General features: G+C 35.8%; 59 protein-coding genes (2 of these 59 only partly in view). 41 read left to right on the plus strand and 18 right to left on the minus strand.

The features are described from left to right. Positions 1 to 1,116 carry the 3' portion of a histidine ammonia-lyase gene (hutH, locus tag MKX67_RS06585; RefSeq protein WP_307319365.1) on the plus strand. Its footprint begins 372 nt before the window's first position, so only the last 1,116 of its 1,488 coding nucleotides appear in the window; its start codon lies off the left edge, out of view; it ends in the stop codon at positions 1,114 to 1,116. Between the two features lie 52 nt (positions 1,117 to 1,168). Here the strand turns inward: hutH and MKX67_RS06590 are convergent, their stop codons facing one another. Then, complete coding sequence (locus MKX67_RS06590; protein ID WP_224935434.1) at positions 1,169 to 1,330, minus strand: hypothetical protein; 162 nt, start codon at positions 1,328 to 1,330, stop codon at positions 1,169 to 1,171. A 95-nt stretch (positions 1,331 to 1,425) separates the two neighbouring features. Between MKX67_RS06590 and MKX67_RS06595 the strand changes: the two genes are divergently transcribed. The 6 genes from MKX67_RS06595 (at position 1,426) to sinI (ending at position 6,136) form a co-directional block, all read left to right on the plus strand. Beyond that, positions 1,426 to 1,803, plus strand: a complete 378-nt coding sequence (locus tag MKX67_RS06595; RefSeq protein WP_095370089.1) for a DUF1992 domain-containing protein — start codon at positions 1,426 to 1,428, stop codon at positions 1,801 to 1,803. Positions 1,804 to 2,009: 206 nt separating this feature from the next. Next, positions 2,010 to 2,798 carry a flagellar motor stator protein MotA gene (motA, locus tag MKX67_RS06600; RefSeq protein ID WP_095370088.1) on the plus strand — a complete coding sequence of 263 codons (789 nt, stop codon included), beginning with the start codon at positions 2,010 to 2,012 and terminating at the stop codon, positions 2,796 to 2,798. Beyond that, complete coding sequence (gene motB, locus MKX67_RS06605) at positions 2,795 to 3,562, plus strand: flagellar motor protein MotB (RefSeq protein WP_095370087.1); 768 nt, start codon at positions 2,795 to 2,797, stop codon at positions 3,560 to 3,562. The genes motA and motB overlap by 4 nt, the downstream gene beginning before the upstream one ends. 116 nt (positions 3,563 to 3,678) lie before the next feature. Beyond that, positions 3,679 to 4,773, plus strand: coding sequence for a carbohydrate kinase (locus tag MKX67_RS06610; protein WP_322910039.1), 1,095 nt, complete (start codon positions 3,679 to 3,681; stop codon positions 4,771 to 4,773). A 14-nt stretch (positions 4,774 to 4,787) separates the two neighbouring features. Beyond that, a complete protein-coding gene (locus MKX67_RS06615) occupies positions 4,788 to 5,693 on the plus strand; it encodes a pseudouridine-5'-phosphate glycosidase (protein WP_095370086.1) in 906 nt (301 codons plus the stop codon). Positions 5,694 to 6,010: 317 nt separating this feature from the next. Next, complete coding sequence (gene sinI / locus MKX67_RS06620) at positions 6,011 to 6,136, plus strand: DNA-binding anti-repressor SinI (protein ID WP_157733760.1); 126 nt, start codon at positions 6,011 to 6,013, stop codon at positions 6,134 to 6,136. A gap of 158 nt (positions 6,137 to 6,294) precedes the next feature. Here sinI and MKX67_RS06625 read toward each other — a convergent pair whose 3' ends face one another. Continuing rightward, the gene (locus MKX67_RS06625) at positions 6,295 to 6,615 is read right to left on the minus strand and encodes a helix-turn-helix domain-containing protein (protein WP_095370084.1); all 321 of its coding nucleotides are present in this window, start codon (positions 6,613 to 6,615) and stop codon (positions 6,295 to 6,297) included. A gap of 341 nt (positions 6,616 to 6,956) precedes the next feature. Here MKX67_RS06625 and MKX67_RS06630 point away from each other — a divergent pair, with 341 nt between their 5' ends. Together MKX67_RS06630 and map are read left to right on the plus strand one after the other, a co-directional pair. After that, positions 6,957 to 7,469 carry a type 1 glutamine amidotransferase domain-containing protein gene (locus MKX67_RS06630; protein ID WP_095370083.1) on the plus strand — a complete coding sequence of 171 codons (513 nt, stop codon included), beginning with the start codon at positions 6,957 to 6,959 and terminating at the stop codon, positions 7,467 to 7,469. 117 nt (positions 7,470 to 7,586) lie between these two features. After that, the gene (map, locus tag MKX67_RS06635; protein ID WP_322910040.1) at positions 7,587 to 8,333 is read left to right on the plus strand and encodes a type I methionyl aminopeptidase; all 747 of its coding nucleotides are present in this window, start codon (positions 7,587 to 7,589) and stop codon (positions 8,331 to 8,333) included. Between the two features lie 44 nt (positions 8,334 to 8,377). Here map and MKX67_RS06640 read toward each other — a convergent pair whose 3' ends face one another. Further along, complete coding sequence (locus MKX67_RS06640; protein ID WP_095370081.1) at positions 8,378 to 8,605, minus strand: DUF1128 domain-containing protein; 228 nt, start codon at positions 8,603 to 8,605, stop codon at positions 8,378 to 8,380. Between the two features lie 149 nt (positions 8,606 to 8,754). Between MKX67_RS06640 and MKX67_RS06645 the strand changes: the two genes are divergently transcribed. Both MKX67_RS06645 and MKX67_RS06650 read left to right on the plus strand, forming a co-directional pair. Beyond that, positions 8,755 to 9,105: a YtxH domain-containing protein gene (locus MKX67_RS06645; RefSeq protein ID WP_095370080.1), complete on the plus strand. Its 351-nt coding sequence runs from the start codon at positions 8,755 to 8,757 to the stop codon at positions 9,103 to 9,105. A gap of 20 nt (positions 9,106 to 9,125) precedes the next feature. Next, positions 9,126 to 9,950 carry a YihY/virulence factor BrkB family protein gene (locus tag MKX67_RS06650; protein WP_095370079.1) on the plus strand — a complete coding sequence of 275 codons (825 nt, stop codon included), beginning with the start codon at positions 9,126 to 9,128 and terminating at the stop codon, positions 9,948 to 9,950. 207 nt (positions 9,951 to 10,157) lie between these two features. Here MKX67_RS06650 and MKX67_RS06655 read toward each other — a convergent pair whose 3' ends face one another. After that, positions 10,158 to 12,077: a heavy metal translocating P-type ATPase gene (locus tag MKX67_RS06655; protein ID WP_322910041.1), complete on the minus strand. Its 1,920-nt coding sequence runs from the start codon at positions 12,075 to 12,077 to the stop codon at positions 10,158 to 10,160. 190 nt (positions 12,078 to 12,267) lie between these two features. Next, complete coding sequence (locus tag MKX67_RS06660; RefSeq protein WP_342489058.1) at positions 12,268 to 13,446, minus strand: MFS transporter; 1,179 nt, start codon at positions 13,444 to 13,446, stop codon at positions 12,268 to 12,270. 159 nt (positions 13,447 to 13,605) lie between these two features. On the opposite strand from MKX67_RS06660, the gene cax reads away from it, so the two are divergent. Both cax and MKX67_RS06670 read left to right on the plus strand, forming a co-directional pair. Continuing rightward, positions 13,606 to 14,664, plus strand: a complete 1,059-nt coding sequence (gene cax, locus MKX67_RS06665; RefSeq protein WP_095370077.1) for a calcium/proton exchanger — start codon at positions 13,606 to 13,608, stop codon at positions 14,662 to 14,664. A 346-nt stretch (positions 14,665 to 15,010) separates the two neighbouring features. Continuing rightward, positions 15,011 to 15,820 carry a YfkD famly protein gene (locus tag MKX67_RS06670; RefSeq protein WP_307319345.1) on the plus strand — a complete coding sequence of 270 codons (810 nt, stop codon included), beginning with the start codon at positions 15,011 to 15,013 and terminating at the stop codon, positions 15,818 to 15,820. Between the two features lie 35 nt (positions 15,821 to 15,855). Here MKX67_RS06670 and yfkAB read toward each other — a convergent pair whose 3' ends face one another. Further along, complete coding sequence (gene yfkAB / locus MKX67_RS06675; RefSeq protein WP_307319343.1) at positions 15,856 to 16,983, minus strand: radical SAM/CxCxxxxC motif protein YfkAB; 1,128 nt, start codon at positions 16,981 to 16,983, stop codon at positions 15,856 to 15,858. 143 nt (positions 16,984 to 17,126) lie between these two features. Here yfkAB and MKX67_RS06680 point away from each other — a divergent pair, with 143 nt between their 5' ends. The 5 genes from MKX67_RS06680 to rlmD all read left to right on the plus strand — a co-directional run bounded on the left by MKX67_RS06680 (position 17,127) and on the right by rlmD (position 22,757). Further along, positions 17,127 to 17,309 carry an SE1561 family protein gene (locus MKX67_RS06680; RefSeq protein ID WP_095370074.1) on the plus strand — a complete coding sequence of 61 codons (183 nt, stop codon included), beginning with the start codon at positions 17,127 to 17,129 and terminating at the stop codon, positions 17,307 to 17,309. 167 nt (positions 17,310 to 17,476) lie between these two features. Further along, the gene (locus tag MKX67_RS06685) at positions 17,477 to 19,027 is read left to right on the plus strand and encodes a fumarate hydratase (RefSeq protein ID WP_322910042.1); all 1,551 of its coding nucleotides are present in this window, start codon (positions 17,477 to 17,479) and stop codon (positions 19,025 to 19,027) included. 125 nt (positions 19,028 to 19,152) lie between these two features. Then, positions 19,153 to 19,947: a delta-lactam-biosynthetic de-N-acetylase gene (gene pdaA, locus MKX67_RS06690; protein ID WP_095370072.1), complete on the plus strand. Its 795-nt coding sequence runs from the start codon at positions 19,153 to 19,155 to the stop codon at positions 19,945 to 19,947. A gap of 531 nt (positions 19,948 to 20,478) precedes the next feature. Then, complete coding sequence (locus MKX67_RS06695; protein WP_307318059.1) at positions 20,479 to 21,342, plus strand: DNA-3-methyladenine glycosylase; 864 nt, start codon at positions 20,479 to 20,481, stop codon at positions 21,340 to 21,342. Positions 21,343 to 21,359: 17 nt separating this feature from the next. Then, entirely contained in the window at positions 21,360 to 22,757 is a 1,398-nt protein-coding gene (rlmD, locus tag MKX67_RS06700) for a 23S rRNA (uracil(1939)-C(5))-methyltransferase RlmD (protein ID WP_095370070.1), read from the plus strand. Between the two features lie 186 nt (positions 22,758 to 22,943). Here rlmD and MKX67_RS06705 read toward each other — a convergent pair whose 3' ends face one another. Then, complete coding sequence (locus tag MKX67_RS06705) at positions 22,944 to 23,189, minus strand: hypothetical protein (RefSeq protein ID WP_322910044.1); 246 nt, start codon at positions 23,187 to 23,189, stop codon at positions 22,944 to 22,946. 156 nt (positions 23,190 to 23,345) lie between these two features. Here MKX67_RS06705 and MKX67_RS06710 point away from each other — a divergent pair, with 156 nt between their 5' ends. Further along, positions 23,346 to 24,431, plus strand: a complete 1,086-nt coding sequence (locus MKX67_RS06710; RefSeq protein WP_342489060.1) for a CotH kinase family protein — start codon at positions 23,346 to 23,348, stop codon at positions 24,429 to 24,431. A gap of 332 nt (positions 24,432 to 24,763) precedes the next feature. On the opposite strand, the gene MKX67_RS06715 is transcribed toward MKX67_RS06710, so the two are convergent. Next, positions 24,764 to 25,591, minus strand: a complete 828-nt coding sequence (locus MKX67_RS06715) for a UTP--glucose-1-phosphate uridylyltransferase (protein WP_095370067.1) — start codon at positions 25,589 to 25,591, stop codon at positions 24,764 to 24,766. 210 nt (positions 25,592 to 25,801) lie between these two features. Between MKX67_RS06715 and MKX67_RS06720 the strand changes: the two genes are divergently transcribed. The 3 genes from MKX67_RS06720 to MKX67_RS06730 are packed head-to-tail and all read left to right on the plus strand — an operon-like array spanning position 25,802 to position 29,222. Then, positions 25,802 to 27,082: a UDP-glucose/GDP-mannose dehydrogenase family protein gene (locus MKX67_RS06720; RefSeq protein ID WP_095370066.1), complete on the plus strand. Its 1,281-nt coding sequence runs from the start codon at positions 25,802 to 25,804 to the stop codon at positions 27,080 to 27,082. After that, complete coding sequence (locus MKX67_RS06725) at positions 27,079 to 28,032, plus strand: NAD-dependent epimerase/dehydratase family protein (protein ID WP_322910047.1); 954 nt, start codon at positions 27,079 to 27,081, stop codon at positions 28,030 to 28,032. The genes MKX67_RS06720 and MKX67_RS06725 overlap by 4 nt, the downstream gene beginning before the upstream one ends. Beyond that, the gene (locus MKX67_RS06730) at positions 28,032 to 29,222 is read left to right on the plus strand and encodes a glycosyltransferase family 4 protein (RefSeq protein WP_341054782.1); all 1,191 of its coding nucleotides are present in this window, start codon (positions 28,032 to 28,034) and stop codon (positions 29,220 to 29,222) included. The genes MKX67_RS06725 and MKX67_RS06730 overlap by 1 nt, the downstream gene beginning before the upstream one ends. A gap of 439 nt (positions 29,223 to 29,661) precedes the next feature. Here MKX67_RS06730 and MKX67_RS06735 read toward each other — a convergent pair whose 3' ends face one another. Together MKX67_RS06735 and MKX67_RS06740 are read right to left on the minus strand one after the other, a co-directional pair. Then, on the minus strand, positions 29,662 to 31,020 hold the full coding sequence (locus MKX67_RS06735) for a glycosyltransferase family 4 protein (RefSeq protein ID WP_095370063.1): 1,359 nt from the start codon (positions 31,018 to 31,020) through the stop codon (positions 29,662 to 29,664). Continuing rightward, positions 31,017 to 32,123, minus strand: coding sequence for a CotS family spore coat protein (locus tag MKX67_RS06740; RefSeq protein WP_322910049.1), 1,107 nt, complete (start codon positions 32,121 to 32,123; stop codon positions 31,017 to 31,019). Before MKX67_RS06740 ends, MKX67_RS06735 begins: the two co-directional genes overlap by 4 nt. 790 nt (positions 32,124 to 32,913) lie before the next feature. On the opposite strand from MKX67_RS06740, the gene MKX67_RS06745 reads away from it, so the two are divergent. The 6 genes from MKX67_RS06745 to MKX67_RS06770 all read left to right on the plus strand — a co-directional run bounded on the left by MKX67_RS06745 (position 32,914) and on the right by MKX67_RS06770 (position 39,135). After that, the gene (locus MKX67_RS06745) at positions 32,914 to 34,137 is read left to right on the plus strand and encodes an ABC transporter substrate-binding protein (RefSeq protein ID WP_322910050.1); all 1,224 of its coding nucleotides are present in this window, start codon (positions 32,914 to 32,916) and stop codon (positions 34,135 to 34,137) included. A gap of 133 nt (positions 34,138 to 34,270) precedes the next feature. Next, a complete protein-coding gene (locus MKX67_RS06750) occupies positions 34,271 to 35,131 on the plus strand; it encodes a branched-chain amino acid ABC transporter permease (RefSeq protein WP_224935586.1) in 861 nt (286 codons plus the stop codon). Beyond that, positions 35,128 to 36,117 (plus strand): branched-chain amino acid ABC transporter permease, encoded by a 990-nt coding sequence (locus MKX67_RS06755; protein WP_322910052.1) that lies wholly within the window; start codon positions 35,128 to 35,130, stop codon positions 36,115 to 36,117. The genes MKX67_RS06750 and MKX67_RS06755 overlap by 4 nt, the downstream gene beginning before the upstream one ends. Continuing rightward, complete coding sequence (locus MKX67_RS06760; protein WP_095370061.1) at positions 36,117 to 36,872, plus strand: ABC transporter ATP-binding protein; 756 nt, start codon at positions 36,117 to 36,119, stop codon at positions 36,870 to 36,872. Before MKX67_RS06755 ends, MKX67_RS06760 begins: the two co-directional genes overlap by 1 nt. Next, complete coding sequence (locus tag MKX67_RS06765) at positions 36,865 to 37,566, plus strand: ABC transporter ATP-binding protein (protein WP_095370060.1); 702 nt, start codon at positions 36,865 to 36,867, stop codon at positions 37,564 to 37,566. The genes MKX67_RS06760 and MKX67_RS06765 overlap by 8 nt, the downstream gene beginning before the upstream one ends. 276 nt (positions 37,567 to 37,842) lie before the next feature. Then, positions 37,843 to 39,135, plus strand: coding sequence for a globin-coupled sensor protein (locus MKX67_RS06770; protein WP_095373500.1), 1,293 nt, complete (start codon positions 37,843 to 37,845; stop codon positions 39,133 to 39,135). A gap of 86 nt (positions 39,136 to 39,221) precedes the next feature. Here MKX67_RS06770 and MKX67_RS06775 read toward each other — a convergent pair whose 3' ends face one another. From MKX67_RS06775 to MKX67_RS06790, 4 genes are all read right to left on the minus strand, one after another. Then, positions 39,222 to 39,380, minus strand: coding sequence for a hypothetical protein (locus tag MKX67_RS06775; RefSeq protein WP_157733759.1), 159 nt, complete (start codon positions 39,378 to 39,380; stop codon positions 39,222 to 39,224). Positions 39,381 to 39,479: 99 nt separating this feature from the next. Beyond that, positions 39,480 to 40,829: an MFS transporter gene (locus MKX67_RS06780; protein WP_322910053.1), complete on the minus strand. Its 1,350-nt coding sequence runs from the start codon at positions 40,827 to 40,829 to the stop codon at positions 39,480 to 39,482. 3 nt (positions 40,830 to 40,832) lie between these two features. Next, positions 40,833 to 42,023 (minus strand): hypothetical protein, encoded by a 1,191-nt coding sequence (locus tag MKX67_RS06785; protein WP_322910054.1) that lies wholly within the window; start codon positions 42,021 to 42,023, stop codon positions 40,833 to 40,835. A 2-nt stretch (positions 42,024 to 42,025) separates the two neighbouring features. Continuing rightward, the gene (locus tag MKX67_RS06790; RefSeq protein WP_233435280.1) at positions 42,026 to 42,493 is read right to left on the minus strand and encodes an RNA polymerase sigma factor; all 468 of its coding nucleotides are present in this window, start codon (positions 42,491 to 42,493) and stop codon (positions 42,026 to 42,028) included. 551 nt (positions 42,494 to 43,044) lie between these two features. Here MKX67_RS06790 and MKX67_RS06795 point away from each other — a divergent pair. The 4 genes from MKX67_RS06795 (at position 43,045) to MKX67_RS06810 (ending at position 47,289) form a co-directional block, all read left to right on the plus strand. Further along, a complete protein-coding gene (locus MKX67_RS06795) occupies positions 43,045 to 43,770 on the plus strand; it encodes a (Fe-S)-binding protein (protein WP_095370057.1) in 726 nt (241 codons plus the stop codon). Between the two features lie 10 nt (positions 43,771 to 43,780). Beyond that, entirely contained in the window at positions 43,781 to 45,217 is a 1,437-nt protein-coding gene (locus tag MKX67_RS06800; RefSeq protein ID WP_342489061.1) for a LutB/LldF family L-lactate oxidation iron-sulfur protein, read from the plus strand. Next, a complete protein-coding gene (locus MKX67_RS06805) occupies positions 45,207 to 45,917 on the plus strand; it encodes a lactate utilization protein C (RefSeq protein ID WP_307318039.1) in 711 nt (236 codons plus the stop codon). The genes MKX67_RS06800 and MKX67_RS06805 overlap by 11 nt, the downstream gene beginning before the upstream one ends. A gap of 400 nt (positions 45,918 to 46,317) precedes the next feature. After that, the gene (locus tag MKX67_RS06810) at positions 46,318 to 47,289 is read left to right on the plus strand and encodes a proline dehydrogenase family protein (protein WP_095370054.1); all 972 of its coding nucleotides are present in this window, start codon (positions 46,318 to 46,320) and stop codon (positions 47,287 to 47,289) included. 102 nt (positions 47,290 to 47,391) lie between these two features. On the opposite strand, the gene MKX67_RS06815 is transcribed toward MKX67_RS06810, so the two are convergent. Together MKX67_RS06815 and MKX67_RS06820 are read right to left on the minus strand one after the other, a co-directional pair. Next, on the minus strand, positions 47,392 to 47,868 hold the full coding sequence (locus tag MKX67_RS06815; RefSeq protein WP_307318038.1) for a glutathione peroxidase: 477 nt from the start codon (positions 47,866 to 47,868) through the stop codon (positions 47,392 to 47,394). Between the two features lie 49 nt (positions 47,869 to 47,917). Beyond that, positions 47,918 to 48,634, minus strand: a complete 717-nt coding sequence (locus tag MKX67_RS06820; RefSeq protein ID WP_233435279.1) for a FadR/GntR family transcriptional regulator — start codon at positions 48,632 to 48,634, stop codon at positions 47,918 to 47,920. 175 nt (positions 48,635 to 48,809) lie between these two features. Between MKX67_RS06820 and MKX67_RS06825 the strand changes: the two genes are divergently transcribed. Both MKX67_RS06825 and MKX67_RS06830 read left to right on the plus strand, forming a co-directional pair. Next, complete coding sequence (locus tag MKX67_RS06825) at positions 48,810 to 50,222, plus strand: FAD-linked oxidase C-terminal domain-containing protein (RefSeq protein ID WP_342489062.1); 1,413 nt, start codon at positions 48,810 to 48,812, stop codon at positions 50,220 to 50,222. Next, positions 50,223 to 51,188, plus strand: a complete 966-nt coding sequence (locus tag MKX67_RS06830) for a bile acid:sodium symporter family protein (protein ID WP_307318035.1) — start codon at positions 50,223 to 50,225, stop codon at positions 51,186 to 51,188. It begins immediately after the preceding gene. 57 nt (positions 51,189 to 51,245) lie between these two features. On the opposite strand, the gene MKX67_RS06835 is transcribed toward MKX67_RS06830, so the two are convergent. Both MKX67_RS06835 and MKX67_RS06840 read right to left on the minus strand, forming a co-directional pair. Beyond that, positions 51,246 to 51,533: a YxcD family protein gene (locus MKX67_RS06835; protein WP_224935623.1), complete on the minus strand. Its 288-nt coding sequence runs from the start codon at positions 51,531 to 51,533 to the stop codon at positions 51,246 to 51,248. Then, positions 51,521 to 51,970, minus strand: coding sequence for a hypothetical protein (locus MKX67_RS06840; RefSeq protein ID WP_095370049.1), 450 nt, complete (start codon positions 51,968 to 51,970; stop codon positions 51,521 to 51,523). The genes MKX67_RS06835 and MKX67_RS06840 overlap by 13 nt, the downstream gene beginning before the upstream one ends. 211 nt (positions 51,971 to 52,181) lie before the next feature. Between MKX67_RS06840 and kynU the strand changes: the two genes are divergently transcribed. The 7 genes from kynU to MKX67_RS06875 all read left to right on the plus strand — a co-directional run. After that, positions 52,182 to 53,423 (plus strand): kynureninase, encoded by a 1,242-nt coding sequence (kynU, locus tag MKX67_RS06845; RefSeq protein ID WP_342489261.1) that lies wholly within the window; start codon positions 52,182 to 52,184, stop codon positions 53,421 to 53,423. Further along, positions 53,423 to 54,061 carry an arylformamidase gene (kynB, locus tag MKX67_RS06850; RefSeq protein ID WP_095370048.1) on the plus strand — a complete coding sequence of 213 codons (639 nt, stop codon included), beginning with the start codon at positions 53,423 to 53,425 and terminating at the stop codon, positions 54,059 to 54,061. The genes kynU and kynB overlap by 1 nt, the downstream gene beginning before the upstream one ends. Then, positions 54,061 to 54,909: a tryptophan 2,3-dioxygenase gene (gene kynA, locus MKX67_RS06855; RefSeq protein WP_342489063.1), complete on the plus strand. Its 849-nt coding sequence runs from the start codon at positions 54,061 to 54,063 to the stop codon at positions 54,907 to 54,909. The genes kynB and kynA overlap by 1 nt, the downstream gene beginning before the upstream one ends. 347 nt (positions 54,910 to 55,256) lie before the next feature. Further along, entirely contained in the window at positions 55,257 to 55,718 is a 462-nt protein-coding gene (locus tag MKX67_RS06860) for a signal peptidase I (protein ID WP_342489262.1), read from the plus strand. Beyond that, complete coding sequence (locus tag MKX67_RS06865) at positions 55,715 to 56,611, plus strand: hypothetical protein (protein WP_180316991.1); 897 nt, start codon at positions 55,715 to 55,717, stop codon at positions 56,609 to 56,611. The genes MKX67_RS06860 and MKX67_RS06865 overlap by 4 nt, the downstream gene beginning before the upstream one ends. 135 nt (positions 56,612 to 56,746) lie before the next feature. Next, positions 56,747 to 57,169, plus strand: a complete 423-nt coding sequence (locus tag MKX67_RS06870) for a GNAT family N-acetyltransferase (RefSeq protein ID WP_095370044.1) — start codon at positions 56,747 to 56,749, stop codon at positions 57,167 to 57,169. Between the two features lie 237 nt (positions 57,170 to 57,406). Continuing rightward, positions 57,407 to 57,671, plus strand: the 5' portion of a protein-coding gene (locus MKX67_RS06875; RefSeq protein WP_342489064.1) for a C45 family peptidase. 800 nt of this gene lie beyond the right edge of the window; only the first 265 of its 1,065 coding nucleotides appear in the window; its start codon is at positions 57,407 to 57,409; the stop codon falls past the right edge of the window.

Raw genomic sequence — 57,671 nt, forward strand, 5'->3', positions numbered from 1 at the left:
CTTAATCAACGTATTCATCCTGTCGTTCCTCAGCAAGGATCCTTAGGTGCGAGTGGTGATTTAGCACCACTATCCCATTTAGCACTTACACTAGTTGGTGAAGGTGAAGTCTTTTTCAATGGACAAAAACAAAAGAGCGCAGAAGTACTACAGGCATGTGATCTTACTCCGCTGACTTTAGAAGCAAAAGAAGGTCTTGCGTTGATTAACGGTACGCAAGCTATGACCGCTCAAGGAGTTATCGCCTATATTGAAGCAGAAAACTTAGCTTTTGAAAGCGAAAAGATTGCAGCTATATCGGTAGAAGCATTAAATGGAATAATCGATGCATTTGATCATAAAGTACATGAAGCTCGTGGTTATCCTGAACAAATCGCAACAGCAAAACGAATGAGGTCATACTTAAGTGGTAGTAAGTTAACTACTGTTCAAGGAGAAATGAGGGTCCAGGATGCCTACTCTATAAGATGTATTCCGCAAGTGCACGGTGCTACTTGGCAAGCACTTAACTATGTGAAAGAAAAGCTCGAAATTGAAATGAATGCTGCAACAGATAACCCTTTAATCTTTGATGATGGAGAAAAAGTAATTTCAGGCGGGAATTTTCATGGTCAACCAATTGCGTTAGCTATGGATTTTTTGAAAATTGCGGTTGCTGAGTTAGCGAATATATCTGAAAGAAGAATAGAAAGGTTAGTTAATCCACAACTCAATCAATTGCCCGCTTTTCTTAGCCCAGAACCGGGGCTGCAATCAGGTGCCATGATTATGCAATATTGTGCAGCTTCACTCGTGTCAGAGAACAAGACACTGGCTCATCCTGCTAGTGTTGATTCTATTCCTTCTTCTGCTAATCAAGAGGATCACGTAAGTATGGGAACGATTGGTGCAAGGCATGCCTATCAAATCATAAAAAATGTAAATAAAGTTATCGCAATTGAATTGATTTGTGCTATGCAAGCGGTTGAATTTAAGGGAATAGATAAAATGGCTAATCATACCCGCTCACTATATGAACAAGGTCGAACAATTGTACCAACAATTAACCAGGATCGTATTTTTTCTAACGATATCGAAAATTGCACAGAGTGGCTAAAAATTAAAGCTTATCATTAACTTTTTTTATAAAAAAGGCTGTAAGCCCTAAGGTTACAGCCTAATAAAAATATTAACGGTTTTCACTTTGTTCAATGCGATTTTTAAAGGCTTCTTGAACGACTAAAAACTCCTCGTCTTCTTGAGCTTCAGTTGATTTTTCTTTTTGATATTGTTCATTAAACGCACCTGGATGCTGTTTGTTCTTATGATTAAAATGTTTACCTCTTGACATAGTGAATCGCTCCTTTCCATTTTATATTTCCCTTCATTCGTTAGGGATATGTAACTGCATGGAGTATAATAAGATGAAGATGAGGTGATAATTTAATGGATTTATTCTCAATTTTAGCAGAAGAGAAAATCAAACAAGCGCAAAGACAGGGAGAGTTTGCTCATTTAAAAGGGCATGGTAAGCCTTTACCGAAAGATGAACTAAGCGGGGTACCAGAATCTCTAAGAATGTCTTATAAAATAATGAAAAATGCAGGATATACAACAAAAGAAATTGATCTTAGGAAAGAGATGCTAACAATTGAACAATTAATTGCAAGTTGTGAGAATGAAGAGAAAGAAGGAGAACTAAAAAAAGAGCTGAATGAAAAGAGGTTAAAATTTCAAGCATTGTTATCAGAAAGAAAAGTGGCAACAAACACACAAATTTTCAAAAATTATGAACAGAAAATCGAAAACAAGCTTTTTAAATAACCATACAAAAATGATGCTATTCATTCATTTTTGTGTGGTTTTTTTATGTATATAAACACAAAAAGACAAATAGGATAAAAGACCTTATTAAGTTACTTCAATTACATAGAAATATGTCGAAATAAAACAAAGAAACCAGTATCTGATAAAAAAGTAATGAGTAAAAAGTTTTGAAGTAAGTATTTTTTGAAGTAGGTGTGATAAGGATGGATAAAACAACTTGGATAGGTGTCATATTAGGAATTATTGCAGTTGTGTTAGGTATGTTTCTAAAAGGAGTAGGACTGGGTGTATTAGTAAATCCCGCTGCCGTTATGATTATTATCGTTGGAACAGTAGCGTCTGTTTTAATCGCTTTTCCAGTCTCTGAAGTGAAAAGAATACCTAAAATAATGAGCGTCATATTCAAAGAAAGAGAGACATTACCGATGTCTCAAATTATTAGCCAATTTGCTGATTGGGCTCAGCTTGCACGAAAAGAGGGGTTGTTATCATTAGAAGTAAGAATAAATGAAATCAATGATCCCTTTTTGAAGAATGGTTTATCACTAGCAGTGGATGGACAGAGTGCCGATTATATTAGAGACGTATTAAATGAAGAAATTGATGCAATGGAAGAGCGCCATCAATCGGCAGCGCAAATATTTTCTCAAGCAGGAACATATGCCCCCTCACTAGGTGTATTAGGTGCAGTAATTGGATTAATTGCGGCATTAGGAAATATGAGCGATATTAACGCTTTAGGTGAAGCAATAAGTGCTGCATTTGTGGCAACGATGTTAGGTATCTTTACGGGATATGTATTGTGGCATCCATTCGCAAATAAGTTAAAGAGGAAATCTAAAATAGAAGCTAAACATAAGAGGATGATGATAGAGGGGATTTTATCTATTTTGGAGGGAGAATCTCCACGTGTGATTGAACAAAAACTATCTTCCTACTTACCAGGAAAAGAAAGAAAAGAATTTCTAGATGAAGGAAGCAAAGAATCATGACTAGAAGGAAGAAGAAGAGTCACGAAGATGAGCATGTTGATGAATCCTGGTTACTGCCTTATGCGGATTTACTTACATTATTAGTTGCTTTATTTATCGTCTTATTTGCTTCTAGTGCAATCGATGTTCAAAAGTTCCAAAAAATGTCCACAGCTTTTAATGAAGTTTTTTCTGGAGGTAATGGTGTAATTGATTTTCCTAGCCCAATGCCAGAAGGAAGTATGGCCCCTCAAAAAAAAGAAAGTGTGTCAGCTAGTCAATTGTCTGGTCTATCTGATGAAGAACAAGATACTGAGGAACTTAAAAAGTTAAAAGCCAAAGTTGATCACTATATTATAAGTAATGATATTACTGATAAGTTTGAAACGGAGCTTACAACTGAAGGCCTGCTTGTGACGATTCGAGATAATGTATTATTCTCTTCAGGTAGTGCAGAAGTGAGAACTAGAGATATACAAACAGCAGAAGAAATCTCTGATCTACTTGTGATGAACCCTCCAAGAAATATTATTATTAGTGGCCATACGGATAATATACCGATACGAAATGCTAATTTTGAGTCAAACTGGGAACTAAGTGTAATGAGAGCTGTCAATTTCATGAAAGTGCTTTTACATAATCCAGAGCTTAATCCTGAATGGTTTAGCGCCAAAGGGTTTGGTGAATATAAACCTAAAGAATCGAATGAAACGGTTACGGGAAGAGAAAGAAATCGTAGAGTAGAAATTTTAATACTTCCGAGAGAACTGACAACCAACAGATAAACTTTGAGAAAGTTTATCTGTTTTTTTATGAGAAATAGTATAGCTATAATTAGAATTTGCAGAAATATCAAACTATTGTTTATAATATAGACAAATGTTCTCAGGAGGGGGAGCCATTGAATGAAAAAGAGCAGCAAATTTTAAATTCCATAAAAGATAATCCTTATATTTCACAGTCTGAGCTAGCAGACAGCTTAAGCATTTCTCGTTCTACCGTCGCAGGCTATATTTCCTCTCTTACAAAAAATGGCTATATATTAGGTAGGGCTTATATTTTACCAAAGCAACCATCTATTTTATGTGTGGGCGCTGCCAATATTGATAGAAAATTGCAAGCTGTGGACGGCTTAGAGGAAGGGACATCGAATTCTGCGAAAACTGAACAATCAGGAGGAGGGGTAGCAAGGAATATCGCGGAGAATTTGGCTAGACTTGAAATGTCCGTTTCTTTATTATCTGCTATTGGTGAAGATCACGAAGGTATATGGTTGTTAGATCGCCTAAAGCCACTAGTAGATACAACACCTTCGATAATTATACCTACTTGCCGAACAGGAACTTATACAGCAGTGTTGGATAAAAAGGGAGAAATGAAATTAGCATTATCTGATATGGGAATTAACGATGACCTCGATGTGGAGATAATTGAATCACGATGGGGGTATTTTACTTTGGCTAAAATGGTTGTTCTAGATACGAATTTCCCAAGTGTTATATTGACAAGAGTAATAGAAAAATGTAAACAATTCAACACACCATTATGTATTACAACAGTATCTACATCGAAAATAAAAAGACTCCCTGCTCAACTATTAGGTGTGAGTTTTCTTATTGCCAATAAAGATGAGGCAAGTTTGCTTTCAGGAGTAAAACTTACAAGTGAAGGAGATTACTTTAAAGCATGTGAAATCATTTTAGCAAAAGGTGTAGAAAGAGTGATAATAACGAGAGGGGAAAATGGCCTTGTTTTCGCCACACAAGATGGAGAGGCAGGAGCTATTATGCCCCCTTTTGTTCATGTCGTTGATGTAACAGGTGCTGGAGATGCCTTAGCATCAGGAATTATTTATGCACATCATAAAGGAATGCATATAGAAGATGCTTGTAAAATAGGAATTATCTGTGCAAGTGTAACGCTTACAAGTAAGGAAACGGTTCATCCACAATTAAACCCAAAGAAACTACAACATGCCTTTCAAGAATATTTTTAGAGGAGTTGTTACAAATGAGAAAAGATTGGTTAGATTACTCTGATGAGGTGATCGAAGCAAAAAAACAGTTAAAACCAATTGTCGCACTAGAATCAACAATCATCTCTCACGGTATGCCTTACCCTCAAAATGTACAAACAGCCAAAGAAGTTGAAATGATTATCAGGGAGAATGGGGCAATCCCAGCAACCATTGCTATTATAGAAGGTAGAATTAAAATCGGACTATCAGACGCAGAACTTGAACTACTTGCAACGAACGATTCAATTATGAAAGTTAGCAGAAGAGATTTTCCCTATGTCATTGCAGCGAAGAAACATGGAGCGACAACTGTTGCTGCCACGATGATTTGTGCAGAACTAGCTGGGATTGAAGTTTTTGTAACAGGTGGTATTGGTGGTGTCCACAGAGGGGCAAGTGAAACAATGGATATATCAGCCGATTTGCAGGAATTAGCAAAGACAAATGTCGCTGTCGTTTGTGCCGGTGCTAAATCGATTCTGGATATTAAATTAACAGCTGAATATCTAGAAACATATGGTGTCCCAATCATCGGTTACCGTACAGATAAGATACCCGCTTTTTATACGAGAAAGAGCCCGTATAATGTCAATATTCGTGTAGATGAGATAAAAGAGATTGCTGAAATGATGAAGGTAAAGTGGGGACTAGGCTTAAATGGAGGGCTAGTTATTGCTAATCCAATACCAGAAGCAGATGCTATGAATGAACTGGAAATGAATGAGATGATTGATCAAGCTCTTGTTCATGCAGAAGAAGAAGGTATCTCAGGGAAAGAGATAACACCATTCCTCTTATCTATGATTAAAGAATTAACCGGTGGTAAGAGCTTGGCAGCCAATATTGCATTAGTTAAGCATAATGCCGAAATTGGGGCAAAACTTGCTATGCAATTATAATTCAAGATATAAAAGTATCCAATTTTAAAAATCAAAGAGGAAGCTGAACATCAATCAAACTTTTAAAGGAGGAATTGATGTTCGGTTTTTTTATTTGTAGGTATTTTTTGACTCAAAAGTTCCGATTTTTTCCTCTATTCTACAAGTTTCATTATACACTTGTCGTTTTTTGATTGAAAATGAAGAAAAAAATTAGCAGATTTTAGAATGAACTAGTAGTAAAATGTAAATATCTACAATAGTCTGAAAATAAAGCGGGATTTATTGCAAAATAGGACTAATTGAGAATATGCTTCAAGTCTAAAGGGGGATTTAATTTGGAAAGGTCTTTAGTTATAGAAACACTAGATGAAGAATGGCTTGCCCTTATTGAAGAAGCAAAACAATTAGGTTTAAATAAAGAAGAGGTGAGAATTTTTCTACAAGCTAAAGAAGAGGAATAACATGACATTGAGGCCTCCGAATTAATGAGCTTACAAGATTATGGTTAAAATGGAATAAAAAAAATATAAGAAGAAAAAAACCTCCGATAAACGCGAAGATTATCGGAGGTTTCATTCATATCTCTTTTTATCTTTATAGATTCGTTTGTAAGCTTGTCTTATTTATTTCTAGTCTTCCACTTATTAAAGTCGAGAAACTCCCGAAATTCTTCTTTTGAAACCCCAGATTCCATCGCTTCTTTGACTATATTTATCCAATCAGTATCTAATTCTTCTTTATTAATTTGATCATGGATAAGGTGATCAACAGGTACATTGAGTACAGCTGCGATTTTTTCGAGGAATTGAATGGAAGGGTTCGTTTGTAAATTTCTCTCTAATGAGCTTAAGTAGGATTTAGCTACTCCTGCTTGATCTGCAAGCTCTGATAAAGACATTTTTTTCTCTTGTCTTAATGCTTTGACTCGATTACCAATCATCACGTTCACCCTATCTATCTTTGTTGTTAACAGTATCATATCAAAAAAAGAGAATCCAACCGCTTATGTCCGTAAATTGTAATCGCTTAGTCTTTTAATTGTAATAAAAAATTTTTAATCATTACATTACGGAGCTGCCGATATAAATGAGACTGTATAAACTGAATAGATTGAATTCTTACCGTTCTAAAAGAATTTTAACAGAAAATAAATATCAAGTATAGTTGTAGGGCATGTTTTCTTTAATATATTAATTAACATACATATATGTTTTAAGGGAAGACTTTCAGGGAACGGACATAATATAACCAACAATTTAAACCATAAAGGAGAGATAGTAAATGAGTAAAAAAATTGCTTGTCTAATTACCGATATGTTTGAGGATTCTGAGTATACAGAACCAGCAAAAAGTTATAAGGAAGCAGGACATGAGGTTATTACAATTGAATCAGAGGCTGGTAAAGTCGTAAAAGGGAAGCAAGGAAATGATCAAGTGACGATTGATAAAAGTATAGATGATGTGAACGCAGATGAGTTTGATGCTCTCTTTATTCCAGGTGGATTTTCTCCGGATATGTTAAGAGCAGATGATCGCTTTGTTCAATTTACGAAAAAGATGATGGATGCGAAAAAACCTGTTTTTGCTATTTGTCATGGACCACAATTATTAATTTCTGCTAAAACATTAGAAGGTAGAGGAGCTACAGGCTATAAATCCATTCATGTAGATATGGAATATGCAGGAGCTAAACTTCAGGACAAAGAAGTAGTGGTTTGTCAGGATCAACTTGTGACGAGCCGCACACCTGATGATATTCCTGCCTTTACAAGAGAGTCTTTAAAATTACTCTGATAATTTAAGAAAAGCAATCGTTGCATGATTTTTGTAAAACTTTTCATTCAGCGCTAATATTAATAAGTAGAGTATAATAACTTTTAATATAACAGTGACTGAAAGAAGGTTTTGCTATTGATCGTGTTGAAATCACCTAGAGAGATTGAAAAGATGCATGAAGCAGGTAAGGTACTTGCTGAATGTCATAAAGAGATTGCCATGAGAATTAAACCGGGTATAACTACATGGGAAATTGAAGAATTTGTTGATGCCTATCTGAAGAAAATAGGGGCTACACCTGAGCAAAAGGGCTATCGCGGGTATGAGTATGCTACTTGTGCCAGCATTAATGATGAAATTTGTCACGGATTTCCGAGGAGGGAACCATTAAAATCAGGCGACATTGTAACGATTGATATGGTGGTCAATTATAATGGAGCTCTTGCAGATTCAGCTTGGACGTACGGCGTTGGAGAAGTGAGTGAAAAGGTATCTACCCTATTAGATGTCACAAAGGAATCATTATATAAAGGAATTGAGCAGGTGAAGATAGGCAACCGAATTGGAGATATTGGTTATGCGATTCAACAGTTTGTTGAAGAGAAAGGATTTTCGGTAGTAAGGGAATTTATTGGTCATGGGATAGGGGCAAGCATCCACGAAAAACCGGATGTTCCTCATTTTGGCCTCCCTCATAAAGGACCGAGAATAAAAGAAGGTATGGTATTCACCATTGAACCAATGGTGAATACTGGAATGCATCATATGAAGATGGATCAAAATGGCTGGACTGCGCGAACAGTTGATGGTGGTTTATCAGCTCAATATGAACATACAATTGCAGCCGGTAAAGATGGAATCACGATTTTAACTGAGCAATAAAACAAAAAGCAGCTGCAAATCATGCAGCTGCTTATAATAAGGACTTATTTATTCTTGCGCAAGTTTCCTAATTCTTCAGCGATTGCTTGCATTTCATTAGGACTGAAATGATTTTTTTTCATCACTAAATCGTAAATATCTTTTAGTTCTTCGTACATTTCTTCGTCAAAATGAGAAGATTTAATGGCGCCAATATTTAATACTTTTAGTTTTTCCTTGATTTTTTCGATCATATAATCGACATTTTCAGTTGATTTCTGTGATAAATTCACTTGATTTCCCCCCATAATACATCAGTAGTATAATCTTTCCATGGTTAAAGTGAAAAGTCAACCATTGATAGGTGCAAAGCTTGCATGTTTTTAGAGAAAAAAAGAAAATAAAGTATAGGTAGATTAAAAAGAATAAAGGAGTGAGGAAAATGGGAAAATCATTGTTTTGGAAAGGTGTTGTCCTTGGAGCGGTAGCGGGCGGTGCGCTCACGATGCTAGACCGTGATACAAGAGAAAATGCAAAATCTAAATGCAGAGAAACGACAGAAAGTGCAAAATATTACATAAAAAATCCCGATGAAGCCGTTCAACAAGTGAAAGGTGTCTCTTTAAAAGTTAGAACAGCAGCCCAGCAGATCGGTGAAGATGTGGCTTTCTTAACGACCACAATTGAGGATATTAAAACAAAGGCAATTGAAACAAGAGAAGCCTTAAATGACCCTAAAAGTGAAGTAGAGGTTTCAGAAGCGACGTTAGAAGGGAATGTTAGGAATAACTAACAAGGTTTGGGGGATCGCTGATGAAACAAGTCACTACTTTTGGAAAGGAACTATGGGAGCAAATAGATAAGGATGATGTTTTCGGCGTAGCTGCACAATTGGCCTACTTCTTTCTCCTATCACTTTTTCCATTATTAATTGTTTTGATATCATTGCTGCCTTATTTACCGATTACTCAAGAGGATATATTTGCTATCGTTAGAGATTTCGCACCAAAAGAAATTATGTCATTATTGGAAGACAATTTGAGTGCCGTCACAACGAAAAATGGGGCTCTGTTATCAATTGGTATTATCGGTACATTGTGGTCCGCGTCCGCCGCGATAAATGGCATTATGAGGGCTTTTAATAAGGCGTATGATGTCGTTGAAAGTCGATCATTTATTGTTGCAAGAGGCATTGCTATGCTTTTAACTATTTCTATGGTTTTTGTTTTCTTAGTAGCATTATTATTACCTGTGTTTGGGAGACAAATTGGTCTATTTATCTTTGATGCATTTGGATTGACTGAGCAATTTTTGAGCATATGGAATGCACTTAGATGGCTGGCGAGTCCGCTTATCATCTTTATTATCTTTAGTGGACTGTACTGGTTTGCTCCTAATAAGCGTTTAACGAATGTGACAGTTATCCCAGGTTCACTTTTTGCTACAATTGGCTGGATTCTATCTTCCTATGCGTTTTCATATTATGTGAGTAATTTTGGAAATTACTCGGCCACATATGGGAGTATTGGTGGAATCATTATATTAATGATTTGGTTTTATTTAACGGGTATTATTATTATGATTGGTGGAGAAATAAACGCATTGTTAAATAAATACAGCAAAGTGAAAAACACATAGTAAAAGTTACCTGATTGTAAGGTGCATCAATGGACAACCTAGGCTTAAGGAGGGTGATTACATTGACTGCAAATAAAGATGGTAACACAAAACAAAAAGGTAAAAATAAACCTAAACAAAAAACATCTAGTTCGGCTAATAAGCAAAACGGCTATCATTAAATAAAGAAGCAGCTATCCATTCATACACTTGGATAGCTGCTTTCTTTTAGTTCTTCAACAACCTTAAGCTATTTAATATCACTAAAATGGTTGAACCTTCGTGACCGATTACACCGTAAGGAAGATCTAATATCTGTAGAAAATTAGAGCAAATTAACAGCATAATAACTGATATAGAGAAAACAATATTTTGTTTAATAATGGTGTTCATGCGTTTGGATAGGGCAATTGCATGAGCGATTTTAGGAAGATCGTTTTTCATTAAAACAATATCTGCTGTTTCTAATGCGACATCGGTTCCTTCACCCATGGCAATCCCAACATTTGCAGTCGCAAGTGCAGGCGCATCGTTAATTCCATCTCCAACCATTGCTACTTGTTGATACTGATTTCTTAATTCCTTAACGTGATCCACTTTTTTTTCTGGCAAACATTCTGCAATAAAGTCTTCTACATTTGCTTCAGTAGAAATGGCTTGAGCGGTTGATTGGCTATCGCCTGTTAACATGATGGTGTATATACCTTGATCATTTAATTGTTTAACCGCAGCTTTCGTTTCTTGACGAACTTGATCCTTTAATGCGATTAATCCACACACCTCATGATCGCGTTCAAATAAAACGATCGTTTTACCATTCGAAGCTAATGTTTCTTGCTGTTCTTTTAATTCTGGCGCAAGTTCGTTATTGTTCAAAATAAATGATGGTTTACCAATTTTCCAAGTGACGCCGTTAATCACTGCTTTAATGCCCCATCCTGGTACATCTTCGATTGATTCGGGCTCTATAAGGGGAGAGCTCTGCTCTTCTTTTGTATACGAGACGATGGCAGTAGCAAGTGGATGGTTTGCATGGTTTTCAATTGATCCAACAATGCGTAAATAATCATCACGATGCTGAGTGTGTAATGTAATAAAATCTGTTACTTCTGGGCGTCCTTTAGTTAAAGTACCTGTTTTATCAAACGCAATGGCTTTAATATGGCCTAAGTTCTCTAAATGTACCCCGCCTTTAAATAAAATTCCTTGTCTTGCTCCATTTGAAATCGCAGACAATGTAGCCGGCATAATAGAGGCGACAAGTGCACAAGGTGAGGCGACTACTAGGAGAATCATGGCACGGTAAAATGTTTCGTTCCAACTCCATCCAAGTAAGAAGTGTGGGAGAAATAGCATGAGTGCGACGGTCAGTAGTACAATTTTTACATATTTCCCTTCGAAATTCTCTATAAATAACTGACTAGGGGACTTTTCACTTTGTGCTGATTGGACCAGTTGAATGATCTTTTGAAAAAGAGTTTCATCCGCTTTTTTTGTGATTTCTACTTTAATGGCTCCATTCATATTGACGGTGCCGGCATACACTTCTTCAGATAACCCTTTTGTTACCGGAATCGATTCACCAGTAATCGTTGCTTCATCTATAGTTGTTTGTCCGTAGACAATGATTCCATCAGAGGGAACGCGTTCCCCTGGTTTAACTAGAATTTTATCTCCGATTTGTAGTGTAGAAACGTGAACAAGTTCTTCACCATCCTCATGAATTAATAAAGCTTCTTCAGGTTGCAACTCCATAAGGCTAGAAATTTCTTTTTTACTTTTATTCATTGTATATGTTTCTAGTGCGCCACTCATTGCAAAGATAAAAATAAGAATGGCACCTTCAATCCAATAGCCAATGATTGCGGAGCCGATTGCGGCAAAGATCATCAGCATTTCAACGTTTAATTCCTTATTAGCAATCGTTTCTTCAATACCTTCTTTTGCCTTCGCAAAACCTCCGATTATAAAAGATAAGATAAAGATAGTGATAGAAGTTGTTTCATAGCCTCCTTTACTAAGTAACCAACCGATAAGAATAAAAACACCTGAAGTAATTGCGGCTATAAGCTCGATATGTGGTAGTAACTTTTCGAATAATTGACTAGATGATTGCGATTGTTTTTGTACTAGGACATTTCCTTCCATATTTTCATTTCCTCCATTCTCATTGAGAAGAATAATCAACATCATTACCCTTAAAAACGACGAAAGCTGCCACCATATAGGTGACAGCAGAAAAAGTGCCGAATTGATAATATTTAATTGCTTTAATTTTACATTATATTGTAACTTTTGAAAAGGGTTATTCTCTATATTAGACGTTTTTTAACATAATTTAACTGTGAAACAATTGCTTGCTCATCTTATGGCGACCAAAATAAGTGATAATCGTAAAATTGATGAGCATCATCCCACTAATAACGGCGAAAAAGCTTAGTGATTGTATATATTGAATAAATAAACCGCCTGCGTAGGGTCCAATAAGACTGCCTAAGCTAAAGGCAACACCACAAAGAAGATTTCCGGTAGGTAAAAGCTGAGTGGGAGTTAAATCTGTCATATAACTAATTCCCAATGAAAAAGTACTTCCTACAGCCATCCCTGCTAAAAACAGTAGCAACATTAGAATGTTGACATTCTGTTCAAATATCGCAGCAGAAGAGAAAAGAATAAAGCCACAGAATAAAATAATCATTAAAATATTTCTTCGTCCATAGCGGTCACTTAACATCCCTAAAGGCAACTGAAAAATAATCGCTCCGACAGCAAATGAGGTAAGTAATAACGAAACTGATGAGACTTCTATTCCCATGCGCACAGCATAAACAGGGAAGCTCCCATTTATTGACGATTCTAAGAATCCGTAACTAAATGGTGGGATAAAGGCAATCCAAGCATAAGTAGATACATCGTAAAAGCGATGGAAAGTCCCTTTTAGTGATTGAACAGCGATTGTATGCTGTGGTTGCTCATTATCGAGAAAGAACACAAACCCCCATGCAATAAAACATAAGAGGGAAGAAATAATAAATGGAAGAGATTCACTTATATGAACTAATGGTGTCATTAGTGGTCCAACAGCAAACCCAATCCCAAAGAATAATCCGTAGATGGAAATATTTCTCCCTCGATTGCGTTCAGGAGAAAATGACGTTATCCATGTTTGTGTTGAAAAATGGAGGGCGTGGTCGCCGATTCCAATCAATAACCTTAAAATAAACCAAAACCAAAAACTCTTCCATAGTGGAAATAATAAGAGGGAAGTAGCTACTAGAAGTCCCCCGATAATAATGACTGGTTTATATCCATATTTTCTTAGGGGATATTCCATGAAAGGTGAAATAAGTAATATACCAATATATAAACCTGCTGCATTTAAGCCATTTAAACTTGAAGATACACCATCACCTTCAAAAATAATAGCGATGAGCGGTAATAGCATTCCTTGACTAAAACCTGATATCGCAACAATGAATACTAAAATCCAAAACCTTACTCTTAGTTTTTTGTCCATAAAATAACCTCAATAAATGAAAATAATAAATCTTCTACCACAATAGATATTATATGTGAAAGATAAAATTGACAAGAGAATAATCATAATCTTTTCATAACAATCCTTAAAAATGTTTATCTTAAGAAAAGTAAAGCGATTATTTTTGAGGAGGATGGGATGAATAAAGTATTTGCTATACTCGTATTTATTGGCGTACCGTTATCCGTAATAGGAAGTCTTCTACATTGGTCAAGTACATTGATGTTCATTATTTATTGTGTTGCTATCATTGCCTTAGCTAGTTTTATGGGACGATCGACAGAAAGTTTGAGTATTATTGCTGGTCCTAGAATAGGTGGATTGTTAAATGCGACATTCGGCAATGCGGTTGAATTAATTATTGCGATTTTTGCATTAAAAGAGGGATTAATTGGTGTTGTTTTAGCATCATTAACAGGAAGTGTATTAGGTAACTTATTATTAGTAGCCGGTCTTTCCTTTTTTATTGGAGGTATAAAGTTTAAAAGGCAAAGCTTTAATATCCATGATGCACGCCATAATGCGGGCTTACTCATCTTTGCAGTCATTGTGGCTTTCGTTATTCCTGAAATATTTTCAATGTCAATGAATGAAGAAAAGACGATGATCTTTAGTATTGGAATTAGCATCATCCTGATGGCTTTATACTTAGCCGCATTATTCTTTAAATTAGTTACACATAGAGGTGTGTATAATAAAGGAGATGAAGACGGAAAGAAGAAAGTGGAGGAAGTACCAGAATGGAGCAAAGGAAAATCCATTTTAGTATTAGCTCTTGCTACATTAGCTGTAGCCTATATTTCTGAAAATCTTGTTCACACCTTTGAGGAAGTAGGGAAGACATTTGGTTGGTCGGAATTGTTTATCGGCGTCATTATCGTTGCAATTGTAGGGAATGCCGCAGAACATGCTTCCGCTATTATTATGGCTGCGAAAAATAAAATGGATATTGCCGTAGAGATTGCCGTTGGTTCTACTTTACAAGTAGCTATGTTTGTCGCGCCCATACTTGTCCTTATCTCGTTACTTTTCCCTGTAGCGATGCCGCTCGTATTTACAGTACCAGAATTAATCACGATGGTATCAGCTGTTTTTCTAATGGTGGTTATCTCCAACGATGGTGAGTCTAATTGGTTTGAGGGTGGCACCCTTCTAGCAGCTTATTTCATCATCGGTATAGGATTTTATTTACTATAATAAAAAAACGACTCCTAGGTTAGCCGGGAGTCGTTTTGAAATATTTCGAATAAAAAGGAAGCGCTTGCAATTTTATTTTTAACTCATTAAGTATTTAATCGAGGACTGCTAGTGTGCATTCGCTTGAATTCATTAACCACTCCTTTATGGTGTTTGTTCATAAATAAAGCGAATCGTAATGAAGCTGCCCTCCTTTCGAGTGAGTGTATAAATAGTATAAAATATATAAAGACTTTTGTAAATATTCAAAACATTACAAAAATGTTACTTTTTTATTTTCCTTTATGGATAATATTCACATCATACGAAAAAACTAATGCATATAAGTTTGAAAGGAGTAAGAGAAATGAAGAAATGGCTATATGCTTTAGTATTGATGACCATTGGGGTGACATCCTTTCAATCAGCGATATCTGCTGAAGGAAAAATAGAAACAAAGGGGGAGACGATAGAGATACCAAGTTCTGTTCTAAATGTAGAAAAGGACAATACGTATCCAAACCCTGCTCAAGATTTACCAACATTACAGCCGAGTGAATTAACACAAGAATTAATGGAGACATCAAGAGTAAAAATAGATAACCCTGAATTAATACGTATGTTAAATGAAACAACAGTAAATAGTACACCTTTTGCCATCGGATACCGTGCGATTGTTTATTTAGGTCAATGGCCACTCAATTATCAATCACAAGAAACATCACCTAATTGGGAGTTTCAAAAGATCAATACGAACTATTTTGATAATCGCGGGGGAGATGCGGTCTATCAAATGAATTATGTTCAAGAAATGCAAAAGGTAGTGAAAGGTGGACTTACATCTAAGGTTCCACATGCGCAAGATGTTAAAAAGATGATGTTGTTGAAGGCAACAGAAAAAAGTGGATTACCCTTATCCTTTGAAACGGTTGTAGGGGCAGGAACGAAAAAAGATCATAAATATCATGTTGCAATCAACCGTCTGGGCTACCTATATGCATACGCACCTGCTATTAATGAAAAAGGGAAAGTTACTTATGGTGAAGTTTATATAATGTTGAAAGGAAGCAAAAAAACCTTAGTAGTGAAAAATATCACTTCTCAAGGAATTGGCGCATGGATTCCAATACAGGATCATGTCTCATTTGGCTTTATTGTTTCGGAACGACCACGTTAAATAGAAAAGTGCGCCATTTATATTGGCGCACTTTTCTATTTTTTAACTGAGATATTTGCTTTTTTAGTTTGGAAGTCTATTTCAGGGTAATAACTGTCTTTTACTAACACATTTGGCCCTAAACATCTTGCTTCACTACAATGGCAATTTAAAGACTTAGCAAGCTTTGTTTCCATCCACTTATCGAAAACAGATGGCAGTCCATCTGTCTGTATATTCCCTAAAGGAGGTGTATCACCAAAGTCCGTTACAATTACATCACCTGTAAAAATATTTACATTTAGTCTTGAACGACCATCAGGATCATTTCTGACAGTGACATTCTGTTCATTATGAAGACGTTGTAATAAAGCTAAGTCTTCTTCATTATTGCTGCATGGATAAAACGGCAATGTTCCAAACAACATCCAAGTATCTTTGTCTCGAATATCCAGGAGGTGATGGATTGCTTGGCGCATTTCTTTTAATGATAAAGTTTCGAGAGTAGATGCAAAATCTGAAGGGTACATTGGATGAACTTCATGACGTTGACAATGCATTTCTTCGGTTATTTGCTTATGGATTTTCTCTAAATAGGGTAATGTTCTTTTATTTAACATTGTTTCAGCAGAGACCATTACACCAGCTTGTACGAGTTCTTTACTATTCTCGATCATACGATCAAAGAGTACCTGTCTTTGCTTTATGGATGGTTTTCTTTCCATCATAGCAAAACCACCCTCAATAAATTCTTCTTCGGTACCCCAGTTATGAGAAATATGTAAAACATCTAAATAAGGGATAATGCTATCATATTTACCTCTATCTAATGTGAGGTTAGAATTAATTTGTGTTCGAATACCTCGTTCATGAGCATACTTAAAAAGAGGAATCACATAGTTATTAACTGATTTCTTCGATAGCATCGGTTCGCCTCCCGTTATAGAGAGTGAACGCAATTGCGGGATTTCCTCTAAACGTTTGATTAATAAATCAACAGGAAGTCCATCAGGATCTTTTGGCTGCAGAGTATACCCAACAGCACAATGCTCACAACGCATATTGCATAAAACCGTAGTTGTAAATTCAATATTGGATAAGGTTAATTTTCCATAATCATCGATATCCATATAAGCTTCCCAAGGGTCATAACTTGGTGAAATTGGTAACGTTTGAGATATCATTTAAAAAACTCCTTTAAGTAAATCTGTAGTCATTATTCATCTAACGTAAGCTTCTGTCAACCTTTAATGAAAAATAAACCTTTATTGCAGCTCTATTGCATTTCATGTAGGATTAAAGTTGTGTAGAGAAAGGAGCGAATACTGTGGGCAATTCAATTACTGATAAAGACAATCAAGTAGCTTTCTTAAAGCAACGTCTTCATATGTTTATGGACGTATTAGATGCGATAGAACCTGAAAACACGGAGTTAGAGGATGTTGATCGTCTCATCGAAATGATCGATGATCTTGAATCTAAAGTAAGGGAATTTAATCATAGAGATTAAAAAGAAGTGGTGAAACCCTATGAAAAAAATTGGGTTTCACCATTTTTTTGTTTCTACAGTTGGTCTTTTCTTGACTAAAGAATGAGTATATAATGGTATACGATAATGATTCTAATTTTTCGCAAAAGAAATTGATCGGTCGCAAAGGGAAAGGGGAACTTTGAGAAATGAATATGGAGCAATTCCAAAAAAGTATGTACGACTTAATTGTAGAAACTTCGACGAATTTACCAAAGGATGTTCGTCGGGCAATTAAGGCAGCAAAAGAAAGAGAAAGTGCTGGTACGAGATCAGCGATGAGTCTGGCAACAATTACAAATAATATCTCTATGGCAGATGATAACGTATCGCCAATCTGTCAAGATACAGGATTACCGACATTTAAAATCAAAACACCAGTTGGCGTTAATCAACTAAAGATTAAAGAAGCAATTAAGAATGCTATTGCAGAAGCAACAAATGATAGTAAATTGAGACCTAACTCTGTTGATTCCTTAACAGGTGCTAATAGTGGAGATAATTTAGGTGGTGGCACACCAGTTATTAAATTTGATCAGTGGGAAGAAGAATATATAGACGTTCGCTTAATTCTAAAAGGCGGCGGTTGTGAAAATAAAAATATACAATATAGTTTGCCTGCAGAACTAGATGGTTTAGGAAGAGCTGGACGCGATTTAGATGGTATACGTAAATGTATAATGCATTCGGTTTATCAAGCACAAGGACAGGGATGTAGTGCAGGGTTTATAGGTGTAGGGATTGGCGGAGATCGTTCATCTGGTTATGATTTAGCAAAGGAACAACTATTCCGTTCTGTAGATGATGTAAATCCAAATGAAGATTTACGAAAACTGGAGGAATATGTTCTTAAAAATGCAAACGAGCTTGGAATTGGGACAATGGGATTCGGAGGAGAAACGACTTTATTAGGATGTAAAGTTGGTGTGATGAATCGTATTCCTGCTAGCTTTTTCGTATCTGTAGCCTATAATTGCTGGGCATATCGTAGACTTGGGGTAAAAGTAAATCCTGACACAGGTGAAATTAATGAATGGCACTATCAAGATGGTGAAAAAATTAATTTTGCTGACGAAGCAGCGCAAGAAACAGCTGCAACAGCAGAAGCTGAACAAGAAACAAAAGTTGTTACGCTTCAAGCTCCAATAACAGAGGAACAAATCCGTAAACTTAAAGTTGGCGATGTTGTTCAAATCAATGGTCGGATGTATACAGGTCGTGATGCGATCCATCATCATTTAATGGAGAACGATGCCCCTGTAGATTTAAATGGACAAGTAATATATCATTGTGGACCAGTAATGATGAAAGATGATCAAGAAAAATGGCATGTAAAAGCAGCAGGTCCAACTACAAGTATTCGTGAAGAACCATATCAAGGAGATATTATGAAGAAATTCGGTATTCGCGCCGTGATTGGAAAAGGCGGTATGGGACCGAAAACATTAAAAGCGCTAGAAGATCATGGTGGAGTATACTTAAATGCAATTGGTGGAGCAGCGCAATATTATGCTGATTGTATTAAAGAAGTAGAAGGCGTTGATTTAATGAACTTCGGTATTCCAGAAGCCATGTGGCACCTACGTGTAGAAGGATTCACAGCAGTGGTTACAATGGATTCTCACGGAAATAGTCTTCATAGAGATGTAGACAAATCCTCGTTAGAGAAGCTAGCGAAATTTAAAGAACGTGTATTTTAATTTGTTTTTGAGACACCAACATATAGTGGTGTCTCTTTTTTATGTGAATAATTATTTTGGAAACTTTTAGCGCTCGTAATTTATTGTTGCTAGCAAAGAATAAGAAAAAAAGAAGGAGAAGCGCTATGAAAAAATTGATGATATTAGTAAGTAGCTTTCTGTTTATCTGTTCAATCCCTGTCTCAGCAAGTGAATTCAGCCATGCTCCTATCCATTGGGGAATTAAAAAAGCACAGAATGAATCACCGGCGGAAGCGGGAAAAATGCTTGATAATCTTCTAACAAAGCATCAATCTGTTTATAAGGGAGATCCGACTAAAAAAGAAATTTATCTTACTTTTGATAATGGGTATGAAAATGGGTATACGGATAAAATTCTTGATGTGCTTAAAAAAGAAAAAGTACCTGCGACATTCTTTATTACGGGTCATTATATTCATACGGCACCAGATTTAGTAAAAAGGATGGCAAGGGACGGACATATAATCGGCAACCATTCTTGGACTCACCCAGATATGACAAGGATCAGTCGCGATAAATATAAACAAGAATTAGAAAAAGTGAGAGCTGAGACAGAAAAGTTAACAGGTGTTAAACATATGTCCTATTTAAGACCACCTCGTGGTATTTTTAACGAACAAGGATTGGCTTACGCAAATGAATTAGGCTATACCCATATCTTTTGGTCTCTAGCCTTTGTTGATTGGAAAACAGATCAACAAAAAGGCTGGAAATACTCCTATGACAACATTATGAGGCAGATTCATCCAGGAAGCATATTATTATTACACACAGTATCAAAAGATAATGCAGATGCTTTGCAACAAGCAATTGTGGATTTAAAAAAACGAGGATATGAATTCAAATCGTTAGACGATCTCATGTGGAGCCAAGCCTTGGATAGCTCTTACTTATATTAACAGTCACCACCTACAATGAACTTCATTGTAGGTGTTTTGATTTATAAAAAAAGAAAAATGGCAAACAGAGTGCCAACGGGATTAATAAGGGTGAAAAGGGAAACGGTGAGCAAACAACGAGTCTCAGGATAAGCCATGAAAAAGAGGAAAACAAAGCAAATAGAAAGTGCCCTGGATTTAAAAGCCATGAAAAAGGGGAAAACAAAGCAAATAGTGAACTTTCTTGAATCTTGAATCTATAAGCCATGAAAAAGAGGGAAACAAAGCAAACAGAAAGCGCTCCGGATCTATGAGCCGTGAAAAAGAGAAAAACAATGCTAATAAAGTTCCATCAAAATTTATAAGCAACATAAATAATAGATGCAGTATTCATCATTTATTAAGAAGTAAAAATCCCCATTAAATCATTGTAAAATTCTTGTTATAATTATAAATAAGAACAGATATTCGTCTTGATAGAAGACAGTTGAAAAAGCTCATAAAAAGATCCTTAGTATAATACGAGAAAAAACAGTGAAGGATGAACGGTGAATGGAGATAATAAAAGAAATAGGTGGACCCTATAATTTTGATGCTGTTTTAAGTCGCTTATCAAGTGACCCGCTTATTTGGGTGAATCGAGACAAGAGAATGTTAAAGGTACCCCTTAAGTTACAAAATGAATCCGTCGTCGTTACAATCACAGGTTTGGGTACAACGAACAAACCTAAATTTCTAATGACAGGATTAAATGAAGTAACAAAAGAAGAAGCGTTGGTTAGATTAACAGATATTTTTCGGTGGAATATTCCCTTAGCAGATGTTCATCAACATTTTTTAAAAACGGATTTGCGCCATGTTTTTCTCGCTCATTATGGAACACCTTTTGTGTTAGATTTTGATTTATTTGGTTCGCTCCTCAAATGTATTGTTCATCAACAATTGAATATGAAATTTGCTTATACGCTTACAATGAGGTTTGTGCATAAGTTTGGTTATGAGAAAGATGGTGCTTGGTTTTATCCTGATCCTGAAACAGTAGCTAATGTAACAATTGAAGATTTAAGGGCATTACAATTCAGTGGTAGGAAAGCAGAGTATGTTATTGGGATTGCTAAAGAGTTATCAGAAAAGCAATTATCTTTATTGCAACTAAAAGAACTGTCAGATCGTGAAATTCATGATAAACTGATTAAATTAAAAGGCGTAGGTCCATGGACAGTGCAGAATTTTTTGATGTTTGGTTTAGGGAGAGATAATCTTTATCCAATGGCAGATATTGGCTTGCAAAATGCGTTAAAAAAGCTTTATCAATTAGAGCAGAAGCCTTCCTACGAACAAATGGAATTATATGCAAAAGACTGGACGCCTTATTTAAGCTATGCCACCTATTATTTATGGCGTAGTATCGAATAACTGTGGAGTGATTATTTTTGAATAAACAAACGAATCGTAAAAAAGAAACTGCCGTTCAGTTAAAACTCAAGCAACGGTTTCCTTTAACAATCAAAAGGTTAGGTATTAACGGAGAGGGTGTCGGATATTTCAAAAAGAAAGTGGTCTTTGTTCCTGGTGCCCTGCCTGATGAAGAGGTTGTGGTAGAAGTCACAAATGTTCAACCGAAATTTTCAGAAGCAAAGATAAAAAAAGTTAGGAAACCTTCTCCCTACCGAGTAGAGGCACCTTGTCCGTTATTTGGTGAGTGTGGCGGATGTCAGTTACAACATCTTCGCTATGATCGCCAGTTAATAGAAAAAAGGGATATGGTTATTCAATCACTTGAGAGACATACCAAAATAGATCCAAGCACCATTCAAATAAAACAAACAATCGGAATGGAGGACCCTTGGAGATACCGGAATAAAAGCCAATTTCAAGTAGGGATGAAGCAAGGTGAAGTGATTGCAGGATTATATAGCATGAATTCACATCAGCTTATTGATATTGATGAATGCATCGTGCAGAAGCCAGAAACAATATCTGTTACAAATACGATGAAGCGTATTCTTCAAGATTTAAACATTAGTGCTTATAATGAACGCACGCGCAAAGGTGATATCCGTACAATTGTGACGAGAGTGGGTGTGAAAACTGGGGAAGTGCAAGTTGTGCTCATTACAAGACAAAAAGAGCTTCCAAAGTCTTCACTAATAGTAGAAGAAGCTACCAAGCGGATTCCGAATTTACGTTCGATTATTCAAAATGTCAATGGCCAAAAAACATCTCTCATTTTTGGGGATGAAACCATACCACTTGCGGGTGAAACGTTTATATATGAAATGCTAGGGGATATCCAATTTGAATTATCTGCACGTACTTTTTTTCAACTCAATCCAGAGCAAACCGTCAAATTGTATAATGAAGTCAAAAAAGCAGCAAATCTAACTGGTAAAGAAACGATTGTTGATGCGTACTGCGGAGTAGGAACAATTGGATTATGGTTGGCAGATCAAGCAAAAGAAATACGTGGAATGGATATTATAAAAGAATCAATCACAGATGCAAAGAGAAATGCAGCTAAACATGGAGTGAAGCATGCTAAATATGTAACGGGTAAGGCTGAAGAATGGTTACCTAAATGGGTGAAAGAAGGCTTTCGTCCAGATGTTATCGTTGTCGATCCCCCAAGAACAGGTTTGGATCAAGCATTATTAAAAACAATCCAACAAGTCAAACCTAAAAAATTGGTTTACGTGTCTTGTAACCCATCTACACTGGCAAAAGACATCGATTTTCTCCACCGTCAATATAAAGTAAAAAGCATACAGCCGGTAGACATGTTTCCCCAAACGGCGCACGTGGAATGTGTCGTCTTATTAACCTTGATATAACAGAGTGATTGGCAAGGAATTGATGTGATTAATCGCGTTTTAACTACGTCAGAATGACCACATCAACTTCTTGCTTTTTTAGTGTGTAGCGACCGTATATTAACTTATTACAATTTTAATACTTCATCAAACTGTGCAATTCTTACCTGCATGTCATGAGTAATTATGATTAAACATGTCTAATGGTCATATACGAGAGCCAGAACCAGAACCAGAACCAGAGCCAGAACCAGAACCAGAGCCAGAGCCAGAGCCAGAACCAGAGCCAGAACCAGAGCCAGAACCAGAGCCAGAACCAGAACCAGAGCCAGAGCCAGAACCAGAGCCAGAACGGTTATCATTAGCTTTTGATCCTGGGTTTCTACTTAGGAATTCCTCATTTCCAGCGTCTTTTGCCTCATTTAGAAGCTTTTTTACGTCTTCTTTTCCCATCTATAAAAACCACCTTTCAATATAATCCTTAATATTTAAGGTAGTTTATTTTATGAAAAAATTTTTCATTGGTTCTAAACTTCCAATTAATTAATGATCATTTGCATTATTTTTTTCATATGATAATGGGTAAAGTGAGGGAGGCGAGGATATAAGATGCAGACGAATACTGTACCTACATTAAGTATTTCTATGCAACCAGAACTGATGGAATTTTTAGAAAAAAATATTTGGCATGATGAATTAATTCCTTCTCAATTAGTTATAAACAATCATTCATTTGATATCGGTATTAGTTATAGAGGAAATCATACACGTAAATTAAGAAAAAAATCTTACAAAATTGATTTTGGAACATATAATGATGAGTTTCTTGGACGTGAAATTCACATTAATGCAGAGTATTGCGATCCTTCTTTCATTCGAAATAAGCTATCTTTTGATTTTTTTAAGAAGATTGGGATCAATTCACCTGATTGCAGGTATGTTTTAATTGAGATAAATGGAAGGTCCTCAGGAATTTACTTACAGCTTGAATCTGTTGATGATTACTTTTTACAAAAAAGACAACTTTCATATGGGCCTATTTATTACGCAACGAATCATCAAACTAATTTTTCTTTGTTAACCACGAAAGGTGAGCCTAAATCTTCATTAATTTCAGGGTATTTGCGTAAAATTGGGAATGTTGAGGACGATTCTGATTTAGAAAAGCTAATAATAAAAGTCAATACGATACCACGTAATGAGTTTGGCAAAGAAATAGTAAAGTACTTGGATGTCAAAAAATATTTAATTTGGCTGTGTGGTGTGATTTGCACACAAAACTACGATGCTTTCATTCAAAATTATGCCCTTTATCGAAATGGAGAATCAGGATTGTATGAGATGATCCCATGGGATTTTGATGCAACATTTGGAAGGGATTGGAATGGAGGGGTTATGAAGTTTAATCGAGTTCCTATCGAAGGTTTTAATACACTCACGGCAAGACTTCTTGATGTAAAGGAATTTCGTGTTCAATACCGCATTCTTCTAGAAGAGATATTAGAGAATTACTTTTCAGTTTCGGAATTTGAACCAAGAATTATCAATCTTCATAAATTATTGCGTCCCTATATAGCATTAGATCCATATAAAAAGGATGCTATCGATTTATTTGATAAAGAACAAGAATTTATCCTGCAATTTATTTTAAATCGCAATCAGTATCTTAGAGATCATCTTAAAGATCTGGAATAAAGGGAAAATATTATTTCATGCCTAGACTCTCAGTATTTTAGATGGGAGTCATATTAGTGTGCAAAGGTAGTTAATAAACAGGGTATGAAAGTTCCCATGGAGTCAAAGTCGAGCATGTATCGTCGTGTTATGCAGGATTTGAACGCAGCCCTGGACAAATCCTCTGTCTGAGATAAGAGGTATATTGTTGAACTAGTTTGCAAAACAAAACAAGGTTGAGATCAGGCTGCGGAATCTCTAAATATTTTGTTAAGTTCATTCGTTTTGTAGTACACCAATAAGGTATGATGGGACATTTAATTGCAGGATAACTCGAGCAATTCAAACAAGGACTATTCATCCTCTTTTTTAGAATTGCTCATTAATTTTTGAATAAGGTTTAAATATCCTTTATCCGTACCGATGTCATAGCGTTTTGCAGATACTTCCACACCGTAGCACTTTTCTAACTTTAATAATTTTTGGATTGCATCCGTTAGTTGAACTTCACCTCCAACTCCTTTACCTCCTTTTTCTAAATATGAAAAAATAGATGGTTCAAAAATGTATCTCCCACTTACGGCTAAATTAGATGGGGGAGTGGAGCGAGGCTTTTCTACAATATCAGAAATTTCATAGGTATTATCTTGCAAATCAATCGCTTTCACTACCCCGTAGTTTTTTAATAACTTTTCATTCAATTTTTCCAGAGCTATTACTGTAGATTGATAATTTTCGTATACGTCTAAAAGCTCTCGTAAAGCGGGCTGGCCACTTTGTAGAAATATATCATCAGGAAGAAGAACAGCAAAGGGATCTTTACTTGCAAATCTTTTACCTAAGAGTATTGCTGTACCTAGTCCATCTGCAAAGGGTTGGCGTACATATTGAATAGAAATAGCGGGCCCGACAATTTTATTCAATAAATGCTGTTTTCCTGTCTTTTCTAAAAAGGCTTCATATTCTAGAGATCGGTCAAAATAATCTAAAATCATATTTTTATTACGGGATACCACTATTAAGATTTCTTCAATTCCTGATTCAATGGCTTCTTCAATAATATATTGTATGGCTGGTTTACCTGCGATCGGGAACATTTCTTTTGGAAGCACCTTTGTTATTGGCAAATTTCTTGTACCGAAACCTGCAGCAGGAATGATTGCTTTTTTTACTGTCTTCATCATAACCTCTCCTCTTCACTTTCTATATATTAATCTAATATATTTTACTTGGTAATTTGTCCAATAAGAAAAGGTACTTAACCATATAGTTTTTGTTTTTTTTTACCATTTCCATCTTAAATATTTTTCCCACTTTCACGTTTTGTTTGAAGCTAAATAAGATAATGATAAATTGAATGTTTTTAACATGAGCAAGTAAGGATGATAATGGTGAAAATATGTGTCATTGGTACAGGGTATGTTGGTTTAACAACTGGTGCTGTGTTGGCAGACTTAGGTCATGAGCTTTACTGTGTTGATAAGAATAAATTGATAATAGAAAAATTAATTGAGGGAGAAATCCCTATTTATGAACCAGGATTAAAGGAACTGATTGTTCGAAATAAAAAAAGAGGTCTTCTTCATTTTTCAACGGATATCCAGCGTGTGATAAAAGAATGCCCAATTCTTTACATCACAGTCGGTACTCCTACAAAAGAAGATGGGAGTCAAAATCTAACTGCGATTAACGAAGTCATTGACACCTTGGTACAGACGATAACCTCTCATAAAACAATCATTATTAAAAGTACGGTACTACCAGGTACCAATGAATGGATTCATCAAACATTAATAGAAAAAGGGATCGACTCGCGTATGTTCGACGTTGTATCCAATCCAGAGTTTCTTAGAGAAGGAAATGCTGTATTTGATATGATGAACCCGGATAAAATTGTTGTGGGTGGAAAAAGCCCTCAATCTATTAAAATAATTCAAACTCTCTATGAGAAGTTACAAGCACCTTATATTATTACTTCATTAACAGGAGCAGAGATGATTAAATATGCCAATAATGCCTTGTTGGCAACAAAAATCTCATTCATTAATGAAATCGCCCGTATTTGCGACGCCTATAATGTGGAAGTAACGCATATTGCAAAAGCGCTAGGGACAGACAATAGAATTGGTCCCTATTTTTTGAATGCAGGATTAGGTTATGGTGGGTCTTGTTTTCCAAAGGATATTCGGGCATTAGAATACGCTGCCAAACGGAGAAATGTTAATCCTGAGATGTTAAGGGCCGTTCAAAATGTGAATGACTCTCAAATTGATTTGTATATTGATAAATTAACAAATCAATTAACAAACTTGGATGGGAAAAAAATAACCGTTTGGGGCTTAGCTTTTAAGCCCGACACAGATGATATACGTGAATCAAGGTCATTATTATTAATTGAGAAATTATTGGAAAGAGGGACAGAGGTCCACGCCTATGATCCTATTGTCAATTCTTTTGAACCTGCCATTACCATTCATCATGACATGTATGAAGCTATTAAAGGAGCAGATGCATTAATTATTGCAACAGAATGGAACCAGTTTAAAACCGTAGACTGGAAAAAGGTAAATGAGTTAATGAAGGGAAATATTTTAGTGGATGGACGGAATATCATTGACCCTAAAGTCGTAAGAAAACATCAACTTCAATATATTGGGGTGGCTAGACAATGAGGATTATCGTAACAGGAGCCGCTGGGTTTATCGGTTCTCATTTATGTGAGAGGTTATTAAGAGAAGAAGAGAATGTTGTTATTGGCATTGATGGTTTTATAGACCCATCCAAGAAGTCAATTAAACTAAGAAATATAGAAAATCTGTTGATTCATCCACGTTTTCAATTTATAAATAAGAATTTACTAGGCATTGATTGGAGTGAAATTCTTGCCAAAGATGATGTGATATATCATTTAGCTGCTGTGCCTGGTGTTCGTTCAAGCTGGGGTAACAATTTCAAGTTGTATGAGGAAAATAATATTCTTGTCACCCAACGGCTATTAGAGGCTTGTAAGAATGTCTCTTTAAAGAAGTTTATTTACGCCTCCACCTCTTCTGTATATGGAGAAAAGGTTGGTATGGTTTCAGAAGATTGCCCACTTTCACCACTTTCTCCTTATGGTGTAACGAAGCTAACAGGAGAGTATTTATGTAAGGTATACAGTGAAAATGATGGTCTTCCAATAACTATTCTTCGATACTTTACTGTTTATGGACCTAGACAACGGTCTGACATGGCATTTCATCGATTTATCGAATGCATTTTAACGAATAAACCTATTCCAATATACGGTGATGGCAAACAAACACGTGATTTTACGTTTGTAGAAGATTGTGTAGAAGGAACTTTTGCTGCTCTTTATGCAGAGGATACCCTTGGAGAGACAATTAATATTGGTGGTAAAGAACGGAAATCTATATTGGATGTCATTGAAATATTAGAAGATTTAACAGGGAAAAAAGCAACCGTGGAATTTATTGGAGAACCGCGCGGGGAACCGCGACATACTTGGGCAGATATTTCAAAGGCATTGAAGATTCTGCAATATAAGCCAGCTGTGCCGTTAAAAGAAGGGCTTCTCCGAGAAATAAATGATTTAAAGATTATTTATAAGGAGGAAGAGTAATGAGGCTTGCTTTAATTTGTACAGAAAAACTCCCTTCTCCTGCTATAAAGGGAGGTGCAATTCAAATGATGATTGACGGTGTAGTTCCTTTTCTCAGTAAAGAAAATAACTTAACTATTTTCTCTGTCACCGATCCATCTCTACCTGATTATGAAGTACGTAACGAAGTGCAATACATTCGGTTACCATCTGAAAGTTATGAAATTGATATTGCTAAAATACTTACTGAAAAAAGGTTTGACATTATTCATGTTTTTAACCGTCCATTAAATATTCCTCTCTATAAAAAAGCTTCCCCTTCAAGTCGGTTTGTTTTAGGACTTCATAATGATATGCTTTCTGAAAAAAAGGTATCACTGGAGAATGGAAAGGAAATTGTAAACTCTGTTGAAAGGATTGTTACAGTTAGTGAATATATAAAACAAACTGTGGTGGAGAGGTTTCCAGAAGCAGAATCAAAAACAAAAGTAGTTTACTCAGGAGTAGATCTAGTAGAATATCCTCCAGTCTGGTCAGAGAAAGGAAAACAAATTAGAGAAGAATATCGACAAAAATACAATATTGGAGATAAAAAGGTCATATTATTTGTTGGAAGACTCACTAAAAATAAAGGACCTCATCTTCTAATATCCGCCTTTAAAGCTATTGCTAAAAGATACCCTCATACTTTACTTGTGATTGCTGGGGGAAAGTGGTTTAGTGATGATGGAATAAATAACTATATTCGTTATTTGAAGAAACTAGCCGAACCGTTAGGTGACAAAGTTATTTTCACAAATTTTATTCCTGCAAGTGAAATTTCTAACATCTTTTTAATGAGTGATATTTTCTGTTGTTCTTCCCAATGGCAAGAACCCTTAGCTCGGGTTCACTATGAAGCTTTTGCTGCTGGTATCCCTATAATATCAACAAATAGGGGAGGAAATGCAGAGATAGTTTCTCATAAAGAAACGGGTTATTTAATTGAAAAGTATGATCAAGCTAGTGAATTTGCAAAAGGAATTAATTTCTATTTAAAGAACCCGGATACTATTAATAGCATTACCCGAAATGCAAGAGAATTAGTGGAATCTAATTTTCAATTTCATCATGTTGCTAGCCGGTTAACCAACGTTTATTCTGAGTTGATTCCAAAACAAAACAAAGATCATTATCGTAAAATGTTTCGGTCGCCACTCTTTCGATTCTAATCGATTAACAAAAAAGAGGGTGAGTAAGGTTGCTAGCTAACCTTTTGCTCACCTTTTTTATTGTTAGTAAACATGATGTTAATAATGACAGTTAAAAACAAAATTTTGCGACCGATAAAAACTGTTGGTGTGTAGGTGATCAGGTGATTTTAAGCATCATTCGTCGGTCATATTCTAGCAAGCCTTCTTGTACATAAGCAATAACTTTTAAAGAATATCATTTCTAAATCTAAAGGCAAACTGACTTTTCATTGTGTTTAATCTTTAAACAGTAGGACCCTTATTCCTAATTTTATCTTGTTACAGTCACTTTACCATATCAGAAGTTTTCCTTATTTCTATTTAAATAAAGCCGTTGAAATTTTATGATTGTAAAATTTCAACGGCTTCGTCATTTTCGAGGAAGTTTCTCTACCTCAACGTTGATTCAGTCTAAGATTCAATAGTTGCTTGCTTTATTAGCTAATATTTCTTTATTAATCCATGGTATCGAAGCAGTAGTAATCTTTTTAATTGGCTGCTTTTGTTTTGGTCGGATTGGTTTTTTCTCTATAGGCGAAATCTTCTCAGCTACAGCTTTTTTGGTTAACAGTTGTTCTTCTTTCTCGCCATTCATGTTAGAAGTACTACTAATGTCAACGTTATTTTTAATTTTATAATCAATCCCGCTCCACACTTGGGAAATATCGTCGATGACTCGATTCCAATTATGATTTTTTTCTACAAAGCTACGACCATATTGACCCATTTCTCTACAGAGAGAAGGACTGGAAAGTAATTTGGATAAATGAGCTACAAATTCTCGAGGGTCATCTGCTTGCTCAACGATAAACCCATTTTTTCCAATCTCGATTATTTCAGGGTTTCCTCCACGAGCAGTTGTCACAATGGGTAACCCAGCCGCCATTGCTTCATAATGTACTCGTGCTAACGGCTCTTCCCATTGAGAAGGACAAACGAATATATCAGCAGTAGCAAACCAGTCTTGAATTTCATCAGGGTGAACAAAGCCAGTAGTTATAACAGGTATAGGAAGGCGTTCTGCAATCGCTTTAATATAAGCAATGTAATCGGTCATTCTATTATCACTAAAGCCTTTACTTCCCATTAAAACCAAGGCCGCATTAGGATGCTTTTTAGCCAAATCTAGCATGGATCGTAAAAGTATATCTGCTCCCTTGTTCACTGAAAGTCGTCCAGCAAATAAAATTACCTTTTTCGATTCTAGTTTGTGTTTTTGACGCATGGAAGCTCTAATCCTTTGACCCTTGACAGAATACGTTGGAACAAATCGCTCTAAATCCACTCCTGAATAAATTGTTTGAATTTTAGGTTGGGCATCGGGGTAAAGCTTTACTATTTCATTACCAATATAATTACTAATGGTAATAATTTTATCTAATTGATCAATTGCTTTCTGGGCTTCTTCAGTATCTATTTTTTCCCTCTTGAACATATCATTGTGCATGCTTAATATGAGTCGTGAGTTTGGTGCCACTTCTCGTATTGGTAATACTAAACGGGGGCGGTTAAAAATGTGAATTAAGTCAAAAGTATTGTTTTTAAGATAATCTACAACACCTTCCCTGTAAGTCTCCAATAATCCTCCTGGAACCCTTACATAATGAACACCATCTTTTATTTCTTTATCGGGTAATGTGTCATCGTTTCTTCCGATTATTGTAATAGAATGGTTTTTACTTAAGTTTGGAATAGCTCCAGCGATGAATGTTTGTATTGCTCCTCCTTTTACCGGTGGAACTGGAAGTTTTTCTGTACAGACTATTAGCACTTTCATTTCCTTTTTCCCCCTCTCCATTCTTTACGTAATTGCTCAAGAATTGGCCATTTGGTCTTATCGATTTCAACGATTCGCTGGACAATAGCATCCAAATCGCTATTTAATGCTATGGTTGGTTCGAATAGCATATCTTTTACATTTTTATAATATAAATTTGGTAATGAGAAATCGATCAAGAGAATCTCAAACAACTCGTCAGTGATAGGGTTAGCTTCATTGTACGCTTCTAGCATTCCTACTATCCAATCAATATCCCACCTTCCTAGATCATCCATAGAACCAGATATGAGTTTGCGTAAATCACGAATAGGCAAATCATAGGCTACACCATCAAGGTCGATAATCCACATACCTCCAGGTCCCATTTGTCCATTCGACCATCCATAATCCTGATGGACTAATCCCCATTCTTTATTTCCCTTTGCGACCAACTGTTGATAAGAGGATTGCTCCAGCATAGTCAATGCCTTTTTTGCTTGCTCCTCAAACATATCAACTGTACTTAAGATCGTCTTACTCGTGGGCATTTCTGAATATAAGTTAGCTACATTTTTAAACCAAGATATTTTTCTCACTACTTTTTTATATGCATTTGGCCATCGTAAAAGTCTTGAAGCATTCTCTGCTCCTTTAGGAGGAACATACCCTTTGGAAAGTTGATGGAACTCTCCAATAGCGTTACTCAATAGCTTTGCTCCTTCAATATCGGCAGATACTTGATATAGAGGTTCAATCCAATCGGCAACAAACCAGATTTTCCCTCCCATTTCCACTATATTGCTACCCGATTTTGTCTTTACAATCGGTGGTATTCTAGCCTTTTTTTCATTAACTAAATATTCCTGTGCACCAATGCTAAATAAACTCCTGGAGGGTTTCCGATGGAGTATTTTTAAACTTTTGGGTCCTATGTTCGTATTGATCTTCCATATAAGTCCACCCTTATCTGCCTTTGTTGTAATAACTTCCATGCTACTCACATTAAAATTGTATTGTTTAATCACTTGTTGAGCCATTTCTTCAATAAATGGTGGCACATATAAATCAGCTAATGTCTCATCTAAATCCCATGGTGTAATAAGCTGCTCCAAACTAGTCATTCCTTTCCTTGGGTAATTTGTCTTTACATCCTATTCACTCAGGTGAAAATAGGTTGGACATTTGTCCATATGAAAATGAAAAATAATGTGTATAAGCCCATGTAATAAAAGTGGAATCAAGAAGGTATTTATTTTAAAGTTTGAATTACTTTCAATTTAACTTGTTCAATTGGAATAAATTTTAAAAAAAGTGTAACGAGTGAAGTAAAAGGGAGCATATGTAATAAGCAATATGGAGAAATTTGGTGATAAGTGGCTATGAACAGAATTTCTTTGTGTGGGATGTGATAAAACACCCATACATTAACGTTAAATGCTTTAGTAAGTTAAGAGTTGTCAAGGATATGTCAGAAGGAGTTATGATACACTTCTTACTTTAAAAATTATGTAACAAAAGAGCATCGGTGTTTTTTATTTAAAACATTGATGCTCTTTTGTTTTTTTATATTTGTAATTATTTTTCCATTATTATCAGTATATTGATAGTTATGTAAGATGTTTTAACATGAGATTTAATAAAAAATATACTGTTATTTTCTTTTGTTAAATAATAAAAAGTTATGGAAAAACAGATATCTATTAAAAATTAATGAGTATAAAGATTTACTAATAAAACTTTATTCTAAATATATTTAATTTATAAAAAATTTAGTCTTTTCATACAATTTCTTATCCACTATAATAAATGACAAGAAAACACTGCGACAACAGTGTTTTCTATTCGAAACAAAAATTCCGTAGTTGGTTTGGTTTAAAAGGTCTGAAAATTTTGAATAAGGGGGAAGGGTAAATGAAGAAAAACAAAAGGGCGTTATTGGCTATTATGTTAGTTCTAAGTATGCTTCTAGCAGCTTGTGGGAGTGGTGGTGGACAAGCGTCAGGAGATGGTGAAGGTGAGTCAATTAAATTAGGTTTTACACTTGCTTTAACAGGCAATTTTGCTTTTATGGGTGAAGGGGTGAAAGAAGGGGTAGAGCTTTTCTTCGAAGAGAATGATTACAAAATTGGTGATAGACCGGTGGAATTATTTTTCGAGGATGATGCTGGAGATCCTCAAAAAGCCTTGAAGAACTATCAACAACTAACTCTGAATCAGGAAGTGGATTTCCTTGGAGGAGGTACAATTGGTAGTATTTCATATGCACTCACAGAAGCTGCTGAAAAAGATAAGCGTGTCCCAATTATTAATGTAGTCGGTTCAGGTAATAGCTTATCATGGGGAGACAAAAGTGATTATGTTTGGCGAATTGGTTTTTCCTCTCTCAATTATGCAGGCACATTAGGGGTTGATATGGCTGAAAATATTGGTAAAAAAGCAGTCGTTATTGCTTCTGACTATGTGGCTGGACATGAACAGGCGACTGACTTTTCTGCGAATTTTAAAGAGCATGGGGGAGAAGTGTTAGATATTCTTTGGGCACCTTCGGGTACTAGTGACTTTTCTTCTTATATTAATCAAATTAAACAGCATGATGCTGATGCTGTATTTATGTTTATACCAGGTGCGGACGGTCCGAGATTTGTGCAACAATTTAAGGAATTTGGATTAGCTAAGAATTACGCTCTTGTCGATGGTGGTTCTGTTTTGAATGCCCCATCAACAGTTGAAGCAGTTGGTGATGCAGTAGTTAATGGTTATACACTGTCTCATTATCATGTGGGTTTAGAAAATGAGTTAAACAAAAAGTTCGTTGATGATTATACCAAGAAGTATGATAAAGTGCCCGACAACTATGTTATTAACGGCTATGATACGGCCAAAGTGATGTCAGAATCAATTCAAAAAGCTGGTAGTACAGAAGTTGGCGATATTATTGAAACTTTAAAAGCTGGTTTGTCATTTGATAGCCCTCGTGGACCAATTGAGTTAGATCCAAAAACGAATCACCCAATCCAAAATCACTATATTTTAAAAGGTGCCGAGAAAGATGGAGAAATCGTCTTTGAACTCGTTCGTACGTATGAAAAAGTGCAAATGCCGGCAGAAGATCCTGGATACGAGAAAGCAAAATAAGATTTAAGAGGGACTCTTTACCTGTAAAAGAGTTGTAAGGGGAAAGGCATGATACTCCATCAATGCCTTTTCCAAAAAATATACAGAGGAAGTTATTTCTTCGTAGTTATTTATTCTGAAGGGAGTCGAACAAGTGGAATTTTTTATTGCTAACACCGTTTCAGGATTGGCGTATGCCATGTTGTTATTTTTAATGGCTGCAGGTCTCTCCATTATCTTTGGTTTAATGAAGATTATGAACCTTGCCCATGGATCTTTTTTTATACTCGCAGGATATGTTGCTTATTCGTTTTCTAGGAGCGGAATGAATTTTTGGTTATCGATGGTTTTGGCAGTCATTGTGATTTCCATTTTTGCTCTAATTATTGAAAAATTACTTATATCGAGAGTGCATGGAAGTGAAACTGATCAGGTGTTGCTAACTGTTGGTCTCGTTTTTGTACTCGGTGATTTAGCGTTATGGATTTGGGGAGGTAATTTTCTCTCTATCCCAGTACCAGCACTCTTTGACTATTCACTAGATTTTGTGGGAATGACATTCCCTGCTTATCGTCTATTTGTCATTGCTATGGGAATTCTGTTTGCTTTCGTTCTTTGGTATTTTGAGGCAAAGACAAGAGTAGGAATGATTGTGCGAGCAGGTGTAGATGATATGGAAATGGTATCAGCACTTGGGTTTAATGTGAAAATCATTTTTTCAGGGGTGTTTATCTTTGGTGCTGCTTTGGCTGCTTTCGGGGGTGTGTTAAGTGGACCTATACTTGGAATGTACCCGATGATGGAATGGGAGATTCTTGTTAATTCAATGATTGTCGTCATTATTGGTGGTTTAGGCAGTTGGAAAGGTGCTTTTATTGCTTCAATGATTGTTGGGTTTGTCGATATTTTCGGAAGAATTTATATGCCTACGTTTGCGATGGCTTTTATCTTCATATTAATGGTTGCAATTTTAATGGTTAAACCAACAGGTTTATTCGGAAGGGTGGAATCATGAAAAAAGCATTATTATCAACTATTCTTTTGCTTATCACTGTTTTAATTCTGCCTCACATCATTTCTCCATTTATGGTGTATTTATCAACAGAAATTCTTGTTTTCGCTATTTTTGCAATGAGTTTGGGTCTGATTATGGGTTTTGGAGGAATGCCATCATTAGGACATTGTGCACTATTCGGTTTAGGTGCTTACACCGTTGCTATTTTGAGTGAATATACAGCAAATATCTATTTACTTTTAGGTGCAGCTATACTAATTTCACTTTGTTTCTCACTCGTTACAGGTTATATTGCTATTCGTAATAAAGGGGTATTCTTCTTAATGATTACCTTAGCTTTTACTCAAGTCTTATTTTTAATTACTTCAAGAATGAAGTTCTGGGGTGGAAATGATGGCTATAGTGCAAGTTTGACAGCTAATTTTGGTTTTGGAGAGATTACTTCTAATATCGGTTTATTTTACATGATGGGATTTTTCTTTGTTCTTACTTATTTTCTCTTGAAACTTTTTGTTAATGCCCCAGCAGGCAAAGTGCTAAAAGGCATGATGGAGAATGAAGGCAGAATGATTGCTCTAGGCTATAACCCGAAGACTTATAAAATGTTTGCTTATTTAATTGCCGGTAGTATGGCAGGTTTAGCTGGAGGCTTATACATTTATAAAACACAATTTGTTTCTCCGGCACTGTTCAGTGTGCATATGGGTGCAGAAGTAATGATCATGGTTTTTATTGGTGGTATGGGTACGATTTTTGGTCCGGCATTAGGTGCTGGGGCATTTGTTTTCCTACAAAACTATATTAGTACGATGACAGATCGCTGGCCGCTTATCTTAGGATTATTATTCATAGCAATTGTTCTCCTAAAAAGAGGAGGGATATTGCATCTTCTCCAGTTTGTTGCGACATTTGGCTTAAAGTTATTTAAATCATCTCGGAATGCTCCTGTAGATAAACATGTTAAAGGAAAGGAGCAAGCAAGCTGATGACATTATTGAAAATTGAAGACTTAAATAAATCATTTAAGGCATTGCATATCTTAAAAGGTGTCAATATCGAAGTAAATAAGGGAGAACGTCATGTGATTATAGGCCCCAATGGAGCTGGTAAAACAACTTTATTTAATTGTATTTATGGTACATTGCCATTATCTTCAGGAAAAGTTTATTTAGCGGGCAAGCGTATTGATCATATTCCTTCCTTTAAAAGAACCGAGAAGGGGATGGGGAGAACTTTTCAGAAGAATAATCTTTTTGAGGAATTAACAGTTGAAGAGAATGTACGTTTAGCGATTATGGGGAAAAAGAAATATCGACTCAATATGTTTAAGCCTATGCAAAATTATAATGATTTAGCAGAAGAGTGTCATAGATTACTAGAAGAGTGGGAAATGACAGAGCGCCGTACTGTATTGGTCAAAGAACTTTCCTATGGTGAACAACGTTTATTAGAAATTATTTTATCATTGAGTACAAATCCGGAAATTATACTCTTGGATGAACCGACCTCAGGAATGTCGCCAACAGAAACAAGTAGATTTGTTAAACTAATCAAAAAAATACCTGATCATATTACTTTGGTTATTATTGAACATGATATGGAAGTTGTGTTTAGTTTGGCTAATAAAATCACTGTCCTTCACCATGGGACAGCGATGATGACGGCTAGCCCTGAAGAAATTCGAGGAAATCAAATGATCCAAGAAATTTACTTTGGTGGAGGAGCGTTGAGTCATGATTGAGCTAAAGGAAGTACATTCATATTATGGTCATAGCCATATATTACACGGTGTTAATTTACAGGTGAAGAAGGGTCAGTGTGTTGCACTTCTTGGTAGAAATGGTGCTGGCAAAACAACAACGATTCATTCTATCGCTGGGCTAGTTGTTCCTAAGGAAGGCACCATCCAGTTTAAGGATAAAGAGCTTGTTGGTAGAACACCAAATCATATTTCTAAAGCTGGTGTTGGTCTTGTCCCTCAAGGGAGACGGGTTTTCCCCTCTTTAACGGTGAAAGAAAATTTGTTAATAGCTGAAAGAAAAAGTATATCTAGTGAAAAACAATGGACAATTGAAGAAGTTTATCAATTATTTCCGATATTAAAAGAACGTGAAGAGAATATGGGCAATGAATTATCAGGTGGGCAACAACAAATGCTAGCCATTGGCCGTGCGCTCTTACTTAATCCAGATTTCTTGTTAATGGACGAGCCATCTGAAGGACTTGCACCTGTTATTATTGAACAAATTAAAAATATCATTTTAGATGTCAAGAAAACAGGATTATCCATGCTAATCGTAGAACAAAATATTGATTTAGCCTGTTGTGTGGCAGATGAAGTGATTATTTTAAACAAGGGAGAAGTCGTTTGGCAAGGGCTTCCTGCTGAGCTATTGCATAATGATGAATTATTAAAAGTCCATTTAGGTGTATAAAGTACCGATGTATAATGAAATGGATTAAGTGTATCGAATCAATCACGAACAGTTCACATTTGAACTGTTTCGTGATTATTTTTATACTGTTTCAAATTACCTCCTACCTTATTTGAGCTTTTTACAATCGAAAATGTTCTCTCGTTTTAAAAGGACCTTTGAATAGAAAGTTGAATTTGATGGGTATTTATATTTATGAAAGAATATGGAATTATTTCAAAAACAACCGATATTAATAGTATAATTTACCTATTAAATCATTCGGGGGAAGCATTCATGAGTTTGTTTAAAAAAAGAACGAGTAAAAAGTTAAATGAAGAGGTTGAAGAAGGAAAGGGTGTATTGGACCTTGGTGACGCATCTAAGTTCACACGACAAATGGAATTAATTCATTTAAGTGAAACTGATTTAGGTCTCATAAACAAGATGCAGCCAATCATTCAAACGCACAGTGAACAATTAGTTAATCAATTCTATGATAATATTTACAAAGAGCAATCACTTATTGAAATTATTGAAGATTATAGTACGGTAGAGCGTTTAAAAGGAACATTGAGGGTACATATTGAAGAAATGTTTGCCGGTATAATAAATGAAGAGTATGTGGCGAAGCGGTTACGGATTGCCCATGTACATGTGAAAATAGGCTTACAAACAAAATGGTATATGTCTGCTTTCCAAGGATTATTATTATCGATTATCCAGCTTGTAGAAAAGATGGAACTTACTTCGCGTGATTGCTGTCTTCTAATTGCTGCCGTAACGAAAATTTTTAGCTTTGAACAACAGCTGGTCTTAGAGGCTTATGATACAGAAATAGAGACTTTAAAAGCAAGAGAAGAAGATAAGAAACAAGAAATAAGGGGAAATGTAGCAACAGAAACAGAAACCCTTGCAGCCATTTCTGAGGAAACTAACGCATCTTTCCAAGAATTAATTGCTCAAGCAGAAGAAGTAGTCGAGCATGCTGAGAAGGGGCAAGATTTTTCTCTAAAAGCGAAGGAGTATGCTGAAAACGGCAAGCAATTTATCAATGAACAAGGTGAATTAATGTTGACGATTGTCGACTCTGTTGCAGAAATTAAACAAGATGTTAAAAGTTTATTGTATGTAATGGATGAAATGCATGAAATTACTACAATTGTAACGGATATATCGAGTCAGACGAATTTATTATCCCTCAATGCTGCTATTGAGGCCGCTAGAGCAGGCGAACATGGACGTGGGTTTTCGGTAGTGGCAGAGGAAGTGAGAAAACTTTCGGATCAAACAAGATCGTCTGTAGAAAATGTCTCACAATTAATCGCTAATACAAATGGACAAATCGATAAATTAAGTGAATCACTTCAAGAAGTAAGTAATACAGTCCAAAACGGTCAATCTCATATGAAGGCGACAGAAGAACATTTTGAATATATTGTTGGTACAATGAAAGATACGATGCAACAGAATCAAAAGATTATGGAAGAAATCGATGGAATTGTTAACGTAGTCCATCTTTTAGGAAAAGGGTTTGAAGAGGTAGCGTTTACAGCAGAGAATTTAACCTCAATTGCTCAAGATATGTGATGATTAGAAAGAATCTTTAATGGGTAAATGAAAAGGTATGCTAAATTTTTTATAAAAATGAGGACAGAAGTGTTGTTCAATCCAGTCTAACTTTTTATCTTAAACTGTACAACACTTTCTATCAATAGAATCTGCTCAGCTATTTGGTCCTTTGTCTTTCTTTGATGTTTGGGTGTTTTTTGTAGGAGTTTTTTTAAATAGTATAAATCACGAAGAAAAAGAAGTTGTTCCGCTGTTGTTAACATGATCAACACTCCTATTTATTTCTGTCCTACTTATTTACCCATTTGTGTAAAAATCAAACAAAATTTATTTAAGTAGAAGCTAGGTACACATAGTTGTACCTAGCTTTTATTACTTTTAACAAATGTGTAAATAGCTGTCTTTTTATTCATGAGAAAAGGTAAAAAAGTTAAAATAATAAGAGATAAGCCACTTACTAAGAATATATTTTGAATCCCAAAAAGGTGAATAAGATAGGCTCCCCCAAGAGGAGAGATGAAAATCGTCGAACTTGTTAATGACTGATAAATACCAGCAATGGAACTCACTTCGTCTTCCTGTGGAATTGTTTGTATACAATAGTTAGTAATAATAATAGAAATGCCAGTTCCTATTCCGCACAAGAAACCAAGGAGGAGAATATAGCTAAGGGAAAAGCCCTTTTCTAAAAAACCAAGGCCAGTAAACCCTAAACCAAGACTAAGAAGGGCTAAACTAAGCCATCTCTCTAAGCGCACAAACCTTTCTTTTTTACTAATGATATAGATTGTTAATACTGAACCGCATCCAATGCTTGCAATCAATAATGTCATATATGCAGGTTTTGTTGGCGCAACTAGTTGAAATAGCGCAGGGAATTGTGCATCAACTAATTGGATAATGAACATTCCTACTATATTTAATGATAAGACAATCATTAAAGTTGGAGCACGATATAAACTTTTCCAACTGTTTTTCCATTGATTTAAAAATGTATTGTCAACTGTTTCACGCGGTGATTGTGTATACTTTGCTTTTGTTTGTATGATTTTTCTTAAAGAAAATAATAAACAAGCAGAAATCATAAAAGCGAATGCGTTAAATAGTAGTAAATGTTTTGCAGGTAATAAGGTGAGTAATGCACCACCTATTAATGGTGCAATGATTTTTGCTGCTTGATTCACACCTCCATTCCAAGAAACGGCCTTTAGTTTTAAATGAGCTGGAATGAGCTCATGAACTAAACCTTGTTGAGCAGGAAAGTGAACAGTACCGACAAAAGATCGAAGTGCCAATAAAATGAGTGCTAACCAAGGAGTGTTTGCAAAGAATAGCAAAATTGTAAAGAAAACCGTTACTAAATCAGCACATCCCATAAGGATAATTTTATTGCGCTTTTGTACAAAGATGCCAGAAAATTGAGAAAATAAAACTTGTGGTAAAGCATAAGCAATGGGTATGAAAGCAAGTAGAAAAGAACTCGTTTGCCATACATATCCAAATAGGACCATAATTGCTACCATATCAAACCATTGACCAATCATTGATAGACAATAAGAGATAAATAACCTACTGTATCCTCTGATTTCCCATATGGAACGCGCAACTTCTTGTGGTTGCCATGATGAAGGGAACTGCCGAGTGCGAGTTTCCACTGTACTCAGCAATTCTTCTATTTTGATTTTCGCTATTTCAAGAGTATAATGATCCATGGTTTATAAAACAAGTTCGCCAATATTAGTTGCTATTTGCTCATCATGATCTTGTAAAACATGTATTTCACCTTTAAAAGATTGACTGATCTTTTTCTTTAATATCACTTTTGTTGTTTCATCTACAACTAAAATATCCCCTGCTAAAATAATTTCTGAGATATGGTCAATATCTGCATGAGTTAACGTGTCATTTATTGTTAGTTGATCTTGTATGATTATTGTTGTTTGTGGATCTAACTGCTTAAAGTTAGTCGAAAACCATGTCTCCTCTTTTACTGCTATATAGTTTTTAACATAAACAAAAACTTCATTTTCGAGATTGGCTAATTTTTCAAAAAGAATATCTTCTGTACCTTCTGGGCACAAGATATAAGATAAAGAATGAATAGAAGAGAATGCTTCATTCAATCCTTCTCTAGTTATAGTTGAATCAATAAATATAGGTTTAGTTGTATAAATCGATTGTTGTTTATATCTCTTAATATTATGTTTATTTAAATGGGTTTGAGTTGAGAGTACTTGATAGCCTTTTGGGATAATGTTTTGGTTACCGTTAATACTTAATTTTCCTGAGATTAAAGGTTGTTGAAAATCATAATAACGAATCGTACCGTTAATATCTAACCTCGCGATCTTTTCCTTCAATAATGTTAAATCAACATGCTCATCAATTGTTATTATCCCGTTTACTAATAGATTTGTGCCTTCACGTAACCCTTCTAAATATCCTGTTGTTAAATGAAGGTTTCCATTTTCTAATTTAGGTTCTGGCCCTTCATAACTGACTAATGTACCATTTGTTGTTAATAATTTGGATTGAATAGCGCCGTTCAAGTGAGATGGAGAGTAGATGATACCGTTGACAATAAATGTGATGTTTTTTTGCAGAAGTTCTTCTAGTGTGACATCTACATTCACAATGACTGCTCCATTGATAAACACCGTTTCATTGTCATCTACAATTTTTAAATAAGCAGAATCAACCTTGTAGACACCGTTAGCCATTTTCACATTCTTCTCTACCATAATGGTTTGGCCAATATTTTTTACATTTAATTTTGGCACGAGGTATGCATTCTTTTGTGAATAGACGAGTAACCCTACATTATTAATCTTTTCTATTTCTTGAATGCTTTCCTCAGTTGCTTGGATAAGATTTAAAACCCCGACATTACTATATTTTTTTCCCATTATTATTGTTCCTCCTCTAAGATCTTTCGTAGTTTTTTCATTGCTTTTGCTAAATGATACCTAACAGTTGAAGCTGATAAACCAAGCTTTATAGCAATTTCATCACTTTTTAAACCAATCCAGTATTTTTTGAAAATGATATCACTTTCAATAGCTGATAATTGACTAAGTAACTCTACCGTTTCAATTGAGGTTTTCATAAAGGTAGGTAAAATTACTTCTTCATTTTGGTCAATATTCATTTCTCGTTTGAATTTTCTCCGCTGATCAATCAATTGATTTTTCATGACACGGTAAAACCAAGCTTTTTGCTTATATTTTGGCCAAGAAGACAAATCATCTAAATGCATGGCCTTTTCTAAAGCTTGTTGGATCAAATCCTGTGCTTCATGCTCATCATAAGCAATAGACGAAGCAAATTTATATAAATCATCCCGCAATGATATATAAATAGATTGCAATACAATCACCTTTATTCCATGGAAAAGTAGTTTTTCTTCTCAGCTTCATATAGATAACGAAATAGATGCTACAAATGTTGGTGGAGTATAAAAAAATTTTGAGAAAAGTGCAATTTCAAACAACAGATTTAGAAAAATGGCCTCAGCAACAATGTGAAATATAGGCATTTCATAAGAAGTGAATAGGATAATGTATGGCTCACTCACTCTAGCTGAAATGCTGGCACGCTTCCCGTAGAATCCACGTAACTGCAGGATTATCTCTGTCTTTCTCAACTGGAAAGTACAAAATGAAAGCTTTAGAAAAATGGGTTTTGCCGGTCTCCCTTCATTTTGTACATTCCTAAGTAATGAATGATATACATCGTTCTCTTCACCTTTACAATGGCTCCTTCATCTAGCTTACCATTGGAAACGTTCTTTTTACCTTAAAAGATACATCTTTTATTCGTCTTATGAATAGAACGTATTAATATTTAGAATTTAATAAATATACAAACAATGGTACGATAGATAGTAGTTATCTGATTATTTATTAGCGCGATAAGGGGGTTTTTAAGATGAAGGTTTCACTTTTTGCTACCTGTTTAGTCGATATGTTTAACAGTAAAGCAGGGGTAGCAACTGTAGAATTATTAGAAAGGCTTGGCTGTGAGGTGGATTTTCCTGAAAATCAAGTATGTTGTGGTCAACCATCTTACAATAGTGGTTACGTAAAAGAATCAAGGGATGCAATGAAAAGGATGATAGAAACCTTTAGTCATTCTGAATATGTAGTTTGTCCATCTGGTTCATGTGCCTATATGTTTCATGAATATGAGCATATATTTAAAGACGATCCACATTGGGGGCCACAAGCGAAAAAATTAGCTAAAAAAACGTATGAATTAACAGAGTTTATCGTTGATGTGTTAAAAGTTGAGGATGTAGGCGCAAGCTATCAGGCGAAAGCTACTTATCACACTTCCTGTCATATGACACGATTGTTAGGTGTAAAAGAAGCGCCGATGAAATTATTATCACATGTAAAGGGATTAGAGTTTACAGAATTGCCAAATAAAAGTCAATGCTGTGGATTTGGTGGAACATTTTCTGTAAAGATGGGGGCCATCTCAGAGCAAATGGTAGATGAAAAAGTAGCCCATATTAATGAAACAGGAGCAGAGCTTTTAATTGGCGCTGACGGTGGCTGTTTAATGAATATTGGCGGTCGAATTGATAGAGTGGGCGAACCAGTGAAAGTGATGCATATTGCTGAAGTATTAAATAGTAGAACAGAAAGATAGGGTGATTGATATGCCAATGAGGATTGGAAATGAGCAATTTACTGATCGAGTAGCGTCTGGTTTAGAAAATCGCTTTATGAGAGGGGCGGTTTCAGGGGCGCAAGATCGCTTGGAAGTGCGTAGACAGGATGCAGCAAATGAATTAGGCGATTGGGAAGAATGGCGAGCACATGGGGAAGAAATTAGACAACATGTATTAGAAAATCTAGATTATTATCTGTTTCAACTAAGTGAAAATGTAGAAAAGTTAGGTGGACATGTTTTTTTCGCGCAAACACCAGAAGAGGCTAATGATTACATTAAAGGTGTAATTAAGAAGAAAAATGCTAAGAAAGTAGTAAAGTCGAAGTCAATGGTGACAGAAGAAATCGATCTCAATCATCATTTGGAATCGGTTGGGTGTGAGGTCATTGAAACAGATCTAGGTGAATATATTTTGCAAATCGATGATCATGACCTTCCATCACATATTGTTGCTCCAGCACTACACAAAAATAAAGAACAAGTAAGAGATGTGTTTACCAGGAAATTAGGTTACCAGGGGACAGATAGACCGGAGGAATTAACACAACATGCTAGGAAAATGCTAAGAAATGAATATTTAACAGCAGATATAGGTATAACTGGATGTAATTTTGCCGTCGCTGAAACAGGTTCAATCTGCCTCGTAACGAATGAAGGAAATGCCGACTTATCAACTTCTTTGCCCGATACACAAATAACTGTTATGGGAATGGAGAGACTTGTGCCATCGTTTACAGAATTAGAAGTATTAGTAGGAATGCTTTCTCGTAGTGCAGTCGGACAGAAATTACCAAGTTATGTTACCGTTTTAAGTGGCCCAAAAGAAGAGGGAGCAGTGGATGGCCCAGAAGAGTTTCATTTAGTTATTGTTGATAATGGTCGTTCAAATATTTTAGATGGAGAATTCCAATCGATCCTCCAATGTATACGTTGTGCCGCTTGTGTAAATGTATGTCCCGTTTACCGTCATGTAGGCGGACATTCATACGGTTCTATCTACTCAGGTCCAGTTGGTGCAGTACTTTCTCCATTACTCGGTGGTTATGAAGAATATAAAGAACTTCCTTATGCTTCCACATTGTGCGGGGCGTGTACTGAGGTTTGTCCGGTGAAAATACCATTGCATGACCTTCTTCATAAACATAGGCAAGTCATTGTTGAAAAAGAAGGAAAAGCCCCCATTTCTGAAAAGTTAGCGATGAAAGCTTTTGGTCTTGGAGCAGCTTCTCCTGCTTTATATAAAATGGGTGGGAAATTTGCCTCAAAGGCTGTTGGGCCATTTTCTGATGGGACAAAGCTAACAAAAGGTGTCGGTCCATTAAAGGCGTGGACGGAAATCCGTGATTTTCCTGCTCCGCAAAAGGAAAGATTCCGTGACTGGTTTAAACAAAGGGGCAAGGAGGAAAAGAATCATGGCGATTGAAAATAGAGATATATTTCTTAAGAAAATTGCAGCACGATTAGGAAAAGAAGAAGTGAGGAAGAAGATAGAAAAACCCGAGTGGAAATATGCCCCACAAAAGCGGGTGTTAAAGGGGGCATCGCAGTCCGAATTAATTTCGGTCTTAAAGAACCAATGCAAATTAATTCACACGGACTTGATTGAAACAAATCTATCAAACTTGCCGCAAACATTAGAAGACCGAGTGTCAGATTACGGCGGTGAATCCATCGTAACTTGGCGTGATAGTAGATTAAAAGCATGGGGAGTAACAGCCAAGCTTGATGAATTGCATAAGCAAGGGGTAGCGTACTATGAATGGAATCATGAAGTTGAAGTAGAAAATATAGCAATAGCTGAAAAAGCAAACATCGGATTAACGATTAGCGAGATTACCCTTGCAGAATCGGGAACTGTCGTATTATTTAGTGATAAACACAAAGGCAGGACAGTCAGCTTCTTACCGGAAAAATCAATTATACTTGTACCTAGAAGTTCTATCGTACCGAGAATGACACAAGCAGCTGCCTATATCCGGGAAAAAATAAAAGAAACAGAAGTAATTCCTAGTTGTATTAACTTTATAACTGGACCAAGTAATTCTGCTGATATTGAAATGAACTTAGTCGTCGGTGTACATGGACCCATAAATGCAACATATATTATTATCTCTGATTTATAAGGTTACTGAGGAACAAGGGAATATGCGAAATGAGAATCCGAACAAATACTAGGGAATAGTGTTTGTTCGTTTTTTTTATGGAATTGATCATTTTTCTTCATTCGGTTGTTTGTTATGATTTTCGTCAATGCGCTTCCCTAGATTTCGTCCCACGCAATTATCATACATAAATACAACTATTAGAAATGGACATATTTTTATCTTCTTTTCCGCCTTTATTTATTTTTTAAATATAATTTTTTGGTTTGTTTCCTTTCTTTTAGTGGTACAGTTATTTTAAAGAAAGAAATCATTGTTTCTTCTTAAATATAGGAAAAAAATAATTATTCGCAAAATAATTTTTATTGCTAATTTATGATATAATGACCATGTAAAAATTAATAGACAAGGAGTAATCGCTATGCTGAAAGATCTATTTATAGGCTTATCTCAAAATCAATTTTTAAATAGTGCAGCAAAAAAATATGGTTTAAAACTGGGTGCTCAAAGTGTCGTTGCGGGTACAAATATTGAAGAAGCGATTGTTAAGATTAAAGAATTAAATGCCCATGGTATCGCATGTACAGTCGATAATCTAGGGGAATTTGTTAATCAAAAAGAGGATGCGACTGCAGCAAAAGAACAAATCTTAGCAGTTGTTGAAGCGATTCATGAGCATGAAGTCGATGCTCATATTTCGTTAAAACCATCTCAATTAGGTTTAGACATTGATTACTCCTTTTGTTTGGAGAACTTAAAAGAAATAGTAAGTAAGGCTCATGAATATGGCATCTTTATCAATTTTGATATGGAGGATCATGGCCGTTTACAACCTTCATTTGATTTATTGGATGAATTATCAAAAAGTTATGATAATATAGGGACTGTTATCCAGGCCTATTTTTATAGAGCAATAGAAGATATAGAAAAATATAAAAATTATCGTTTGCGTATTGTAAAAGGTGCATATAAAGAACCAGCTGAAGTTGCGTATACTGCGAAGGAAGAGATTGATAGCAACTATATTAAACTAATAGAATATCATTTGTTACATGGTAAATTCACGTCGATTGCAACACATGATCATCATGTAATTAATCATGTGAAGAAATTTGTAAAGGAACATGATATTCCAAATGATCAATTTGAATTCCAGATGTTATATGGATTCAGGAAAGAAATGCAATTAGAGCTTGCGAAAGAAGGCTACAACTTTACCACATATATTCCGTTTGGTGATGACTGGTACGGTTATTACATGCGACGTCTCGCAGAAAGACCACAAAACATCAATCTCGTTGCAAAACAAGTATTTAATAAAAAGACAAATACTATTCTTGGCGTTGCTGCTGGTGCATTCTTACTCGGTAGATTATCTAAAAAGAAAAAATAAACTGATATAATAAAAGGTTCCGAATGGGGGCCTTTTTTTTGATCATAGAAAATAGAACATAAGGAAACTCCTATATTTAATAGGGGATTCCTTATGTTAATTTTAGAGCAATTTTTCAATGTCACTCGTTAATTTTTCCGGTTCGGTTGTTGGTGCGTATCTGTCGTATACTTCCCCATTCCGGTCAATAAGAAACTTGGTGAAATTCCATTTAATATTCTTTGAAAGTACACCTTTCTTCTCTTCTTTTAAATAAGAAAACAGTGGTTCTGTGTTATCACCGTTTACATCTATCTTTGCAAACATTGGAAAGGAGACACCATAATTCACTTGACAAAACTCTGTTGTTTCATCGATATTAGCGAATTCCTGGTTGTTAAATTGAGCACATGGAAAACCAAGGATGACAAAGCCTTTATCTTTATATTTTTCATATAGCTCTTGCAATCCTTCAAACTGAGGAGTAAGGCCGCACTTACTGGCAGTATTAACGATTAGGATTACTTTTCCTGCAAAATCTTTTAACTGTTCTGTATGACCATTTGTTTTTTTTACTTCAAAGTCATAAATAGTTTTCATTATTATTCCTCCAAACATCAAGTAGGTTTATTTTAGCCGACTTTATTATTTATAAGTAGGATTCTGCTTGTTCATTGAAAAGCATTGATTCGCTTAATTCTTTTCTTACCCTATTAATATGGTTACTCATTAATTGCCGCGCTTCATTCCCATTTCCTGATGCAATTGCTAAATAAATATCACGGTGCTCTTCCATAGTAGATTTTTCCCGTTTATTGTCTTCTGCAAACCGGTTTGACCTCGTTACTTTTATAGTATTTTTCATATGTTCAGTAAGGTTAGTCATGAGTTTGATAAATATAGAATGGTGTGACGCATAAACGATATGTAAGTGAAATTGAAAATCCGCGTGGATGCCGTCTTCGGGCGTGGATGCCGTTTCCATCGCTAAAAGCGAATGGCGGATATTGGCTATATCTGTTGATGTCGCTCTAGATGATGCCAAACCAGCACACTCCACTTCTAAAACTTTTCGTAAATCTAACATTTCATATATATTTGTCTTTGGATTAGCAGAAAGGATAGGTGCTTCAGAAGTTAAACAATCAACTGATCTAATGTATGTTCCACTACCTTGCCGAATCTCTAAGACACCTTTCATTTCTAAAATTTTCAATGCTTCTCTAATTGATGTTCTGCTAGAGGAAAAGAGAGTTGCAAGTACTCTTTCAGGGGGGAGGCGATCTCCTGATGATAGTTGTTGATTGATAATATATCCTTCTAATTGTTCTGTAATAATCATATGTATTTTTTTCTTTTGCGACATGATTTCCACTCCCTTTCATATCATCATACAAAAAAAGGGAAAATGCAGCAATTTTAAATTTTTAATTATTGATTTTTTTGAATTTTCTTGTACAATGAGAACATGTTAGACCAATTTTCTCAAAATTCAATAATTGGTCTGTACAATTTTGATTTGTAAGGAGAGAGACTAAACAATGAAAACAACAGAGGGCAGTCAAACGAATAATCAATTAGTAAGCGCTTTATTGAGTTTTTTAACAGATGAACAAGTATCTATTAATGAAACCATTCTTGACTTACATAGTAAAGATGAATCCTATCATAAAGGTAGTCATCCTGATATTGTTGTTTATCCCAAAAATGCTAGTGAAGTAAGTCAAATTATACAAAAGGCGGGAGAATTCCAAACGCCCATTATTCCTTTCGGGGTTGGTTCGAGTTTAGAGGGACATGTCATTCCTTACAAAAAGGGAATAACGATGAATTTTACTGAAATGAATAGAATTTTAGAAGTTAAGGAAGAAGACTTTTTAGTAAAAGTTCAACCTGGTGTGACACGTTCGCAACTAAATAAAGAGTTAAAAAAATACGGTTTGTTTTTCCCTGTTGACCCAGGTGCTGATGCTACATTAGGCGGGATGGCAGCAACCAATGCAAGTGGAACCACTTCAGTTAAATATGGTGTAATGAGAGATCAAGTACTAGATTTAGAAGTGGTTTTAGCTAATGGGGAGATCATACATACCGGTAGTTTAGCCGCCAAATCTTCTTCTGGCTATCATTTAAATGGACTATTTGTCGGGTCAGAAGGGACTTTAGGCTGCTTTACTGAGTTGACGTTAAAAGTGTACGGTATTCCAGAATTCCAAATGGCTGGTAGAGCAACCTTTCCTACAATTGATGATGCAGTTGGTGCTGTAGTTGGTATCCTACAAGCTGGCATTCCGATTGGCAGAGTTGAATTGGTAGATGAAGCTTCAATTAATCAAGTGAATCTTTTTAGTGAGACTAATTACGAGATTAAGCCAACGCTATTTTTAGAATTTCATGGTAATGAAGCAGGGCTTCAACAAGATGTAGAATTCATGAGAGAAATTGTAGCTGATTTCCATTGTCAAGATATAACATTTGAAACAGATACGGCTGCTCGTAACCTTTTATGGGATGCAAGACATAATTTAGCCTACGCTTATGTACACGGTTATCCAGGAAAGAAAATGATGGTAACAGACGTATGTGTACCGATCTCAGAATTAGCGGGTGCCGTTACTTATGCAAGAAAATGCCTAGATGAGATTAATTTAATTGGTGGCCTGACGGGACATGTAGGAGACGGAAACTTCCATTCGCTTGTGATGATTGATTTGAATAATGAAGAAGAAGTAAACAAAGCTAAACATTTCAATGAACAACTTGTCTTGTATGCTTTAGAAAAGGGTGGCACTTGTACTGGCGAACATGGTGTTGGGGTAGGAAAGATGAAATACCAAGAACAAGAGCATGGGAAGGCATTAGAAGTGATGAGGAACATTAAGAATGTCTTAGATCCAAATCACATCTTAAACCCAAATAAGGTTATTCCTTTTAATTCGGAGGGGGAGAGTTAATTGAAGATTCTGGAAACCGTTAGTAATCTCGCAGGAAAGTATTTTGCTTTTCTTGTTATTATTGCTGCAGTTGTGGCTTATCTCTATCCACCGTTATTCGTAGTCTTCGGTGGATATATCACCTTGTTACTTGGCGTAGTCATGTTCGGTATGGGTTTAACATTAAAACCGGTAGACTTTAAATTAGTATTTTCTCACCCACTCCCAGTTTTACTGGGCTTTGTAGCACAATTTACAATAATGCCTTTGACAGCTTTCGCTATTGCCTACCTTATGCAATTACCGGCAGAATTAGCAGCGGGATTAGTATTATTAGGGTCAGTCCCGGGTGGTACAGCATCTAATGTCATGGTGTATTTAGCAAAAGGAAATGTACCCTTATCGATAACAATGACATCGTTATCCACTTTGATTGCACCAATAGCTACACCGCTCATACTTTTAGCTCTAGCAGGTCAATGGATGCCCGTTGATGCGTGGAGTATGTTTGTATCAATTGTTCAAGTAATTATCGTTCCTATTATACTTGGTTTAGTAGTGAAGAGAATATTCCCGGTTATCGTAGAAAAAAGTATAAACGTTGTTCCACTTATTTCTGTTACAGCAATCATTATTATCGTTACCGCTGTTGTAGGAGGGAATGCTGAGAAAATTGCTTCTTCTGGGCTTTCTGTCTTTATTGCGGTGATGCTCCATAATGCAGCAGGTTTACTATTAGGATACATGGCTGGCGTGCTTTTCAAAATGGATGAAGGTACGAGAAGAGCGATTGCCATTGAGGTGGGCATGCAAAACTCAGGGTTAGGTGTTTCGTTAGCAACTGCTCACTTTGGTCCAGTTGCCGCTATTCCAAGTGCTTTAGGCGCTGTTTGGCATAATATATCGGGTCCTATTTTAGCTACGTACTGGTCAAAAAAACCAGCAAAAGAAAAAGAAGTAATCACTAAACAAACAAAGGTGATTTAACTTATATACCAATAATAAAAGAGCATCCTTTACGGATGCTCTTTTTACAAAACTTGTTTATTGTACAACAGCGATAATTCCTTGTTCATCGTCGAGTACGAGGTTTATACCTGCATATGGATCGCGATTAAGAAATTCATCTAACCATAATCTTAATGCTTCGATCATATTCGCTGTAATCAAGACTTGCTTGCGGCCGCCAACATGAGATTCGGCAGAGAAACCATAATCGTCATCATACATGAGCTCAATTTCGACTTCTTCTAGCTTCACTTGTTTTTTACGAGAAATGTACACACATAATGCATTGACAATATCTTGTTCAGGAATAATTAATTGTTCCATGGATTTGGTTCCTGTTTTTTCTTTTTATCTTTAATCATCGTAAAGATTTTACGAATAATCATAATGACAAAGACAATAGCTAAAACATTGACAAGTAAACCAAGAATACTACCTAACATACCCATATTTCCAAACAGGCCACCAAATAATAATCCCGCTAGTCCACCTAACATAAGTCCTTTCATTAATCCGCCAGAAAAGAAACCACCATTATTCTTTTGTTGTTGATTTGTTGCTGTGTTGTTTTTTTGTTGCTGATTATTTTGAACGTTCGATTGGTTATTATTGTTTGTCGTGCTTTTATTAAAGTTTACACCTTTTTTACCTGATTTATAAGATTTCGCCTCAACAGTTGAAACCTGGTCTTGGAAGATTGTTGTTCCTACTGGTGAAAAGACAAGTGCTGCAGTAAGTATAGCTGCAAAAATTTTCTTCATTATCTATAGTTCCCCCTAATAGTGTATTACTACTTATTATATCAAAATAGGTTAACAATTTGTAAGCAAAATTAGATTGTGCGTTTTTTGACATAAATGATTTAAACGGTTATTCATTGCAAAGATGAAAGAAGTTAGCTATAATTTTCGCGATATAGATAATTTTCAGAAAGGTTGTGTTTGCTTGAACAGATACTCACTTGCGTTTGCAATGGAGAAAGACCAACAAGATCAACTGGCAAAATATCGTAAGGAATTTTACCTGAGAGACGATTTAATATATCTAGATGGAAACTCTTTAGGGTTATTATCTAAAAGAGCTGAAAAATCACTAAATGAAGTAATTCAATCATGGAAGGAATACGCAATTGATGGTTGGACCGAGGGAGGGGCTCCGTGGTATTATATGGCCGAAACAATTGGGGAAAGCTTGGCCAAGCTCGTAGGAGCTAAGAAAGCAGAAGTTATCGCATCTAATTCTACGACAGTTAATTTGCATCAAATATTAGCTACCTTTTTCCAACCAAAAGAAGGTAAAAATAAGATTATCGCGGATGAGCTAAACTTTCCGTCTGATATTTATGCGATCAAAAGTCATCTTCGTATGAGAGGCTATTCAGAGGAACAATTTATTAGTATTCAAAGTAGAGATGGTCAATTTATTCGCGAAGAAGATATTATTGCAGCGATGAATGAAGAAGTTGCACTCATTATTTTACCTAGTGTATTGTATCGAAGTGGACAAATTCTCCAAATGAAAAGGTTAGTCGAAGAAGCTCATAAAAGAGACATACTAATTGGCTTTGATTTATGTCATTCCATTGGAGCCATTCCCCATTCATTAACAGAATGGAATGTTGACTTTGCCTTTTGGTGCAATTATAAACATCTAAATGGTGGACCTGGTGCTGTAGGTGGTTTATATATCAATGAATGTCATCATGGAACAGCTCCTGGCTTAGCTGGCTGGTTTGGTTCTCATAAACAGAAGCAATTTGACATGGAACATGAGATGACTGTAGCAGATGACGCAAGTGCATATCAAATGGGCACGCCACAAATTTTAAGTATGGCACCATTATTGGGAGCGCTTTCTATGTTTGATGAAGTTGGGATTAATGCTATTAGGCAAAAGTCTTTGCAATTAACAGATTATATGATGGACTTAATTCACTATGAATTAAAACCTTTTGCCTTTCAACTATACAACCGCACGGATGAGAGTAGAGGGGCACATATTTTACTTGGGCATAAAGAGGCTGCGAGAATTTGCAAAGCTTTAAAGGAGGAAGGTGTTATTCCTGATTTTCGCATGCCAGATGGAATCCGTTTAGCACCTGTGTCCTTATATAATTCGTTTGAAGATGTATGGCGTGCAATAAACATATTGAAGAAAATCATGGAAGAGGAAACATATAAAAAGTTCGAAAATATACGAGGAGTGATTGCCTGATGGGACATTGGATAGATATTTCTCAGCCACTGCACAATGGGATGGCACATTGGCCAGGAGATGAAGCTTTTTCTTTTAACTTATCTGCAACGAGAGAAGAGACTGGTTCGGTTAATATTGGTCAACTGTCTACAAGTATACATATCGGTACCCATGTAGATGCACCGTTTCATTTTATAGAAGATGGTAAAAAGACAAATGAATTAGATATTAATTTGTATATTGGTAGAGCTAAACTGATTGATTTATCAGGTGAAGAAAGAATCACAACCGCCTTATTAGACCAATTCCCATTACAGAATGTAAAGCGACTATTAATCAAAACGAGTAGTGAGCCTAAGCCAAAGCATTTTCCAACAAGGGTCCCTGTCATCAGTGAAGATGTCCCGTTATATTTAAAAAAATGTGGGGTGGAACTGATTGGTGTTGATTTTCCGTCAGTGGATGAATTGGATAGTAAAGCATTACCTATTCACCATAAGCTCCATCAACATAATATTCATATACTAGAAAATATCGTTGTTCATGATATTGTACAGGGAGACTATGAACTGATTGCTCTTCCACTAAGAATTGAAGGCGGGGATGGCAGTCCAGTAAGAGCAGTAATAAGAAAATTAGAAGGAGGGGGTGCATGATGACAAATAAACAGGGGCAGCCCCCGTTTGAGAATGAAAATGGGATACATACCGCATTCGATGAGAATATGACATATGGTGAATACTTGCAACTAGATCAAGTACTGGGCGCGCAAAAAAGGTTGTCTGGTCACCATGATGAGATGTTGTTTATTATTATTCATCAAGTATCTGAATTATGGATGAAACTTATCTTACATGAAATTCAATCAAGTATTGCAGCCATTGAAGCTGATGACTTGTCGACAGCACAAAAATGCTTATCTAGGGTAACGAAAACACAATCTCAAATTATACAGGCTTGGGACGTTCTATCTACTCTCACACCATCTGAGTATATCGAGTTTCGACCTTTCCTCGGCCAAGCTTCAGGCTTTCAATCTTATCAATATCGTATGATAGAATTCGCACTAGGGTATAAAACACCGCATGTGCTAAAAATCTATCAAAAAGATGCTGACTTGAAAGAAGAGTTGTTGAAAGCATATGCAGCAAAAAGTCTCTATGATGTCAGTATCCATTGTTTACAGCGTAATGGATTAACAATTGATGAGACGATACTTTGTAGAGATGTAGAAGATACTTATGAATATAATGAATCGGTTAAAGAAGCATGGAAATCGGTGTATTTAAATAACGAGAAGTATTGGGAGCTCTATGAATTAGCAGAGAAACTAGTAGATATTGAGGATTCGTTTCAACAATGGAGATTTAGGCATATGAAAACAGTAGAGAGAATAATAGGCTTCAAGAAAGGTACAGGTGGCTCATCTGGCGTCGGTTATCTAAAGAAAGTCATTGATCAACAGTTCTTCCCTGAGTTATGGATGATTAGAACAGAATTATAAATGAATAAATAGTAATAGTCCAAAAAGCCCTCTATATCATTTGAAGACAGGGGCTTTTTTCTACTTTTATAGCAAATTGTTACGTAAACGAATGATAAGATAGGAATAATAAATCATTAGGTAAAAAGTAGTGGTTTGTTACAGGTTTTGATTTTTATACTTAAATTTCTGAATATTTAGGTATTTACTCTCTTGTCATATTTTCCTAATATTACTATATTTATTCTTAATTGAAGAACAATTGAAACGAGAAGGGAGGAGGAAGTATTCGAAAGGTCATTTCGGTCATTGGTAATAGTTTATTTGTCCTTCTCATTTTATTAGGTGTTCTTTCTTTATACACGCTAATCACTAGTGACCAAAATCAAGAAAAGCCACCATCTCTATTTGGGAGAAGTCTTCTTATTGTATTAACAGGAAGCATGGAGCCGAGTATCTCACCAGGTGATGTTGTTGTGGTTAAACAATCTACGTTTAATCAAATCAACGAAAATGATGTGATTACATACCGAAATGGGGCAGACTTTGTCACTCACAGAGTAACTGAAGTAGCTAAGGATGAATCTGGCTCATTTTTTAAGACGAAAGGCGATGCAAATAATACTGAGGATGAGACGAAGATACGGTCTGAACATCTAACAGGTAAAGTAGAATGGGTGTTGCCGAAAGTAGGCTCTATTGCTGAATTCTTGATCAGTCCAATTGGTTTAAGTTTGATGTTTTTCATTGTTCTTGCCATTATTTTTTCAGACAAGCTATTTAAAAGGAACAAAAAAATCATAAATGAATTTGAGGGGGAGAAGAGTTGAAAACAAAATTATCGTTAAGTTCATTGGCATTATTATTAATTGCTACAGCTATTTTTGGGACAGTTGCTTATTTTTCTAAAAGCTTTACGAGTACAGGAAACACAGTTCAAGCTGCAAAATTTAATGTGAACGCAGTGAATGAAAGCGGTGAGACAATTGGGGATGGACAATTCTCCTTAGGTGAGAATTTTTACCCAGGGATGGATCCTGTCAAAGTTTATGCTTTTGAAATTCAAAAAAATGATACGAAGGTGCCCGTTGAGTATCAAGTAGATTTAATTCCATCCGGTAAATTATTCCCTGCCAATGGCAATTCGCCAATTGTTTTGTCATTAGAAAGAAAAGTGAATGGGGAGTGGAAGGAAATCGATCATACTTCAACATTTAAACCGACAGTGGATAACGAGCAATTTCGTATTTTCGCAAGGTGGCCACATGGTGATAATGATATTAACTTCCAAGGGAAAACAGGAAATTTAAAACTGAAAGTTGTCGCTACTCAAGTAGATGAAGAGGAAGGACCTCCGTATTATACTGGTTCAATCGCTTTTAAGGCAACACCTTCAGGGGATATCAGAACAACAGCAAATAAAGAAGTGAATTTTTATAAAAATGACCAAGGTAATAAGGTCATTGAAGTGAAAATGGGAGAAGGTAATGGGGACTTCGAGAAAAAGGTCGGTAATTTTACAATAACAGAATCACAAGAGGGTGGCAATACATGGTATAAAGTCGTGACAGATCATGAATATTACGCTGGACCAAAAGTTTGGAAATTAACAGCGGATCGTGTCAATACTTCTCAGGCTGGTGTAATCGATTTTAGAAAAGATACGAATGTTTACCTAACTATTGAATCGCAACAGTTATACAAATGGTTTACTTCAAACTAATACTGAAGGCAGGATAACCAGGGTTACTGTAGAATAGTTAGTTGAGAGAGTAAGAAAGGGGCAAGTTGTTTGTTATTATATGAATCAATATATATCTTCTTTTCAGCCTAATCTAACGAGAAAAGGGGTTAAAGAATGATATATACGAGTAATCTACAAGATATAACGATAGACATGCTATCAGGTTTTTTTGTGGGATGGGGGAATTATCCGCAACCGAAAACGCATCTATACCTAATGCACAATAGCTATAAAGCGATTGTGGCCATTGATGAAACGAACGATAGAGTCGTAGGCTTTATTACAGCTATCAGTGATGGTGTGATCTCGGCATACATTCCGCTGCTAGAAGTACGACCAGACTATCAACAGCAAGGTATTGGAGAAACACTTGTAAAGATGATGCTACAGGAACTGAGCGATATTTATATGATTGACTTATCTTGTGATGATGATTTAGTTCCGTACTATGAAAGATTCGCCATGACGAAGGGAAATAGCATGATTATACGCAATTATGAGAGGCAGTCTGGGAGAAATATTAATAAAACGATATAAAGAAGTTCTTGCATTAAAACGGGCAAATGCTATTTCAATAGCTTTGTTCGTTTTTTTTTGTATTGGCAAAAGAATGAAATGGAAGGAGTTTACATTAATGATTATGAACACAACAAGTAGAATATTAGTTGAAAAGTTAATGGTTTCCTGCTTTTTAATTTGCACTGGCGAGTTGTCTTTATTTTCCGAAGGACTTCCAGTATGCTTATGTTGAGAGCAACTGTGAGGAGGATACATATGAAGAAAATCTATAGTGATATTATTCAATTTAGAGGCAATCATTATGATTATGGTTTCTTGCAAGGGGAGTTATTAAAGGACTCATTGTCCGTGAAAAATAGAGAAGACCAGTGGAAGGTAAGGAAGCCACGCTTTACTATCAATGTAGAAGAAGCAAAGTCGATGATTACACACTTTGCTCCAGGTGTTTGGGATGAACTAATGGGTTTACAAGAGGCATTAGAATGGCCAATAGAGCGGGTATTACAAGAATACGGTGGCT

The sequence above is a fragment of the Cytobacillus sp. FSL W7-1323 genome, assembly GCF_038595015.1.
Lineage (GTDB): Bacteria > Bacillota > Bacilli > Bacillales > Cytobacillaceae > Cytobacillus > Cytobacillus kochii.

Bases quoted from the DNA above. Each gene is read 5' to 3' on its own strand.
- MKX67_RS06745 (WP_322910050.1), top strand. From the start codon at position 32,914: ATGAAGAAAAACAAAAGGGCGTTATTGGCTATTATGTTAGTTCTAAGT.
- MKX67_RS06760 (WP_095370061.1), top strand. From the start codon at position 36,117: ATGACATTATTGAAAATTGAAGACTTAAATAAATCATTTAAGGCATTG.
- MKX67_RS06775 (WP_157733759.1), bottom strand. From the start codon at position 39,380: ATGTTAACAACAGCGGAACAACTTCTTTTTCTTCGTGATTTATACTAT.
- MKX67_RS06810 (WP_095370054.1), top strand. From the start codon at position 46,318: ATGCTGAAAGATCTATTTATAGGCTTATCTCAAAATCAATTTTTAAAT.
- cax (WP_095370077.1), top strand. From the start codon at position 13,606: ATGAATAAAGTATTTGCTATACTCGTATTTATTGGCGTACCGTTATCC.
- MKX67_RS06805 (WP_307318039.1), top strand. From the start codon at position 45,207: ATGGCGATTGAAAATAGAGATATATTTCTTAAGAAAATTGCAGCACGA.
- MKX67_RS06650 (WP_095370079.1), top strand. From the start codon at position 9,126: ATGAAACAAGTCACTACTTTTGGAAAGGAACTATGGGAGCAAATAGAT.
- kynU (WP_342489261.1), top strand. From the start codon at position 52,182: ATGGAGAAAGACCAACAAGATCAACTGGCAAAATATCGTAAGGAATTT.
- MKX67_RS06840 (WP_095370049.1), bottom strand. From the start codon at position 51,970: ATGAAGAAAATTTTTGCAGCTATACTTACTGCAGCACTTGTCTTTTCA.
- MKX67_RS06725 (WP_322910047.1), top strand. From the start codon at position 27,079: ATGAGGATTATCGTAACAGGAGCCGCTGGGTTTATCGGTTCTCATTTA.
- MKX67_RS06815 (WP_307318038.1), bottom strand. From the start codon at position 47,868: ATGAAAACTATTTATGACTTTGAAGTAAAAAAAACAAATGGTCATACA.
- MKX67_RS06715 (WP_095370067.1), bottom strand. From the start codon at position 25,591: ATGAAGACAGTAAAAAAAGCAATCATTCCTGCTGCAGGTTTCGGTACA.
- yfkAB (WP_307319343.1), bottom strand. From the start codon at position 16,983: ATGATATCTCAAACGTTACCAATTTCACCAAGTTATGACCCTTGGGAA.
- MKX67_RS06685 (WP_322910042.1), top strand. From the start codon at position 17,477: ATGAATATGGAGCAATTCCAAAAAAGTATGTACGACTTAATTGTAGAA.
- MKX67_RS06645 (WP_095370080.1), top strand. From the start codon at position 8,755: ATGGGAAAATCATTGTTTTGGAAAGGTGTTGTCCTTGGAGCGGTAGCG.
- motB (WP_095370087.1), top strand. From the start codon at position 2,795: ATGACTAGAAGGAAGAAGAAGAGTCACGAAGATGAGCATGTTGATGAA.
- MKX67_RS06630 (WP_095370083.1), top strand. From the start codon at position 6,957: ATGAGTAAAAAAATTGCTTGTCTAATTACCGATATGTTTGAGGATTCT.
- MKX67_RS06710 (WP_342489060.1), top strand. From the start codon at position 23,346: ATGCAGACGAATACTGTACCTACATTAAGTATTTCTATGCAACCAGAA.
- MKX67_RS06595 (WP_095370089.1), top strand. From the start codon at position 1,426: ATGGATTTATTCTCAATTTTAGCAGAAGAGAAAATCAAACAAGCGCAA.
- MKX67_RS06870 (WP_095370044.1), top strand. From the start codon at position 56,747: ATGATATATACGAGTAATCTACAAGATATAACGATAGACATGCTATCA.
- MKX67_RS06655 (WP_322910041.1), bottom strand. From the start codon at position 12,077: ATGGAAGGAAATGTCCTAGTACAAAAACAATCGCAATCATCTAGTCAA.
- MKX67_RS06660 (WP_342489058.1), bottom strand. From the start codon at position 13,446: ATGGACAAAAAACTAAGAGTAAGGTTTTGGATTTTAGTATTCATTGTT.
- MKX67_RS06670 (WP_307319345.1), top strand. From the start codon at position 15,011: ATGAAGAAATGGCTATATGCTTTAGTATTGATGACCATTGGGGTGACA.
- MKX67_RS06765 (WP_095370060.1), top strand. From the start codon at position 36,865: ATGATTGAGCTAAAGGAAGTACATTCATATTATGGTCATAGCCATATA.
- motA (WP_095370088.1), top strand. From the start codon at position 2,010: ATGGATAAAACAACTTGGATAGGTGTCATATTAGGAATTATTGCAGTT.
- MKX67_RS06770 (WP_095373500.1), top strand. From the start codon at position 37,843: ATGAGTTTGTTTAAAAAAAGAACGAGTAAAAAGTTAAATGAAGAGGTT.
- MKX67_RS06825 (WP_342489062.1), top strand. From the start codon at position 48,810: ATGAAAACAACAGAGGGCAGTCAAACGAATAATCAATTAGTAAGCGCT.
- MKX67_RS06795 (WP_095370057.1), top strand. From the start codon at position 43,045: ATGAAGGTTTCACTTTTTGCTACCTGTTTAGTCGATATGTTTAACAGT.
- MKX67_RS06695 (WP_307318059.1), top strand. From the start codon at position 20,479: ATGGAGATAATAAAAGAAATAGGTGGACCCTATAATTTTGATGCTGTT.
- MKX67_RS06705 (WP_322910044.1), bottom strand. From the start codon at position 23,189: ATGGGAAAAGAAGACGTAAAAAAGCTTCTAAATGAGGCAAAAGACGCT.
- pdaA (WP_095370072.1), top strand. From the start codon at position 19,153: ATGAAAAAATTGATGATATTAGTAAGTAGCTTTCTGTTTATCTGTTCA.
- MKX67_RS06800 (WP_342489061.1), top strand. From the start codon at position 43,781: ATGCCAATGAGGATTGGAAATGAGCAATTTACTGATCGAGTAGCGTCT.
- MKX67_RS06590 (WP_224935434.1), bottom strand. From the start codon at position 1,330: ATGTCAAGAGGTAAACATTTTAATCATAAGAACAAACAGCATCCAGGT.
- MKX67_RS06785 (WP_322910054.1), bottom strand. From the start codon at position 42,023: ATGGGAAAAAAATATAGTAATGTCGGGGTTTTAAATCTTATCCAAGCA.
- MKX67_RS06820 (WP_233435279.1), bottom strand. From the start codon at position 48,634: ATGTCGCAAAAGAAAAAAATACATATGATTATTACAGAACAATTAGAA.
- MKX67_RS06780 (WP_322910053.1), bottom strand. From the start codon at position 40,829: ATGGATCATTATACTCTTGAAATAGCGAAAATCAAAATAGAAGAATTG.
- MKX67_RS06735 (WP_095370063.1), bottom strand. From the start codon at position 31,020: ATGAAAGTGCTAATAGTCTGTACAGAAAAACTTCCAGTTCCACCGGTA.
- MKX67_RS06740 (WP_322910049.1), bottom strand. From the start codon at position 32,123: ATGACTAGTTTGGAGCAGCTTATTACACCATGGGATTTAGATGAGACA.
- MKX67_RS06625 (WP_095370084.1), bottom strand. From the start codon at position 6,615: ATGATTGGTAATCGAGTCAAAGCATTAAGACAAGAGAAAAAAATGTCT.
- MKX67_RS06615 (WP_095370086.1), top strand. From the start codon at position 4,788: ATGAGAAAAGATTGGTTAGATTACTCTGATGAGGTGATCGAAGCAAAA.
- kynA (WP_342489063.1), top strand. From the start codon at position 54,061: ATGACAAATAAACAGGGGCAGCCCCCGTTTGAGAATGAAAATGGGATA.
- MKX67_RS06730 (WP_341054782.1), top strand. From the start codon at position 28,032: ATGAGGCTTGCTTTAATTTGTACAGAAAAACTCCCTTCTCCTGCTATA.
- MKX67_RS06835 (WP_224935623.1), bottom strand. From the start codon at position 51,533: ATGGAACAATTAATTATTCCTGAACAAGATATTGTCAATGCATTATGT.
- kynB (WP_095370048.1), top strand. From the start codon at position 53,423: ATGGGACATTGGATAGATATTTCTCAGCCACTGCACAATGGGATGGCA.
- MKX67_RS06755 (WP_322910052.1), top strand. From the start codon at position 35,128: ATGAAAAAAGCATTATTATCAACTATTCTTTTGCTTATCACTGTTTTA.